This is a genomic window from Flavobacterium sp. 1, from assembly GCF_002797935.1.
GTDB lineage: Bacteria > Bacteroidota > Bacteroidia > Flavobacteriales > Flavobacteriaceae > Flavobacterium.
In genome coordinates, this window is record NZ_PGER01000001.1 from 4036993 (window position 1) to 4094663 (window position 57671).

Annotated in this window: 45 protein-coding genes and 2 pseudogenes (2 of these 47 only partly in view); 15 read left to right on the forward strand and 32 right to left on the reverse strand. The window is 35.6% G+C overall.

Going from position 1 to position 57671, the window contains the following annotated elements:
• The 3 genes from CLU83_RS16305 to hemA form a co-directional block, all read right to left on the reverse strand.
• Nucleotides 1–649, reverse strand: the 5' portion of a protein-coding gene (locus CLU83_RS16305) for a uroporphyrinogen-III synthase (protein ID WP_100433779.1). 14 nt of this gene lie to the left of the window's left edge; only the first 649 of its 663 coding nucleotides appear in the window; it begins with the start codon at nt 647–649; the stop codon falls past the left edge of the window.
• Between the two features lie 44 nt (nt 650–693).
• On the reverse strand, nt 694–1620 hold the full coding sequence (gene hemC / locus CLU83_RS16310) for a hydroxymethylbilane synthase (RefSeq protein WP_100432583.1): 927 nt from the start codon (nt 1618–1620) through the stop codon (nt 694–696).
• A 136-nt stretch (nt 1621–1756) separates the two neighbouring features.
• Entirely contained in the window at nt 1757–3013 is a 1257-nt protein-coding gene (gene hemA / locus CLU83_RS16315) for a glutamyl-tRNA reductase (protein WP_100432584.1), read from the reverse strand.
• A 228-nt stretch (nt 3014–3241) separates the two neighbouring features.
• Between hemA and CLU83_RS16320 the strand changes: the two genes are divergently transcribed.
• From CLU83_RS16320 to CLU83_RS16350, 7 genes are all read left to right on the forward strand, one after another.
• Complete coding sequence (locus CLU83_RS16320; protein WP_100432585.1) at nt 3242–4114, forward strand: helix-turn-helix transcriptional regulator; 873 nt, start codon at nt 3242–3244, stop codon at nt 4112–4114.
• 101 nt (nt 4115–4215) lie between these two features.
• Entirely contained in the window at nt 4216–5229 is a 1014-nt protein-coding gene (hemH, locus tag CLU83_RS16325; protein WP_100432586.1) for a ferrochelatase, read from the forward strand.
• Between the two features lie 34 nt (nt 5230–5263).
• Entirely contained in the window at nt 5264–5818 is a 555-nt protein-coding gene (locus CLU83_RS16330) for a CopD family protein (protein WP_100432587.1), read from the forward strand.
• A 59-nt stretch (nt 5819–5877) separates the two neighbouring features.
• Nucleotides 5878–7293 (forward strand): PAS domain-containing sensor histidine kinase, encoded by a 1416-nt coding sequence (locus CLU83_RS16335; protein WP_100433780.1) that lies wholly within the window; start codon nt 5878–5880, stop codon nt 7291–7293.
• 10 nt (nt 7294–7303) lie between these two features.
• On the forward strand, nt 7304–8086 hold the full coding sequence (locus CLU83_RS16340; RefSeq protein WP_100432588.1) for an enoyl-CoA hydratase/isomerase family protein: 783 nt from the start codon (nt 7304–7306) through the stop codon (nt 8084–8086).
• Between the two features lie 171 nt (nt 8087–8257).
• Nucleotides 8258–9376 carry an ATP-binding protein gene (locus CLU83_RS16345; protein WP_100432589.1) on the forward strand — a complete coding sequence of 373 codons (1119 nt, stop codon included), beginning with the start codon at nt 8258–8260 and terminating at the stop codon, nt 9374–9376.
• A 68-nt stretch (nt 9377–9444) separates the two neighbouring features.
• The gene (locus CLU83_RS16350) at nt 9445–9843 is read left to right on the forward strand and encodes a hypothetical protein (protein WP_100432590.1); all 399 of its coding nucleotides are present in this window, start codon (nt 9445–9447) and stop codon (nt 9841–9843) included.
• A gap of 92 nt (nt 9844–9935) precedes the next feature.
• Here the strand turns inward: CLU83_RS16350 and CLU83_RS16355 are convergent, their stop codons facing one another.
• From CLU83_RS16355 to CLU83_RS16370, 4 genes are all read right to left on the reverse strand, one after another.
• Nucleotides 9936–10418 (reverse strand): SRPBCC family protein, encoded by a 483-nt coding sequence (locus CLU83_RS16355; protein WP_100432591.1) that lies wholly within the window; start codon nt 10416–10418, stop codon nt 9936–9938.
• Nucleotides 10419–10484: 66 nt separating this feature from the next.
• Nucleotides 10485–11138 carry an HD domain-containing protein gene (locus CLU83_RS16360; protein ID WP_100432592.1) on the reverse strand — a complete coding sequence of 218 codons (654 nt, stop codon included), beginning with the start codon at nt 11136–11138 and terminating at the stop codon, nt 10485–10487.
• A gap of 167 nt (nt 11139–11305) precedes the next feature.
• Nucleotides 11306–12292, reverse strand: coding sequence for an acyl-ACP desaturase (locus CLU83_RS16365; protein WP_100432593.1), 987 nt, complete (start codon nt 12290–12292; stop codon nt 11306–11308).
• 11 nt (nt 12293–12303) lie between these two features.
• Nucleotides 12304–13038 carry a 1-acyl-sn-glycerol-3-phosphate acyltransferase gene (locus CLU83_RS16370; protein ID WP_100432594.1) on the reverse strand — a complete coding sequence of 245 codons (735 nt, stop codon included), beginning with the start codon at nt 13036–13038 and terminating at the stop codon, nt 12304–12306.
• 243 nt (nt 13039–13281) lie between these two features.
• Here CLU83_RS16370 and rnpA point away from each other — a divergent pair, with 243 nt between their 5' ends.
• The 3 genes from rnpA to CLU83_RS16385 all read left to right on the forward strand — a co-directional run bounded on the left by rnpA (nt 13282) and on the right by CLU83_RS16385 (nt 16221).
• Nucleotides 13282–13662: a ribonuclease P protein component gene (gene rnpA, locus CLU83_RS16375; protein ID WP_100432595.1), complete on the forward strand. Its 381-nt coding sequence runs from the start codon at nt 13282–13284 to the stop codon at nt 13660–13662.
• Between the two features lie 91 nt (nt 13663–13753).
• Nucleotides 13754–14581 (forward strand): DUF4349 domain-containing protein, encoded by an 828-nt coding sequence (locus CLU83_RS16380; RefSeq protein WP_100432596.1) that lies wholly within the window; start codon nt 13754–13756, stop codon nt 14579–14581.
• A gap of 2 nt (nt 14582–14583) precedes the next feature.
• Nucleotides 14584–16221, forward strand: a complete 1638-nt coding sequence (locus tag CLU83_RS16385; RefSeq protein ID WP_100432597.1) for a S41 family peptidase — start codon at nt 14584–14586, stop codon at nt 16219–16221.
• On the opposite strand, the gene CLU83_RS16390 is transcribed toward CLU83_RS16385, so the two are convergent.
• Entirely contained in the window at nt 16218–16781 is a 564-nt protein-coding gene (locus CLU83_RS16390) for a DUF4256 domain-containing protein (protein ID WP_100432598.1), read from the reverse strand. The genes CLU83_RS16385 and CLU83_RS16390 overlap by 4 nt on opposite strands.
• A gap of 337 nt (nt 16782–17118) precedes the next feature.
• On the opposite strand from CLU83_RS16390, the pseudogene CLU83_RS22555 reads away from it, so the two are divergent.
• A pseudogene (locus CLU83_RS22555) lies at nt 17119–17367 on the forward strand (hypothetical protein); the annotation flags it as partial.
• Between the two features lie 64 nt (nt 17368–17431).
• Here the strand turns inward: CLU83_RS22555 and CLU83_RS16400 are convergent.
• On the reverse strand, nt 17432–20212 hold the full coding sequence (locus tag CLU83_RS16400) for a M4 family metallopeptidase (RefSeq protein ID WP_100432599.1): 2781 nt from the start codon (nt 20210–20212) through the stop codon (nt 17432–17434).
• Nucleotides 20213–20553: 341 nt separating this feature from the next.
• Between CLU83_RS16400 and CLU83_RS16405 the strand changes: the two genes are divergently transcribed.
• Complete coding sequence (locus CLU83_RS16405) at nt 20554–22155, forward strand: fumarate hydratase (protein WP_100433781.1); 1602 nt, start codon at nt 20554–20556, stop codon at nt 22153–22155.
• 74 nt (nt 22156–22229) lie between these two features.
• Here the strand turns inward: CLU83_RS16405 and CLU83_RS16410 are convergent, their stop codons facing one another.
• The 16 genes and pseudogenes from CLU83_RS16410 to CLU83_RS16485 form a co-directional block, all read right to left on the reverse strand.
• Nucleotides 22230–22748 (reverse strand): hypothetical protein, encoded by a 519-nt coding sequence (locus CLU83_RS16410; RefSeq protein WP_100432600.1) that lies wholly within the window; start codon nt 22746–22748, stop codon nt 22230–22232.
• Between the two features lie 6 nt (nt 22749–22754).
• Nucleotides 22755–23453, reverse strand: coding sequence for a pirin (locus CLU83_RS16415; RefSeq protein WP_100432601.1), 699 nt, complete (start codon nt 23451–23453; stop codon nt 22755–22757).
• Nucleotides 23454–23481: 28 nt separating this feature from the next.
• The gene (locus CLU83_RS16420) at nt 23482–24234 is read right to left on the reverse strand and encodes an intradiol ring-cleavage dioxygenase (protein WP_100432602.1); all 753 of its coding nucleotides are present in this window, start codon (nt 24232–24234) and stop codon (nt 23482–23484) included.
• Nucleotides 24235–24366: 132 nt separating this feature from the next.
• A complete protein-coding gene (locus tag CLU83_RS16425; protein ID WP_100432603.1) occupies nt 24367–25056 on the reverse strand; it encodes a LytTR family DNA-binding domain-containing protein in 690 nt (229 codons plus the stop codon).
• Nucleotides 25053–25823 (reverse strand): sensor histidine kinase, encoded by a 771-nt coding sequence (locus CLU83_RS16430; protein WP_232727237.1) that lies wholly within the window; start codon nt 25821–25823, stop codon nt 25053–25055. Before CLU83_RS16430 ends, CLU83_RS16425 begins: the two co-directional genes overlap by 4 nt.
• Before the next feature lie 566 nt (nt 25824–26389).
• Entirely contained in the window at nt 26390–27049 is a 660-nt protein-coding gene (locus CLU83_RS16435) for a CoA transferase subunit B (protein WP_100432605.1), read from the reverse strand.
• 86 nt (nt 27050–27135) lie between these two features.
• On the reverse strand, nt 27136–27837 hold the full coding sequence (locus tag CLU83_RS16440; protein ID WP_100432606.1) for a CoA transferase subunit A: 702 nt from the start codon (nt 27835–27837) through the stop codon (nt 27136–27138).
• Nucleotides 27838–28232: 395 nt separating this feature from the next.
• Nucleotides 28233–30551: a penicillin-binding protein 1A gene (locus tag CLU83_RS16445; RefSeq protein ID WP_100432607.1), complete on the reverse strand. Its 2319-nt coding sequence runs from the start codon at nt 30549–30551 to the stop codon at nt 28233–28235.
• Between the two features lie 9 nt (nt 30552–30560).
• Nucleotides 30561–31039, reverse strand: a pseudogene (locus tag CLU83_RS16450) (gliding motility lipoprotein GldH).
• Nucleotides 31023–32414 (reverse strand): regulatory iron-sulfur-containing complex subunit RicT, encoded by a 1392-nt coding sequence (locus CLU83_RS16455; protein ID WP_100432608.1) that lies wholly within the window; start codon nt 32412–32414, stop codon nt 31023–31025. Before CLU83_RS16455 ends, CLU83_RS16450 begins: the two are co-directional and overlap by 17 nt.
• Before the next feature lie 166 nt (nt 32415–32580).
• Entirely contained in the window at nt 32581–33567 is a 987-nt protein-coding gene (locus CLU83_RS16460) for a virulence RhuM family protein (protein ID WP_100432609.1), read from the reverse strand.
• A 34-nt stretch (nt 33568–33601) separates the two neighbouring features.
• Complete coding sequence (locus CLU83_RS16465) at nt 33602–34297, reverse strand: hypothetical protein (RefSeq protein WP_157802127.1); 696 nt, start codon at nt 34295–34297, stop codon at nt 33602–33604.
• Nucleotides 34298–34670: 373 nt separating this feature from the next.
• Nucleotides 34671–35165: a hypothetical protein gene (locus tag CLU83_RS16470; protein ID WP_100432611.1), complete on the reverse strand. Its 495-nt coding sequence runs from the start codon at nt 35163–35165 to the stop codon at nt 34671–34673.
• Between the two features lie 199 nt (nt 35166–35364).
• Complete coding sequence (locus CLU83_RS16475) at nt 35365–35595, reverse strand: ferredoxin (RefSeq protein WP_100432612.1); 231 nt, start codon at nt 35593–35595, stop codon at nt 35365–35367.
• Nucleotides 35595–36836: a peptidase U32 family protein gene (locus tag CLU83_RS16480; protein ID WP_100432613.1), complete on the reverse strand. Its 1242-nt coding sequence runs from the start codon at nt 36834–36836 to the stop codon at nt 35595–35597. Before CLU83_RS16480 ends, CLU83_RS16475 begins: the two co-directional genes overlap by 1 nt.
• A gap of 6 nt (nt 36837–36842) precedes the next feature.
• A complete protein-coding gene (locus CLU83_RS16485) occupies nt 36843–38198 on the reverse strand; it encodes a rhodanese-related sulfurtransferase (RefSeq protein ID WP_100432614.1) in 1356 nt (451 codons plus the stop codon).
• A 482-nt stretch (nt 38199–38680) separates the two neighbouring features.
• Between CLU83_RS16485 and CLU83_RS22895 the strand changes: the two genes are divergently transcribed.
• Nucleotides 38681–39478 (forward strand): FKBP-type peptidyl-prolyl cis-trans isomerase, encoded by a 798-nt coding sequence (locus CLU83_RS22895; protein ID WP_369828808.1) that lies wholly within the window; start codon nt 38681–38683, stop codon nt 39476–39478.
• Between the two features lie 147 nt (nt 39479–39625).
• Here the strand turns inward: CLU83_RS22895 and CLU83_RS16495 are convergent, their stop codons facing one another.
• From CLU83_RS16495 to CLU83_RS16510, 4 genes are all read right to left on the reverse strand, one after another.
• A complete protein-coding gene (locus CLU83_RS16495; RefSeq protein WP_100432615.1) occupies nt 39626–40072 on the reverse strand; it encodes a GNAT family N-acetyltransferase in 447 nt (148 codons plus the stop codon).
• 71 nt (nt 40073–40143) lie between these two features.
• Nucleotides 40144–41043, reverse strand: coding sequence for a DUF4837 family protein (locus CLU83_RS16500; protein ID WP_232727148.1), 900 nt, complete (start codon nt 41041–41043; stop codon nt 40144–40146).
• A 123-nt stretch (nt 41044–41166) separates the two neighbouring features.
• Complete coding sequence (locus CLU83_RS16505; RefSeq protein ID WP_100432617.1) at nt 41167–41832, reverse strand: DUF1080 domain-containing protein; 666 nt, start codon at nt 41830–41832, stop codon at nt 41167–41169.
• Between the two features lie 24 nt (nt 41833–41856).
• Nucleotides 41857–43890, reverse strand: coding sequence for a LysM peptidoglycan-binding domain-containing protein (locus tag CLU83_RS16510; protein ID WP_100432618.1), 2034 nt, complete (start codon nt 43888–43890; stop codon nt 41857–41859).
• 323 nt (nt 43891–44213) lie between these two features.
• Here CLU83_RS16510 and CLU83_RS16515 point away from each other — a divergent pair, with 323 nt between their 5' ends.
• Complete coding sequence (locus tag CLU83_RS16515; protein ID WP_100429852.1) at nt 44214–44735, forward strand: helix-turn-helix domain-containing protein; 522 nt, start codon at nt 44214–44216, stop codon at nt 44733–44735.
• Nucleotides 44714–45280 carry an IS630 family transposase gene (locus tag CLU83_RS16520; protein WP_100429851.1) on the forward strand — a complete coding sequence of 189 codons (567 nt, stop codon included), beginning with the start codon at nt 44714–44716 and terminating at the stop codon, nt 45278–45280. Before CLU83_RS16515 ends, CLU83_RS16520 begins: the two co-directional genes overlap by 22 nt.
• 176 nt (nt 45281–45456) lie before the next feature.
• Here CLU83_RS16520 and pgk read toward each other — a convergent pair whose 3' ends face one another.
• The 3 genes from pgk to CLU83_RS16535 form a co-directional block, all read right to left on the reverse strand.
• Nucleotides 45457–46644, reverse strand: a complete 1188-nt coding sequence (gene pgk, locus CLU83_RS16525) for a phosphoglycerate kinase (protein ID WP_100432619.1) — start codon at nt 46642–46644, stop codon at nt 45457–45459.
• A gap of 251 nt (nt 46645–46895) precedes the next feature.
• The gene (locus CLU83_RS16530) at nt 46896–47861 is read right to left on the reverse strand and encodes a type IX secretion system membrane protein PorP/SprF (protein ID WP_100433782.1); all 966 of its coding nucleotides are present in this window, start codon (nt 47859–47861) and stop codon (nt 46896–46898) included.
• A 40-nt stretch (nt 47862–47901) separates the two neighbouring features.
• Nucleotides 47902–57671 carry the end of a T9SS type B sorting domain-containing protein gene (locus CLU83_RS16535; RefSeq protein WP_198512307.1) on the reverse strand. Its footprint extends 23659 nt past the window's final position, so the window shows 9770 of its 33429 coding nt (coding positions 23660–33429); the start codon falls outside the window, past its right edge — the gene reads right to left on this strand; it ends in the stop codon at nt 47902–47904.

Below are 57671 nucleotides of genomic sequence, written 5' to 3' on the forward strand. Positions count from 1 at the left end.
CGATAACATCTTCAATCACATTTTCAACTGAAGGCTGATCTGCAACGATGATATTTTTTGTTATTTTGTCTAATGCGCTTGCGGTAGTTTCGCCAATGCAGAAACAGTTTTCGTTTTTAATTGTATTCTCTTTTAGATAACTTTCTACTCCTGACGGGCTGAAAAACAGAATTGCATCAATTTTTTCCTTAATCTTTATCGGAGTCAATAACGTTTCATAAACCTGAATCTCATTGAATTTTATCCCAGCGTCTTTCAAAGCTTTTGGCAGTGTTTCTTTACGAAGATTTCCACTAAAGAAAGTATAGCTTTCTTGGCTATAAATCAAAGCAATAATTTCGGCTAAGTCGGCAGCATAACCAGTGTAGGCAACTACATTGAACCCAGCTTCAGATAATAGAATTTTCGTTTTTAGTCCAACGCAAAAAACATTTTTGGTTTTCAAATTATCAATATCTGAATTTTCTAAAACACTTTGTACCGCATTTTGACTGGTAAAAATCAAATTGTCGTTGATGGCACTAAGTTCGAATTCTTGCTTTTTAGTCGAAATGAAATCCTCTTCGAACACTTCAAAACCAGCACTTAGAAGTTCTCGTCGCTGAATATCCGACAGCGTTTTGGTAGATAATATAACTGTTTTACTCATTTTTTGTTTTTGAATCATTCTGAAAAAGCCAAATCTTTCGCTCCTTATTTTTTCAAAGTTGCTTTTATCGTTGCCATCAATTCAGTTCCGCCGTTTGCAAAAATTTCTTGAGCCGAGTTATACCCCAGTTTTTTCCACTCTTCGATAGGAACTATTTTGTTGACTTCGATTTTTTGCTTTCCGTCAATCGAAAATAGTACTCCGTTGAAATGGATGGTATCTTCGATTTCGTTATATTTTGCCAAAGCACCGATGGGTGCCGTGCAACCGCCTTCGAGGGTTTTCAGGAATTGTCTTTCGATATGGGTGCAGACTTCGGTTTCGATATCATTAAGCTGAGCAACGGCATCACGAGAAAAATCATCATTGGCCATAGCCACAACAAGCATCGCTCCTTGTGCAGGCGCTGAAATCATCCAATCGAGATTAATGTAATTTTCGGGTTTCAGGTTGATGCGCTCTAGACCGGCAGCGGCAAAAACAGCTCCGTTCCAGTCATTATCATTTAATTTTTGCATTCGGGTATTTACGTTTCCACGCAGATCGACTACATTATGATTGGGATATTTGTTGAGCCACATTGCCTGACGACGCAAACTTCCAGTAGCAATGGTTCCATTTCCATCAAGAAAATCAAGATTTCCTTTGTGAACCAAAATGTCCAAAGTATTGGCTCTTTCTAGAACTGCCGCTTGAACAATTCCAATTGGCAAAGCTGTTGGCACATCTTTCATTGAATGCACTGCAATATCAACTTGGCCGTTAATCATCGCAATATCCAATGTTTTGGTAAAAATCCCAGTGATTCCGAGTTCATACAGCGGCTTGTCAAGTATGATATCACCTTCCGATTTTACGGCAATAATTTCCGTTTTATAACCTAAATCGTTTAGCTTTTTTTCTACCGTGTGGGCTTGCCATAACGCGAGTTCGCTGTCACGGGTTCCAATACGTATTGTTTTTTCTGCCATTTTATTTTTTTAAAATCAAGATTTTGGTTTTTCTTTCGAACCATTAAGAAATTTAAGGGTCATTAAGGTTTAGCTTTTAAAATCATTATGAATTGATTTCAGAAAGCTAAATTAACTTAATTTCTTAATGGTAAAATTATTTTGCAGTCGTTTCTATTTGAAAAACTTTTTCGATCCAATCGATGCTCTCATCAACCATTGTGTCTTCATTTTTTAGATGATTGGCAAAATGGGTCGTGATTTTTTGGATAATCCTGGAGCTGATGATTTCGGCTTGTTCTTCGTTGAAGTTGGATATTTTTTTGCTTTGAAAATCCAATTCCGAATTTTTAATCGTGTTTAGCTTCTCTTTCAAGGCATTGATCGTTGGCGCAAACTTCCTAACCTTTGTCCAAGCGATAAATTCATCCTTTATTTCTTCAATAATAGCCTCGGCTGCGGGGATATGAGCCTTTCTGTTTTCCAATGTCTCATCTGTCATCTGCGACAAATGATCCATGTGAATTAAAGTAACGCCTTCAAGGTCTTTGACGTTTTCGTTCACATTTTTCGGGATTGATAAATCCAAAATCAGCAATGGTTTTTTCAAATTTAGGATGGCTTTGTCAATCGTAGGATTTTGAGCTCCGGTTGCCACCACTACTACATCCGCTTTTTGAAGTTCAAGATGCAGTTCCGAGTAATCCTTAACAATCAAATTCAATTTTCCGGCCAATTTCTCGGCTTTGTCTTTGGTTCTGTTGATTAAAGTAATGTGTTCGTTTTTGGTATGTTTCACTAAATTTTCACAGGTATTTCTTCCGATTTTCCCTGTGCCAAAAAGTAGAATATTTTTGTTTCCAATGTCTGGAACGTTCTTGATAATATATTGAACCGATGCAAAAGATACCGAAGTGGCCCCTGAACTGATTTCGGTTTCGTTTTTAATTTTTTTGCTGGATTGTATAACGGCATTCACCAATCGTTCCATAAAAGTGTTGGCTAAACCCATTGCTTTGGCTTCGGCAAAACCATTTCGTATCTGGCTGATGATTTCAAAATCGCCTAGAATTTGACTGTCCAAACCTGTTCCTACTCGGAATAAATGAGAAATAGCCTCTTGATTTTTGAAAACATAGGCTACTTTTTGAAAATCTTCAACAGTTCCGTTGCTGTTCTCGCAAAGCAATTTTATTAATTGAAAAGGGTGCTCGGCATAGCCGTAGATTTCAGTTCTGTTACAGGTTGAAGTAACAAAAAGACTTTGAATCCCTTCATTTTTGGCTTGTTCGAGCAGACGTGTTTTAGCTACAGTGTCTAAACTAAACTTACCTCTTATCTCGGCATCGGCTTTTTTGTAGCTAAGACCAACTGAGTAAAAATAGTGATGCTTCGAAACGTTATGATTTTCCATATATTCACTTTCACATAAAGTGATACAAAACTATTACTATCATTTCTATAAAAGTAACGCTAAAAGTTCTTTTTGTGTCGCTGTATGCTTTTTTGGATTTAATTCGTTATTTTATAATAAAAACTGTTATTTTTGTGGCACTATCAAGGGACATATTTGAACTTGTTTAGAGTGATTCTAAATAAATACTTTCGATAAAAGTCATATTTTAATTAAAAAAATATCGCTATGGGTTCACAAGAAATTATAACTATTGAAGATGATTTCACGCTGATTCGTTTTCAAAACGACAGTGAAGTGCCTTTTCAGGCACAACATGAGGTCACCAGCGGATTGATTCAATTCCATTTTGGGCTAAAAGGAAGTGCTAAATTTATCTTCAACCAAGGCAATTATGCTTTGGAACTGAAAGAAGAAAAATCTTTGCTTTTATACAATCCTCAAAAAGAACTGCCGTTGAATCTGGAATTAGCTCCAAGCTCTTGGGTCATTTCGGTAATTATTTCGATCAAAAAATTCCACGCTTTGTTTTCGAATGAGGCCAATTATATTACTTTTTTGAGCGATGACAATCGGGACAAAAAATACTATAAGGAAGATGACATCAGTCCGTCAATGGCAATTGTACTGACGCAGCTGTTTCATTACAGCCTGCATCCTTCCATCAAAAATTTATATTACAAAGGAAAAGGATATGAATTATTGAGTTTGTATTTTAACCGAACCGAAGATCCAAATGCAGAGCAATGCCCTTTTCTGATTGATGAAGACAATGTGCTGAAAATTAAAAAAGCCAAAGAAATCATCATTGCTAATATGGCCGAACCACCAGGATTGCAAGAACTGGCAGACGAAATAGGTTTGACGCTGAAAAAACTCAAAATGGGTTTCAAACAAATTTATGGCGACACTGTTTATGGCTTCTTATTCGATTACAAAATGGATTATGCCCGAAAATTGCTCGATAGCGGCTCATATAATGTGAATGAAGTTGGCTTGAAAATTGGCTACAGCACTGGAAGCCATTTTATAGCGGCATTCAAAAAGAAATTTGGAACCACTCCAAAAAAATACCTGATGTCAATAAACTCCAACATCTAAAACACTATTGTTTTTAGATATTAAAACATAACAAAAAAATAACATTTATCATATTACCAAAAAGTTGCTTTCTATACTTTTGGCAAAAACTAAACCTATATATGAAAGGCGTATTATTAGTAAACTTAGGCTCACCTGAAAGCCCGCAGACAAAAGATGTAAAACCTTATTTAGACGAATTTTTAATGGATAAATACGTTATTGATGTTCCGTATTTATTGCGCGCCTTGCTGGTTCGCGGTATCATTTTAAGAAAACGTCCGGAAGAATCGGCTCATGCTTATCAGAAAATTTGGTGGGACGAAGGTTCACCTTTAGTTGTGCTTTCTCAAAGAATGCATAAAAAAGTACAGCCTTTAGTAGATGTTCCTGTGGCGCTGGCCATGCGTTATGGTTCGATGAATATTGAAAAAGGACTGCAGGAATTACATGACCAAGGTATAGATGAGGTTTTGCTTTTTCCTTTGTATCCACAATACGCTATGGCTTCGACCTTAACTATTTTAGTCAAAGCCGAAGAAATCCGCAAGAAGAAATTTCCGAATATGAAGTTTACCGATGTTCCTGCATTTTACAATAAACCCGATTATATTAAAAACTTAGCCGATTCAATTAAGAAGCATTTATCTGGATTTGAATATGATCATTTATTGTTTTCGTATCACGGTATTCCGGAGCGTCATATTCGCAAAACCGATGTAACCAAATCGCACTGCAAAATTGACGGTTCCTGCTGTAACACGCCGTCGCCGGCACATGATTTTTGCTATCGCCATCAATGTTACGAAACGACCAGACAAGTGGTTAAATTACTGAATCTTCCAGAAGACAAATACAGCCTGACTTTTCAGTCCAGATTGGCAGGCGACAAATGGCTGGAACCTTATACTGATGTCGAAATTGATAAAATGCCCGAAAAAGGAATTAAAAATCTTGCCGTTGTAACTCCGGCTTTTGTTTCGGATTGTCTAGAAACATTAGAAGAAATTGCAATGCGCGCCAAAGAAGATTTTGAAGCCAAAGGAGGAGAGAATTTCTTAGCAATTCCATGTTTGAATGATGATGACGAATGGTGTGAAACGGTTAGTAATTGGATTAATGATTGGGCTAAATAGAAAATAGAAAAAAGAGAATAGAAAAAAGACTTAAATGGAAATCTATAACTACCTAAAATCCCTGCACCTCATCTTTGTAATCACTTGGTTCGCCGGACTTTTTTATATTGTCCGTTTGTTTGTGTACCAGATAGAAGCAGCTGACAAACCTTCGCCAGAAAAAGAAATCCTGCAAAAGCAGTACAAAATAATGACCTACCGCTTGTGGTACATCATTACTTGGCCAAGTGCTGTTTTTGCTAGTATTTTTGCTTTTTGGATGCTGTTTTTTACTCCAATGGGAAAAGCTTGGTTACAAATGCCATGGATGCATGTAAAACTTGGCTTTGTTTTTGTGCTGTATTTATATCATTTAAAATGCCAGCAGATTTTCAGTCAACTGCAGAGAGATGAGGTCAAATACACCACCAATTTTATGCGTTTGTGGAATGAAATAGCCACGATTATATTATTTGCGGTTGTATTTTTGGTTGTATTAAAGAATGCCGTGAACTGGATTTACGGTGTAATCGGTATTTTTATATTTTCAATTACAATCATGCTAGGTTTTAAATTTTACAAAAAAATCAGGGAGAAAAACAATTCATAATCATGTTTAAAGGATACAAGATTCCGTTAATTTCATTACGTTTTAGAATCTTCATTTCAATGATTATACTAATCATTGCCACCTCCCTTTTACTCATAACCATTTCCATCATTCAGTATAAAAATGTCGCCAAGAAATACAATCAAAGGCGGATAGAAGGCATGGAAATGTATGTGAAAAAGCATATTGATTATATGCTTTCAACAACAGATTATCCACTCACTGATGATAATATCAAGATAATTTTTAAGGACAAAATCCACGAAATATCAGATATTCAAAATACTGAAATACAAATCTATTCTTTAGATGGAAAATTGATAAAATCATCAAAAGAATCTTTTTCGATAGAAAAATATACCCCTACAGTCTCAAAATTCATCCTTCGATTAGTTAATTCGTCAATAGATAAAAGGTTTCTTGAAGTTAAAACCGTTAATGGAATAAAATATCGATCTTCTTATAGTTTAATAAAAAACAAAAAGTTTAAACCAATTGCCATTCTAAAATTACCCAATATTCCTGATGATGGTTATTACGAAAAGGAATTAAACAGTTTTTTAATCCGTTTGGTGCAAGTCTATTCGCTAATGATTGCAATAGCCTTTGGACTGGCTTACATACTGTCTTCATTTATCACTAAGCCTATTTATGATTTTGCTGAAAAATTAAGAGAAACCAGTTTGAACCAAAAGAATGAAAAAATTCCGTTTTCGGCAAAGATTAAAGAAATCAACATGCTATTGATCGCCTATAATAGAATGACCGAAGAACTTGAAAGAAACGCTATTGTACTCGCTCAAAATGAGCGGGATCTGGCTTGGAGAGAAATGGCCAAACAAGTGGCTCACGAAATCAAGAATCCGCTTACGCCAATGCGCCTTACAATTCAAAGCTTTCAGCGAAAATTTAATCCTGAAGAACCAAATATCAGACAAAAATTAAATGATTTTTCTGAATCGCTGATACAGCAGATTGATACAATGAGTTCTGTAGCATCTGCCTTTTCAGATTTTGCCTCTATGCCTGCCCAGCAAAATGAACTGCTGAATGTTGTAGAAGTGATAGAACTGACTTTGGATATTTTTCATGAGGATTATATTGTTTTTGAATGCTCTGAAAAAGAGATTGTTTCAAAAATTGACAGAACACAGCTCATTAGAATCATCACAAATTTGGTCAAAAATGCCACACAGGCTATTCCAGACAATCAGGAAACTAAAATGGTATTGGTAAGCCTAAAAAAAGAAAAAAATCAAGTTGTCATTATTATAAAAGACAATGGAACAGGTATAAATCCAGAACATATTGACAATATTTTTGAACCCAAATTCACTACCAAAAACAGCGGAATGGGTCTAGGTCTCGGAATCATAAAAAACATTATAGAAAACTACAACGGAACAATTACCTTTGAAACTAAATTTGGAAGAGGAACTATTTTTACGGTTACCCTCCCCATTATTAACTCCTAAAATAAACTCCATGAACTACGACAATCTTTTAATTACAATAGAAAACAACATCGCAACTGTTGTAATCAATAGACCAGCCAAGCTAAATGCTTTGAATATTGCAACTATAAATGATTTGCACAAAGCCATTAAAGTGTTGGGTAAAAACAAAGAAATTCAAGTTATTATACTCACAGGAAGCGGAGATAAAGCGTTTGTTGCCGGTGCTGATATTTCAGAATTTGCTCATTTCACTATTGAAGAAGGAACGCAGCTGGCTTTTCAAGGACAAGAATTGCTTTTTAACTATATAGAAAATCTAAAAACACCTGTCATTGCAGCAATCAATGGATTTGCTTTGGGTGGCGGATTAGAACTGGCGATGGCCTGCCATATCAGAATCGCTTCTGATAATGCCAAAATGGGACTTCCAGAGGTTTCTCTTGGCGTTATTCCAGGATATGGAGGAACACAGCGTTTACCGCAATTAGTAGGGAAAGGCCGTGCAATGGAAATGATACTGACTGCAGGAATGATTACCGCCGATGAAGCTAAGCAATACGGCCTAGTAAATCACGTAGTACTTCAAGCTGAACTAATCGGATTTACTGATTCTATTGCTCAAAAAATTATAAAAAACTCTCCTTTTGCAATTGGCAGAGCTATAAAATCTATCAACGCTAATTTTGCTGAAGGCAAAAACGGTTATGAAACTGAGATTAAAAACTTCGGACGTTGTTTTGGAACCGAGGATTTCAACGAAGGAACTAAAGCGTTTTTAGAAAAAAGAAAAGCTGTTTTTAAGGGGAAATAAAAAAGTGTTCAGTATTCAGAAAAGCAGCATTCAGATAGCTGACTAATTGAATTCATATCTTCAAAATATCAAATTATTATATATTTTTGATATTACAATATCAAATTATTATATATTTTTGATATTACAATATCAAATTATTATATATTTGCATTGTAATTTGGATGCAAAATGATAAATAGAAGCCCACAAACAGAAATTGACAGCTACCTTTTCAAAGGGAAAGCAATATTGGTATTTGGCGCAAGGCAAGTAGGTAAAACGTCTTTGATAAAAAACACTGTCAAAGGGGAATCGTTTTTATGGTTAAATGGCGATGAACCCGACACCCAGCTTTTATTGGAAAACGTCACAACCGACAGATTAAAGGCTCTAATCGGAGATAATAAAATTATTGTCATTGACGAAGCCCAAATGATTCATAACATTGGCTTACTCATCAAAAGAATGGTTGATAATTATCCCGAAATTCAAGTCATTGCCTCTGGAAGCAGTGCTTTCGAATTAGCAGACAAAACCAAGGAATCGATGGTGGGAAGAAAAGAGGAATTACAGCTTTTCCCTTTGAGTTATGGCGAAATGGTTAAACATTCCAATTTTATTGAAGAAACCCGTTTAGTAGCTCATCGTTTGGTTTTTGGTTATTATCCAGAAGTGGTTACCAGTGTTGGCAAAGAAGAAAAAATTCTCAATGATTTGGTTGAAGGTTTTCTTTATAAAGACATCCTGAACTTGGAAGGTGTAAAAAAATCAGCAACTTTACAGCGATTGGTACAAATGCTGGCATATCGAATTGGCAGTGAAATTAGTTATAATTCTCTAGCCAATGATTTAGGAATAAATCGATTGACAGTTGAGAAATACATTGATATTCTAGAGAAAAACTTTATTGTTTTTAGTCTAAATGCTTTTAGCAAAAACCAAGACAATGAACTCAAAAAAGGCAGAAAAGTGTATTTTTGGGATAATGGTTTACGCAATCGAATTATCAAAAATTTTAATCCGATAGAACTTCGTGATGATATTGGGGCGTTGTGGGAAAACTTTATTATTAGCGAACGCAAGAAGAAATTGGCGTATGAAAACCAATTCAAAGACACTTATTTTTGGAGAAACGCACAACAGGCCGAAATCGATTATTTAGAAGTTAAAAACACCGAAATTGAAGCTTTTGAAATTAAATACAATCCGAATCAAAAAGTGCGATTTACAAAGTCATTTACAGAAAAGTATCATCCAAAAACCACACAAGTTATTCACAAAGAAAATTTTTGGGATTATTTACTGTAAAAACACGAGAATAAAAAGGCATAGCTTATTTTTGTGCTTTCATTCTAAAAATAAAAAAACCAATCTATATGTCCTTCCAACCCGTATTTGCCGAATTCTGGGAAAAAGTAAAAGAAAGCATCGCTGATAAAACTTATGCCAAATTAACCTTGGCAAAAACCATTGGCGACACCGAATTGAAAAACATTTATGTACGTCCCGTTTTATTGGAAAATGACGTGTTCAGCCTTTCGATTATTGCTCGATACAAAACCGAAGAAATAGAAAGTTTTCATTCGCTGGAAGAAGCTTTTTTTGTTTTGGCTCCTTATATGAATAACCCCTTTTTGACGGCATTATTATTCACAACAGAAAATGATATTACCTTTAAACTCAACAAAAAACGTGTTGGAACTATTATTGAACAAGCGCCTACTTTCAAGAATGCTTCGGATGTGATTTTGGAGATGAAAGAGAAAGGGTTGTAGATTTTAGAATTTAGAGGGCAGATAGCAGTTTTCAGAAACAACTGCCTAGCTTTAAAACCTTACAACAGCTATCTGTCTTCTGCTTTCTTTTTTTACTCTTTCCCGTGCTGCATGATCTCTTTCGGGAATTTATCCAGAATAAGATTCAAATTAATGTTGTGTTCCAAATATGCTTTCAACCCTGCCAAAACAATGGTAAATCCACCTGTCGAATCTTTAATTGTTTCTAATAATTCGTCACCTGTTTTATCAAAACCATAATACTTAATGCTTACGAAAGTTGATCTGTCGCTTAGTGTTTTGAAAGTAAAATCAACAGTGGTAGGCACATCCGAAGTAAACCAGTCAATAGCTATTTTTTGATTGGCAATAATCTCTTTGACGACGACTTTGGTGGAAAAATTGTACATTTCCCATTCCCAAATTACCGTTTTGCCTGTTTCCAGTTTGTCACTTCCTTTTGTAAACCAAAAATGTTTGGTCACATCTGGGTCGATAAATGCCTGAAAAACTTCAGAAACTGGTTTTCTGATCAGCATATCAGCTTCTGAACATTTTAAATTGTTACTTGACATAGGCTTTTGTTTATAATGTTGATATTTAATTGATAACCAATATCTGAGAAGCACTGCAGTGCTTCTCTACTGTTCTCCATCCCATTCTGCATAAAACTGTGACAAAAAACCCTGCATGTAATCATGTCTTTTTTGGGCTATTTGTTTACCGGTTTGGGTATTCATTTTGTCTTTCAGCAATAATAATTTTTCGTAGAAATGATTTATTGTCGGTGCCTGACTGCTTTTGTACTCCTCTTTGGTCATATTCAATTTTGGAGCAATCTGGGGATCATACATCGATCTGTTTTTGAATCCTCCATAGTTGAAGGCTCTGGCAATTCCAATGGCGCCTATAGCGTCCAAACGATCCGCATCCTGGACGATATCCAATTCGAGGGACGAGAAATGCTTTTCGTTATTTCCGCCTTTAAAAGAAATGTTATCTATGATTTGAATAACATATGTAATAATATCTTCGGAAACGCCTTCACTCTCCAAAAACTCTCGAGCTATTTTTGGACCAACTGTTTCATCTCCATCATGAAATTTACTGTCGGCAATATCATGAAGCAAAGCACCTAGTTTAACAACGGTTTCATCACAGTTCTCTTCGCCAGCAATTAATAATGCATTTTTATACACCCGCTGAATGTGAAACCAATCGTGTCCTCCTTCTGCATTAGCTAATTTTCCCCTTACAAAAAGAATTGTTTTATTTATTAAATCCAGATTACTCATTTGCCCTGCTGTTTATATTTTATAAAAAAAGCTGATTTTTAAAGTATAAACCTCAAAAATCAGCTATATATCAATAGCAAAAATCAATTTCAATGGTAATTTCAAAAAATATTTAATTTAAAATATTTTCTTTTACACCATGAAATCTGAAATCTGCATTCTTACATCTACAATCTCGCCGGTTCTATCCATTTGAATTGGAATGATTCAGTAGGAATAACAAGCCTTTCAGAGATTCTTGCCATTCTGCCTGGTAATTTCATCAAGTAATCACGGGCTTTTTCGGCTTCATCAGTCAAACCGCTGATTTTATCTATTTCCCATTTATCAATTAATTTTTGCATGATTTCTACATAATCGTTTGCGGTATAAACACCAATTCGCTGTGCAGAATCAGAAAAATGCTCGAAAGCAGAACTGATTTTATTTCCGGATTCTCTTAAGAAATGAGCAGGCATCACGATTTTTTGTTTCATCATGTATTGAAAAGCAAGCATCATTTCACTTGGATCCACTTTAAAAATTTGAGTTACAAATTCGCTGTAGGCATGATGATGACGCATTTCGTCACCAGCAATCATTTTACACATTTTGGATAATTTCTTATCACCATAACTTTTGGCCAATTGTGACACTCTGTTGTGAGAAACATAGGTAGCTAATTCCTGAAAACTGGTATATACAAAGTTTTTATAGGGATCTCTGCCCGTTCCAATGTCAAAACCATCATTGATTAAGTGTTGCGTAGTCATCTCCACTTCACGCATATTCACACGACCTGATAAATACAAGTATTTATTCAATAAATCACCGTGACGGTTTTCTTCTCCTGTCCACTGACGAACCCATTTTGACCAGCCGTTTCTACCTTCGTTATCGACACCTTCCACTTCCATCAGCCAGTTTTCATAAGTTGGCAAAGCTTCTTCGGTAATCATATCACCAACCATAGCTACCCAAAAATCATAAGGCAGATCTTTGGAAATTTCTCTTAGTTCTTTTACTTCTTCAAGAAAATTATCACTTTCGGAATTGGGTAAAAAGTCAGAAGGCTGCCAAATTTTCTCTACAGGTATCAAGTATTGATCAACAAAACTGTCAACCTTGTTTTCTAGAAATTGCATTACTTCCAGACGAATGTTTTTTATAGACATTATATTAATTATTAAATTTTTATTCCGTTTACAATAACCGATTCGGTTTTTTGCATGATATCTTTAAATTCAAAATCCTTTACTGCAAATGATTCGTGCGCTACAAATGTAATATGATTTCCTAAACCGTAAGGGAAAGAGCCATATTTTAATAATTTCCATGAATTATTAATACTGATTGGAACAATATGAGCCGATGGCGCATTCTTGCATAAAATTTTTAACCCAGTCTGTGCAAACTCCTTTGGTATTCCGTTGCGGCTGCGTGTTCCTTCAGGGAAAATTACCGCCGATCGTTTATGTTTTTCTATATAATCAGCTATTTTTTTGATAGCTGGTATAGCTTGTTTTGGGTCTTTTCTATCTATAACTACCGATCCTCCGTGTCTTAAATTATAAGAAACACTTGGAATTCCTTTTGCTAGTTCTTTTTTGCTGACGAATTTGGGATGAAATCTTCTCAAAAACCAAATGATAGCAATAATATCATACAAACTCTGATGATTGGCTACAAAAACAAGCGGCACGCCTTCTGGAATACTTTCCCTGTTTTCAAAACTAAAAGTCGTTCCTAAAATTATAACGATTTTAAGCAATATAAAGTTCAAATAATCAACACTTTTTTTATGCGCCTGATAACCAAATACGTTTAAACAAATCCATTGAATCGGGTGAAATATTACCAAAGTCAATAATATTAATACTAAAACGATAAAAGATAAGGGATACGAAATTAACTTTTGCATACTTTTAAATTTGCCACAAAAGTAAGAAATATATTTTTAGGTCTATTTATAACTCTGCCAATTAATACAATCCCGTCTAATTAACTGTAAAACATAAATTTACAAAATTTTAAACATAATTTGCAACAATAAAAAAGAAACTTTCTTAAGAATTGAAAATCTAATTAGATTCAAAAACAGCCTATTGTACCACTCCACATTAATTGTACCTTTGCCTTATTATAACACCGCTTATTTTATAAAATGAACTTCACTTATCCCAAAAACGAAAAACTCAAAAGCAAAATAACCATTGGATTATTGTTTACAGAAGGAAAATCAGTTTCAAAATATCCTTTGAGGCTGGTTTATAATGCGGGAGCTTTTGGCGAAAGCGAAAAAATAAAAATAGGCGTTTCGGTTTCCAAAAAATATTTTAAGAAAGCAGTTGACCGTAATTATTTCAAAAGAGTTTTGCGTGAAACTTATAGGCTCAATAAGCATTTACTCTTAGACAATCTGGATCAGCCGTATTCATTTATGTTTTTTTACCAAAGCAAAGACCGTTTGACTTTTGAAGAAATCAATACTAAAACCGTGCAGTTATTTGAGAAATTTGTACAGCAGATAAAAAAAGAAGAATAGCATTCTGCTAAATATTCATTTCGTACAGCAATTTTACTGCTTAGTTATAATCTAAATTAATTTTGTATTTTTAAAAATAAATTACTACCGTATGAAATTAAAATTAATAATTGCTCTTTTAATTTTCGCAGTCTTAAGTTGTAAAAAAGCCGAGGCAGAAGCTTCACAAGATTCAGCTATTACCATGGTAAAATTACCGGCAAAAAAAATGATTTCTAATGACGAAAGCATTTCTGAATCCCCAAATATCGAAGACAAAGTCATTGAACAAAAAATAATCAAAAACGGCAATCTTAGATTTGAAACAGACAACTTAGAGACAACTTATGATCAAATAAAAATTGCTGTAAAAAAAGGAAAGGCTTTCATTCAGAATGATAGTGAAGGAAAGGACTATGGCACTATTTACAGAAGAATAACGGTTCGTATCCCAAATCAAAACTTTGACTCTTTCATAAAAGACATTTCGACTGGAGTTACTTATTTTGACAATAAAGAGATTAGCTCTGAAGATGTCACCGAACAATATATCGACATTGACGCCCGATTGAAAGCCAAAAAAAAACTTGAAAACAGGTATCTTGAACTTTTGGCAAAAGCAACTAAAATGTCTGAAATGCTGGCTATTGAAGCGCAGCTTTCAGCTATCAGGGAAGAAATTGAAGCCAAAGAAGGGCAATTGAGATATATGCAAAATAAAATCTCATTGAGCACAATTACAGTTGAGTTCTATAAAACAATTGCAGAAGAAAAAGGGGTTACCATTTCTTATGGCGCCAAGGTATGGAATTCTTTCAAATCTGGATTTTATACTATTTCAAGCTTCTTTTTGGGATTACTGGAGGTTTGGCCTTTTATTATTTTAGCAGTTGCTCTATTTTATTTTATAAGAAAACGATTCAAGAAAAAAAACATATAATCATGCGTACCTTTTTCCAAAAAAAAGTCATTATTCCAGTTGTTGCTTCTGCATTTTTGTTTGTGGGAGTAAGTTTCAAAGACGACTATTTTGAGATTGCCAAACAATTGGAAATTTTCACGACTCTGTTCAAAGAACTGAATAAAAATTATGTCGATGAGACTACTCCCGCCGAGCTGATGAACAATGCTGTCAAAGGAATGCTGAGTTCTCTTGACCCTTATACCGTTTATTTTAACGAACAGGAAGTACTCAAATTTAAAATCAATAATACTGGTGAATACACAGGAATTGGAGCATTAATCACCCGAAAAGACGATAAATTAATTCTGAAAGAACCGTATAAAAATTTCCCTGCAGATAAAGCAGGACTCAAAGCTGGTGACGAAATCATTCAAATTGGCGATACTCCTTTGTCTGACTTTAAAGATGATGCTTCTCAACTTTTAAAAGGTTCTAAAAACACCAAAATTGATATCAAATACATTCGCCAAGGCAAACCTTATTCGACTGTAATTGTACTGGATGAAGTCGAAATCAAATCGGTTCCTTATTTTGCCAAGATTGATGATAAAACGGGTTATATCGTGCTGGCTCACTTCAACAGAAAAGCTTCTAACGAAACTAAAGAAGCATTAGAACAGCTAAAAAGGCAGGGGGCCGAAAGAATCGTTTTGGATTTAAGAGGAAATCCAGGCGGATTATTGAACGAAGCGGTAAACATCTGCAATCTTTTTGTGCCAAGAAACGAAATTATAGTGACTACCAAATCCAAAATCGAAAAACACAACAACACCTATAAAACTTCACAAGAACCAGTAGATACAACCATTCCTTTAGTGATTTTAGTTAATGGCCGAAGTGCTTCTGCCTCCGAAATTGTTTCGGGAGCGTTACAGGATTTGGATCGCGCTGTCGTTTTAGGAAGCCGCAGTTTTGGAAAAGGATTGGTGCAAAGACCAGTTGAGCTAACGTATGGAACTCAGCTCAAAGTAACTATTTCCCGCTATTATACCCCTTCGGGCAGATGTATTCAAGCGCTGGATTATGCTCATAAAGACAAAAACGGTGTGGCAACCCGAACCGATGCCAAAAACTACAATGCCTTTAAAACCAAAAAAGGAAGAACTGTTTATGATGGTGGCGGGATTTTGCCGGACATCGAAATGGAAGAAACTAAGACAAGTCCTATTGCAAATGCTTTATTGAAAAACGACGGTATTTTTAATTATGCGACTAACTATTATTATAAAAATCCAAATTTAGGAACTAAAATCCCTGTAATTACAGATGCTGATTATGCTGATTTTAAACAATTTCTAAAAGCTCAAAAATTAACTTTTGATACAGAAACCGAAATAGCATTGAAAAACACTCTGGCTACAGCCAAAACTGAAAAACTGGATGAGGCTATTGCTCCTGAATACCAACAGCTTCTTGCTGCTCTTCAAAAATCGGAGAATGCATTACTGGATAAAAACCAAAAGGAAATAAAAGGATTATTGCTGGATGAGATCATCAAACGCTATCAATATCAGGAAGGTCTTTATGATTATTACATCAAAAACAATCCTGAAATCAAAAAAGCGGTTAGTATTTTGAATACAACTGCTGAGTATAATTCAATTTTAAAAATTTAAACTCTTAGTGAACCTCTAAATCCTCTTGCCGCGTAGTAGGAGTCTGCGCCATTGTGATATACGAAAACAGTTCCGTATCGAAAATCGGCGAAGATGGCACCGCCAAGTTTTCTAATAGCCGTTGGTGTTACAATCCAGCTGGAGGTTTTATTGTCAAACTTTCCTAATTTCTGTAAATCCCGATATTGATCTTCGGATAAAAGTTCAATGCCCATTGCTGAAGCAACGTCTAAAACGCTATTTTTGGGTTTGTTTTCTTTTCTTTTATCAAGAGCTTCACGGTCATAACAATAACTTCTTCTGCCAGCAGGACTTTCTACAGAACAGTCATAGAAAATATATTCCTCAGTATTGTTGTCATATCCAACAACGTCTGGTTCGCCGCCAGTTGCTTCCATCTCACTAAGCGTCCATAGTTTTTCGGAATTGGCTTCTAGTTTTGGCTGTATGTTTTCCCATTTAAGATCTTTATGGCGGTCAATGTTTTTTTCAAAACGGGTTTTTAATATCTGAAGCAATGCCGTGCTTTTTTCCTGTGACAGTTCTTTTTTAGTTTCCATTTCTGTTAGATTTTATTCAGACTTATGCTTTTATTATCACCATTAGGCTATTATGCCTGTATTTTATAGAATATAAAAAATGGCGCTTTTGTAAAATTACAAAAAACTCTTTTGTTAGTCTAAATTCGATTATAATTGTCACTATATTCTAATATTAACAGCATTTTTACCAAAGAGTAAATATTAGGTTGTACGCATTATCGGCTAACAAAGCACCTACCAACCATTGTTTAATTGTGTTTTTTAGACTCTCTTAGTTTGTCAGCATAAGCAAATAAATTCAAATAGTTTTGTAGATATTTAGAACTTACTCCGTTGAATTGTCTCAAGAAATCTTTCAATTGGTGCCGATTCCTTAACGGGAAGATTAAGCAGTATTTTTCAATGCAGTGCCGAGAGTACTTTTTATGTCATTGCGGTTTACTTTGATTCAGTTAATATAAAAAATACCCGATACGCTTTAAGCACTATGCTTTTGGCTGATTTAATTTGTATAATAACAGCTATTTTGGTAGCGAGTTGTTTTAAAAAAAAACACAGTGTTATTATAAATTCAATAACGATAGGAGTTTTCAATTTGTTTTAATAGAGCAACGCCATAAAAAAGCCTCACATTTCTGCGAGGCTTTTCATTTTTTTTAAAAATATAATTATTTCTTAATCAATTTTTTAGTCATTGTTTTTTGACCATCATTTATTTCAATAATATAAGTACCAGTACTTAATTTATTAACGTTGATTGCGTTTTCAGAAAGTTTTCCTGCATCTACTTGTTGTCCTAAATAGTTGATAATTCGGTATGAAACTTTTCTATTGTCAGCCATGCTAATGTTTACGAAACTGTTAGTTGGGTTTGGATAAATTGTATAATCAAATAAATTATTCTCATTACCCAATTCACTTGCAATTGTATTATTAAATCCTGTTATTGCAGCTGCACCAATGTTTACGGTATAATCTTCAACTTCTCCATAAGAGAAAGATTCACAAGCGGTTTGGGCGGCATTATATTTCATAGAAACTCTCATTCTGGTAGTTCCAGCCAAGGCAGTTGTTGGTACTGTAAAAGTATAGGACAGATTTGTGCTAAGAGAAGATGATCCTGCTACCATTTGCTCTGAAGTTTCGAAAGTTCCATTTTGATTAAAATCGATCCAAACTCTCCAATATTCAGTGTATGCTGTACTCGCAAAAGCAGCACTCAAAATTATTGTATTTGAACCGTAAGGCAAGTTTCCGGTTAAGTTGGTGAAGTTTCCATAACCTGCATTTGCACCAGTAGTATTTGCAATGCCGCCAATTGCTACATAATCAATATATTCATAAGCAACACTGTTTCCTTTAGAAGTACAATACGTAATTGTTGATGCAGTTGTAGTTACATTAACCGCATTGCTTGCTGTTGAAAGGTTTCCTGCAGCATCTTTGGCTTTCACTGTAAAAGTATAGGCAGTACTTGCTGTTAAACCGGTTACAGTGTAAGCTAATCCTGTAACAGTTGTTACTAATGTAGTTCCGTTGTAAACATTATATCCAGTTACCGCTACATTATCAGTCGAAGCTACCCAAGTCAAATTTGTAGTTGTCGATGTTGTTCCAGCAGCAGCTAAACTTGCAGGTGCTGTTGGTGCTGTTGTATCAGAAGAACCAGAATAAGCTGCTCCAATACCCACTGCATAAAAAGCATTTGTGGTTGCAATTACTTCTGCTGAACCTGCTCCATAAAGATCAGTTGCAGATTGAATTCCATAAGTTCTGGCATTGGCATACGTTGAATTTGCTGACAAATACACACTTTCTAAACGATAGGCTATTTTGGCAGCTTTGTCAATTGTAATTCCCGTTACATTATAGGCGCTTCCAATGTCATTTGTACCTGATTTACCAACTGATAAAATGTAAAACCAATGGTTTAAAACTCCTGAATTTCTATGAACACCACATTGATCATTTGAATTGGATGGGGTGCAACTTACATTGTACCAATTTGTTCCGCCATAAGTATCAGGCTGTCCTTCTGTTTTCGGATTACTCATGGATCGCAAAGACAAATGTCCTGTTCTTCTTTCAATATCTTCACCTATAAGCCATGTTGATTTTGCAGGTGCAGCTCTGTATTCAATACAAGCTCCCCAAATATCGGAGAAAGCTTCGTTCATGGCTCCAGATTCTTTTTGATAGGCAAGATTTGCTGTATAGGTGCAAACTGCATGTCCAATTTCGTGTCCAGCAACATCCATTGCGGTCAAAATATCAAATCCACCAGTTCCACTTCCATCTCCGTAAGTCATAACACTTCCATTCCAAAAAGCATTGTTGTTGTCAGAGTAACCAGCAGCTATTAAATTATAATGTACATAGCTTTTTATTTTTGCACCTGCATTGTCATAACTGTTTCTTCCATGAACTGCTGACCAATAATCGTATGTCATTTCTGCTCCCCAATGAGCATCTAAGGCTCCATTGTCTTTGTTGGTATTATTGAACTCTGCTGCTGTCCAGTTATTATCGGCATCAGTAAAATTTGTTGTTGGATAGGTTGCAGTTCTTGCAGAATTATACGTTTGAATTCCATTTCCTCTAGTTCCATCCGATAAAATATAAGACGAACCACTTAAAGTTGTTTGTAATGTCTGTGTTCCGCTATATCGAGTTGCAGCATTTGCAGCTACAATGGCTAAATTTACTTCATCTAAGTTAGTTGCTTTTTTTTCTGAAGAAGCAGTTTTCCCACCATGACTAAATTCTCCTAAATGCTTAATAGTAGCATTATAAAATAAAGTTTGTCCAGTTTCGGCATCAATATAAATATCGCCGCGACTTATTGGATTTGTGGCATATATATCAAATTTATAAGCCAAACGAACATTGTCTTTTTTTCGTTTAAGACCTTGTTCTTCCATTGATGGCAACAAAACAAGCTCGCCCTTTGGTTTGGAATAATTCATTACAACTGCATCCGCTTCATTCTCCCATAAATAGTTTTTAGCTCCAATTTGATTTAAGGCCTTTTCAAATGCAGCTTCGGCAGAAAGAGTTGGTTTGATATTCACTTTGTTGATAGCATAATATTCACCACTCATAGACGCTAATTTTCCATTTTTGGAATGAAGACTGTATGTAGCAAATTCTACTTTAATTCCTTGGTGATACAATTGAAATTTTTCATGTGTAAAACCATCTTTATCCGATTCTGTTTTGATGTTAGAGAATGTTTGATTTTCATCTAAACTTAGTTGTTCTTTAAGTGCTTTTTGAAAATCAGATCTTTTATAATCAGACTTTTCATTAAAAGTAATTAAACTTGGAGAGCCATTCTCGGACAAGTTTTTCTGACTGATGCCTTTTTCGGTTTTTTGTGCAAATGATGAAAAAGAAATCATTGATGTAACAACAGTTAATGCAATGAGTTTTGGTAATTTTTTTTTCATTTTAGTTAGTTTGGTTAATAATTAATTGATTGATTACTTTTTAACAAAAACAAATGTATTTGTTGTGAATTTATTGCAAAAGCGTATAAATACCTGATTAATAAATAATTAAATTTTAATTATATTTGAAATTTAGTCCGCAAATTGGCCTTTCGTTTTCCATGAAATAACTATTGAATCTAGGTTTAAAATGATTTCAAAAAAATATATATTTTTATAATCGGTATGTTTTTTCCAGTTTTTTTTAAGTTTTCAAATTATTTGATTAGGAAGCTGATATAAATCAGTTACGATTCTTTGAACAATTCTTATATTTGGCATTCTTTAAAAAAAAACAAACTATGGACTTTATATACCAGGATCCTTATCCTATTTTAAAAGACGATACACAATACCGTAAAATCACTTCTGATTTTGTAAAAACAGAACAATTAGGAGAACGAGAAATTCTTACTGTTGATCCAAAAGGATTAGAATTATTGGCTCAGGAAGCATTGAAAGATGTTTCGTTTATGCTGCGTACTTCACATTTGGAAAAATTAAGAGCGATTCTTGATGATCCTGAAGCGACAGACAACGACCGATTTGTGGCTTATAATTTATTACAGAATGCAGTTGTAGCTATCGATGGGGAACTGCCTTCTTGCCAAGACACAGGAACTGCGATTGTAATGGCCAAAAAAGGCGAAAATGTATATACAGGAGCTGATGATGCCGAATGGCTTTCAAAAGGGATTTTCAATACGTACCAAGAGCGCAATCTTCGTTATTCGCAAATTGTGCCAATCAGTATGTTTGAAGAAAAAAATTCAGGTTCTAATCTTCCGGCGCAGATTGATATTTATGCTAAAAAAGGAGCTTCTTACGAGTTTTTGTTTTTAGCAAAAGGTGGCGGTTCTGCGAATAAAACCTATTTATACCAACAGACAAAATCACTGCTGAATGAAAAATCATTGGATGCTTTCATTCGTGCCAAAATAATGGATTTGGGAACTTCAGCCTGTCCGCCGTATCACTTGGCTTTAGTGATTGGAGGAACCTCAGCGGAAGCGAATTTAGCAACTGTAAAAAAAGCATCCGCAGGTTATTTAGACCATTTGCCAACAACTGGAAACATGGCAGGTCAGGCATTTCGTGACTTAGAATGGGAAAAAAGAGTACAGTTAATCTGCCAGCAAAGTGCAATTGGAGCACAATTTGGCGGAAAATATTTTACGCATGATGTTCGTGTAATCCGTTTGCCTCGCCACGCAGCTTCTTGTCCGGTTGGATTGGGAGTTTCCTGTTCGGCTGATAGAAATATCAAAGGCAAAATTACCAAAGATGGTATTTTTGTAGAACAATTGGAAGTAAATCCAAAACGTTTACTGCCTGAAACTGCTCCACATTTGGAACCAGCTGTCGAAATTGATTTGAATCAGCCAATGGCAGATATACTTAAAAAATTATCTCAATATCCTATCAAAACACGTTTGAAATTAAACGGAACTTTGATTGTAGCCCGTGATATCGCTCACGCTAAAATCAAAGAATTACTGGATGCCGGCAAACCAATGCCGGAATACTTTAAAAACCATCCAATCTATTACGCAGGTCCGGCTAAAACACCAGAAGGAATGGCTTCGGGAAGTTTTGGACCAACAACTGCAGGAAGAATGGACGTTTACGTAGAGGAATTCCAAAAGAATGGCGGAAGCATGGTAATGCTTGCCAAAGGAAACAGAACCAAAGACGTGATGAATGCTTGTAAAACTTACGGCGGATTCTATTTGGGTTCTATCGGTGGTCCCGCAGCAATCTTAGCTAAAGAGAATATTCTTTCGGTTGAGGTAGTTGATTTTGAAGAATTAGGCATGGAAGCCGTTCGTAAAATCACCATTAAAGATTTCCCCGCTTTTATTATCACTGATGATAAAGGGAATGATTTCTTTTCGAATTTGTAGATTTTAACTCCAAAGTTTATAAAGATTTATACAATGAGACCGTTTATTCTTAATGAGTAAACGGTCTTTATTTTTTATAAGTTGTCCGTGATATTTTTTTGACAATAACAAATTGATAAATGAGGCTGCATAGGAAACATTAGAGTTTCCAATCCATTCAATTCTTCAATGTTTTTAGAAATCAAATAGTTACCTTCCATAATATCAATTAATGTTAGTAGCGGAGAGTAAAAAGTTATACCTATTTTATGCTTTGATATATCAGTGATGTCTGTATTAATAATGTCTAATTGGAAATTGGAAAAAGGAAAATAATTATTCCCTAATACATCCGTAACCCTATGAAGATTTCCTTTTAATTGCTCAACATAACTATTTGCAGCAATGCCTACTAAGTAATGCAGCTGAACTGCTTTTTCATTTTCGGTTAATAATTCTCTAAAGGTGTTTTTGGGATTTTCCTTCGAATTGAATTGCTGATTTTGCATCAGATATTCTTTGAATGTATCTTCCCAAACATATTTATCCCATAGGAATGCTGAACTGCTGTCAATCACAATTCGGTAGGCCAATCGTATTTTAGCTTTGTGCATAATGCTTTATAAATTTTCTGTTGGAACTTCAAACAGTAACAAAATGGCATTTTCTGAGAGCGCTTCCCATTCTACAGTTTCTATTTTTCTTAGGCTCAAGCCGTCTTTTTCCTGCAATAATCTGTTTTCTACTTCAAATGCGCCGTTGATTACAAATATAAATACTCCGTTCAAATTATTTTTCAAAACATAAAACCCTTCTTTTCTTCCATCATAAATACCGATGAAACCCACAGTGCTAGAAAATTCAAAAAGCAAATCCATTTTATTCCTTTCAGAAAAACCAAAATCAAATCGATTGTAAGTTGGATTAAAATTGGCCGTTTTTGCCGAAAATCGAATCTCTAAATAACTTACATTTTCTAAATCATAAGGATTGGAAATTTCAAATGATGTCCCTTTTTGAGCTGAAATATGCTTGATTTGTTCGATTCTAATGAAATCAATATTGCCTAAAATGTCTTTGTATTCGATTCCGCCAAAAAGCGGTAAGAGCATTATTTCGGTATTAGCATCAATGTATGTAAATGTTTTACACAAAGGAGCTATTTTGACTTCATTTAAAACCTTCAAAGTGCCAAATGGTTTTCTGGATGCATCTTGATAGCTTTCAAAATTGAAAGTTGCTAAATTTAGAAAACCATCCAATTCAGAAATTCCACGCAAATCGGATTTATAAATTTGGGCAGGTATCTGTTTGATCATTTTTAGAAACTAAAAAATTAACTTCCGGCTATCCGGCTACGTTTATCGTGTGTGTCAAAGCAAAACCGTCTGCAACACTTCCTGTAACTGTTGACATTTCATTAGCTGTAGAATCCGAAAACACATTATCTGATGCATTATAGGTATATCCGGAAAGTCCTTTAGTATACCCATTGGCACTTGAAGCATTTACCAGAGCCACAGCACTTCCAGAACCTTCAGGGAATGCAATTTGGGTCACCAACAACGATGTTCCCGATGAATTGTATATGTGAACATGTATGTGTGTCGCCCTACCGCTGTACCATCCTGGAAAAATAGATGTAAAATGCACCAATCCATTAGCATCGGTGGTCTGTCTTCCTCTCAAAAAATGTACTGAAGTAAAATCTGCGCTTTGCATTGAAGTCCCGCCGTACTCAGAATAATAGCCATCTTTGTCACAATGCCAAATATCCACAATTGCTCCAGCCAATGCTGCACAGCTCGCATTGGTGTTTTTTATGGTGATATTAATAGTAAATGGTATGCCTGTTCGGTCACTCGCAATGTTGGATGTAACCAATGAACCAGGCGTTTTTGTCGGGAATGGACCTGCGGTTTCTGATGCAGTAACCGAACACGTGCCACTAGAAGAGGTTCCTCCTGTATCAGTTGCTTGAGCTGTATCAGACGAAGAAGGAGTACTGCTGTCATCATTGCTGCAGCCTTTAATTACAGGAATAGTGAACGCTCCTAATCCTACCAATCCTAATCCTCTTAAAAAATCTTTTCTTTCCATACTAATTACATTTTTAGGGTTACAGCTGTAAAAGTATTTAAACTCATAAATGGATTATAATTTATGAGGTAATGCGATGATTTTAAGAGGTAAATAGGGTAAAAATGTCTTTTTTTAACGAAAGGAAATGCATTATTGTTTATTGAGCAAAGCAAAAAATGTGGTTTCATAACTCGCACTTACCGGAATTTCTTCATCGCCGATGTAGATTATTTTGTTCCGCACTTTTTCTATTTTGGAAATAGAAACAATAAAAGAGCGATGCACTCTTATGAATTCAGTCTCTGGAAGTTTTTGTAATAAGGCTTTCATAGTCATTCTGGCCACAATTGCTTTTTGATGCTGAATGTGGATTTTAAGATAATCATCAAGTCCTTCAATGAATAATATGTCCGAGAGCAGAATTTTTATCAGGCTGTAATCGGCACGGATAAAAAGGTATTGCTGTTCTGGTTTTTGATTTTGCGCTTTCCATTGCGAATAGGCTTTTTCGACTGCCTGTTCAAACCGTGCAAACGAAATAGGTTTCAAAAGATAATCGGTGGCACTCAATGTAAATCCTTCTACAGCATATTCAGAATAGGCCGTTGTGAATATCACCATGGTTTTGTGAGGTAATTTTTTGTAAAAATCAATACCCGAAATAGCTGGCATATTAATGTCTAAAAACAATAAATCGACAGGATATTTTTTTAAATATTTGAGTGCATCTTCCGATTTTGTAAATGTTTTTTCTAAATTGATGACGTCAATTTTATTACAAAAACTTTGCAAAACGTCAAGCGCTGGCGGTTCATCATCAAGGGCAATTGCTTTTATCATCCTACTTTTAGAGTTAAGGTTACCTGATATGTTTTTGGATTATCATCAATTGCCAAGACATGATTGTTAGGATACAAGAGAGAGAGTCTTTCAATCGAATTCTGCAAACCAATTCCACTATCAGTTTGTATGGACTGCACTTTATTGTTAGAAACAAATAAAGTCAGATACTCTCCAACAATGGTAATCCGAATACAAATTTCGGAATTCTCATTTGGATTTACTCCGTGTTTGAAAGCGTTTTCAATAAATGAGATTAAAATAAGCGGCGTAATGGCTTTACCAAACGAATTTCCTTCCATTGTATAATCAATAGTTACCGTCTTTCCCAGTCGGGTTTTTTGCAGTTGTATATAATTGCTGATATAATTGATTTCTTTATCTAAGGCAATAACATCATCATTAGCATTGGTAATAATATACCGCATTAATTCGGATAACTGCACCACAGCATCGGCAGTTTTGTCGTCTTTTTTTATCGCCAATGAATAGATGCTGTTCAGCGTATTGAATAAGAAATGAGGATTTATCTGCGCTTTCAAAAAAGACAATTCGGATTTCATTCTATCTTCTTCAACTTTTTGAAGCCTAATTTTTATGGCAATAAACAAACTCGAAATAACCCCAATAAGATAAACCAAAATAGTATGTCCGTATTGTGTAGGCGGTCCGCCAAAATGAGTTAAATTTTTAAATTCTGATGGGTGTATTTTATGAGATAATGGAGCATTTGAGGGATTAAAACCTGTGGGTTTTGGAGGATGCATATCAATCAAAGGAGGTTGTTTATGATTTCTGAAATCCAAAAAATTTAGATCTGGAGTATCAAAAATGTTAGATATCCAAAGGAAAAACAATAAAAAACAAACCAGAATGATAACATAATGAATTTGTTTTTCTTTAAAATAAATCTTTGGAATTAGAACATAATAATTGAAATAGAAGAATATCAACAACAAAAAATAGATAAAAAAGTAAATTCTGTCGTGCGGATTGCTTGCTAATTTGGGTAAACTAAAAATACTCCCGGCAGCAGTGAAGGCATATGGCAGAAACAGGAATATAAAGCACAGACAAAAGTGCATTATACAAAAGGAAATATTTTTTTTCATAATCAAATTAATTCTTCAAAAGTATGATTATTAAGCCTTCTAATAAAATTATTGCGGTAGAATTGAGTATTATTAAGGCTGTTTAACTGTGAATTGCAAAATTTAATTGAATCAATTATTGTTTATTTTATAGATTAGCTCTGTAATTTGGGTAAATAAATGGTCTTATTTGAAACAAAAAGAACAACTCCGTTGAGTTGCTCTTTATAAAATTAATGCTTCTATTCAATTAGCATTTCTGGAATGTCCCCTTCTATAATCAAGTTGGCTTCGGTAGAAGCGATAATATGTTCTACCGTGACTCCCGGAGCTCTTTCCAGCAGTTTAAATCCTTGAGGCGTGATTTCTAAAACGGCCAATTCCGTTACTATTTTTTTTACACAGCCAACTCCTGTTAATGGCAAAGTGCATTTTTTTAATATTTTGGATTCTCCTGCTTTATTGACATGCATCATCGCCACAATGATATTTTCTGCCGAAGCTACCAAGTCCATGGCTCCTCCCATCCCTTTAACCATTTTTCCTGGGATTTTCCAGTTGGCAATATCCCCTTTTTCAGAAACTTCCATAGCACCAAGAATGGTTAAATCGACATGCTGTCCCCGAATCATACCAAAACTTGTGGCAGAGTCAAAAAAAGAAGCTCCTGGCAAAGTGGTGATGGTTTGTTTTCCTGCGTTGATAATATCAGCATCTTCATCTCCTTCAAAAGGGAAAGGTCCCATACCCAGAACGCCATTTTCGCTTTGAAATTCAACATCAATTCCTTTCGGAATATAGTTTGCCACCAAAGTTGGTATTCCGATGCCTAGATTCACGAAATAACGGTCTTTCAATTCTTTCGCAATACGTTTTGCAATTCCTATTTTATCTAAAGCCATGTGTTTTTTGTTTAAAAGTAAAAATCTAAAAGAGAAAAAAAACGAAATAATCTAAAAATTATTTTCTAAAATCTGCAGTCTAAAACCTATTCTCTTTTTCTTGTTGTGCGTTGCTCAATTCTTTTCTCGAACTTTTCCCCTTGGAAAATGCGCTGTACTAAAATACCTGAAACATGAATTTGGTTAGGATCTAATGTTCCGGCTTCGACCAATTCCTCTACTTCAGCCACGGTAATTTTGGCAGCTCCAGCCATTGCTGGGTTAAAGTTTCTGGCCGTTCCTTTGAAGATGAGGTTTCCTGCAGTGTCGCCTTTCCAAGCTTTTACAATCGCAAAATCAGCTTTGAAGGCGTGTTCCATAATGTGCATTTTACCATTGAATTCGCGAACTTCTTTACCTTCAGCAATTTCGGTTCCATAGCCAGCTGGAGTGAAAAAGGCTGGAATACCGGCTTGTGCCGCACGACATCTTTCGGCCAAAGTTCCTTGTGGGATAAGGTCTACTTCAAGCTCTCCAGAAAGCATTTGGCGTTCAAATTCGGCATTTTCGCCTACATAGGAAGAGATCATTTTTTTGATTTGTTTTTTTTGCAAAAGCAGACCAAGTCCAAAATCATCTACTCCGGCGTTATTGGAAATGCAGGTTAGGTTTTTGGTTTCTTTTTGAACTAATTCGGCTATGGAATTTTCAGGAATACCGCACAATCCGAAACCGCCAAGCATAAGGGTCATTCCGTTTTCAATCCCCTGAAGTGCTTCCTGTACAGTATTAACTTTTTTGTTGATCATGATAATTCCTATATGGGTTTATTTTTTGATTATATAAACTATTATTATTTTAGGTCATAAAAAATCAATATCAACTGATAATATCGAATTTTTAAGTCAAATTTAGTAAAATAATCGCATTAATCTGTTCTCTGCAGTTTTTTTAAATCCTGATTTTTTTAAACTGGTATGACAAAATAAATATGATGGTCTGCAGAATTTGCGTGAGGGGTTACTTCACCATACATCTATTTTTCATAGGAGTTCAGTGAACTACGTTTGAAGCAATCCGCCGCTGCGGAGCGGATAGCCCGACAGCAATAGAAAAAGGAGCCGAATAAGCGAATGCTATATTTGGCTCCTTTTTCTATTGCTGTCACGCCCTAATAATTTTTATAGGTGTGATATATGATGTTTTACAGAGAGAATTCTTCGGTATCGGGCTGCGGGGCTACAGTGGTGTCTTGGACAGTGGCCGCACGCGGGGTGTAACAATCAACTTTGATAGAAAGATTAGCGGGTCTTTCAAAAGATTCTTTAGAGACTGTTAAGCTTTTGTCTTCATAACATTTATTCATGAAATAACCCCAAATAGGCAAGGCCATTGCTGCTCCCTGTCCATAAGTAAGACTTTTAAAATGAGCCGAACGGTCCTCGCATCCTACCCAAATACCTGTTACAAGGTTAGGCACCATTCCCATAAACCAGCCATCGGACTGATTTTGTGAAGTTCCTGTTTTTCCTGCAATTGGATTCTTGAACATATATGGATATCCTGTCCAGCGTTTATCTCCGTTACCGCCTCCTTGAGTTCTTAACCTTGCTCCTGAACCGCTTTCAGTTACACCCTCCAACAATTTAATGATGGCAAATGCGATGTCTTTGTTTAAAACATCATGTGACTCAGGGATCGGTTCGTAGATTACTTCGCCACTTTTATTCTCGATTTTGGATAAGAACTGCGGTTTTGTATAAACCCCTTGGTTGGCAAATGTGCTGAAGGCAGCAACCATATCTTCAACAGTTATTTCTACGGCTCCCAAGGCAATGGAAGGCTGAGTAACAATTTCTGATTTTACGCCTAATTTATGAGTCAGTTCAATAACAGCTTCGGGACTTACTTTATCGATTAATTTTGCCGATACTGTATTGATAGAATTAGCCAATGCCTGCTTTAACGTAACCATTCCTCGGTATTTGTTATCAGAGTTTCTTGGCTCCCAATCCTCGGTTACATGGTGGCGTCCTTTACGGATCATAAAAGGCCCGTCAAGGATAGAATCACATGGTGACATGTTTAACTGTTCGATTGCGGTTGCATACACAAAAGGTTTGAATGTAGAACCCACTTGTCTGGCTCCTTGCCCTACGTGATCATATTGGAAATATTTGTAATTAATACCTCCAACCCAAACTTTAATATTACCCGTTTGCGGTTCCATCGACATAACTCCAGCCTGCAAAAAGTGTTTGTAGTAACGAATGGAATCCATCGGTGTCATAATCGTATCTCTTTCTCCTTTCCAGGTGAAAATCGTCATTTTGGTTTTTTCGCCAAAGGTTTTGATGATTTCTTCATCACTTTTGTCCTGTTCTTTCAAAACATCCCATCTGTGAGATGATTTCATCGCCTGATTTATGATGCGTTCGGTTTCTGCTTCAGAAATATTTACAAAAGGGGCGTTTTTGTTACCTTTGGATTGTATAAAAAACTCTTCCTGCATATTGGCCATGTGTGCCGAAACAGCTTCCTCGGCATAAGCCTGCATTCTTGAGTCGATTGTGGTGTAGATTTTCAGACCGTCTTTGTAAATATCGTAGTCAGAACCGTCGGGTTTTTTGTTTTCTTCTACCCATTTTTTCATGTATTCACGAAGGTATTCTCTAAAATAAGTGGCTGTGCCTTCTCTATGGCTTTCCAATTTGAAATGCAGTGTGATAGGCAGGCTTTGCAGTTGGTGTTTTTGATCTTCGGTAATGATGTTTGCTTTTTCCATTTGCAAAAGCACCACATTTCTTCGGTTTTTTACTCCTTCTGGATTTTTTACAGGATTGTAAAGCCCTGAGTTTTTGAACATCCCTACTAAAATAGCTGATTCGTCAATGGTTAAATCTTTAGGCTCTTTTGAAAAATAGGTTTTTGCAGCTGAGCTAACCCCCACAGAGTAATTACCAAAATCATATACGTTACAGTACATGGCAATGATTTCGTTTTTAGTATATTGTCTTTCTAATCGAATGGCAATAATCCATTCTTTCATTTTTTGAACAATACGGAAAGGTAAAAATTTCGACCCTTCTCCGTGAAATAACTGTTTCGCCAGCTGCTGCGTCAAAGTGCTCGCTCCACCGCTTCTCCCTAAACTTGCGATAGCTCTTAATGTACCTCTTCCGTCAATACCGGAATGCTCATAAAAACGGGCATCTTCGGTTGCAACTAAGGCTTGAACCAGATTTTTCGGCAAATCGGAATATTTTAATGCAGAACGGTTTTGTTTGAAGTATTTACCTAAAACTACTCCGTCAGAAGAGATGATTTCGGTTGCTAAATTAGAATCCGGATTTTCTAAATCTTCAAATGAAGGCATGGATCCGAATAAACCCCATGAAGCAAACAGGAAGAATAAAGCAATAATTCCCAGTCCCGAGAAGTAAATTTTCCAGAATTTTCTGGAATAATATTTCACATCTTTGTCGATGTTTTTTTTCTGAGGGTTATTTTTTTTGATAGCCATAATCGAGTTTTAATCTTTATTTTCTATTCTAAAGCCTACTTCGGTAATTCCGTCTAAAAAAGCTACTCCAGGCACTTTTCCGTTTTCTCTGACCGCCTGCTTAATATGTACTTTGTATTTTCCTCTAAACCGGACATTCTCTTTATAATAGAGTTTGCTTTCCTTGATATCAGTAAAACCGTCGCCTAGCAATGTTCCGTCAGGTGCTGCCATTTGATATTCCAAAGTATCTACTTTAGTATAGCCGTTTGGACTTTCCAACGAAACAATTAGAAACAGATTGCTGTATTTATAATTGTTATTATCTCTTAAATTTACAAACAAGTCGTATCTTTTTGTTGAATCCAAAACAGGTAGATCAAAAGTAACAATACTGTCTTTGTTCCAAGCGCTTCCCACAGATTTATACTCGTCAAAAACTCTTTTTTATCACATGAAAAAAGGAGTACTGCTGCAAAAAACAGTAAAAGACTATTCTTTATTCTCATTTTTTTTAATAATTATTGGTTTTCTAGGTTCGTCTGTTTTGTTCTCTGCAGAAGGAGGACGATTGTTATTGTTTCTTTTACGGTTGTTGTTTTTATTACGGTTTTTATTGCCACTGTTGGGATTCGGGTTTTCTTTAACCGGAATTTCTTTGGTGGCATTATTTGCATTTGGTGTAGTTGGAGCTGTGCTTTTTTGTATGGCAGGCTGCTTATTTGCATTATTGGGTACAATGGCTTTTTCTCCGGCAAGTTTTGGTTTTTTGTTTGGTTTTTTCTTCCTTTTTGGCTGGTCAAAACGCGTTAAGCTTTCCTGCCCCATTGCATTATTGAAATTTTGTTCTGGCTCAGTAATAATTTCTATTGCATAATCTTCTAACGATGAAACTTTGTTTTTTAGTTTGTTCTCAGCCATAATTTCTTTGACCTGATCAATTTTCAAAACATGCCAGTTAGCAAAATTATTAGTGTAAGCAAACCACATTAACCCTTTGAAAATATCCTGTTTTTGACAAATGGCATCTCCTTTTTCGGTAACTAATTTGGTTTCAAATTCTGGAAAATCCTTTAAGGCATCCATGTAAGTGTCCAGTTCATAATTTAAGCAGCATTTCAGTTTACCGCATTGACCCGCCAATTTTTGTGGATTTAATGACAATTGCTGGTAACGTGCTGCCGATGTGTTTACGCTTCTAAAATCTGTTAACCATGTTGAACAGCATAATTCTCTGCCACAAGAACCGATTCCGCCTAAACGAGCCGCTTCCTGACGGAAACCTACTTGTTTCATCTCAACTCTGGTACTGAATTCTTTAGCAAAATCTTTGATTAAAAGCCTAAAATCGACTCTATCATTGGCAGTATAATAAAAAGTAGCTTTGGAACCATCTCCTTGAAATTCAATATCCGAAATTTTCATTTCCAGTTTTTGCGCGATAGCCAATTCACGGGCACGAACTTTCATCGGCTCTTCCTTGTTTCTGGCTACAGTCCAAATATCTATGTCTTTTTGAGAAGCTTTACGGTAAATTTTAGGAACCTCATTACTAGTTGGATTGACTCCTTTTTTCTTCATTTGAATTTTTACCAATTCTCCTGTAAGCGTAACAATTCCTATATCATGTCCAGGAGAAGCAACAGTTGCTACAATGTCCCCCATACTTAATGTTAAATTCTCAGTATTGCGGTAAAATTCTTTTCTTCCGTTTTTAAAACGGACTTCGACACAGTCAAAAGGAGCTTCTCCATTGGGCAAACTCATGTTCGAAAGCCAGTCAAAAACCGTTAATTTGTTGCAGCTGTCGGTGCCGCAAGTCCCATTATTTTTACAACCCTTTGGTGCACCACCATCAGAAGTTGAACAACTTGTACATGCCATAACGATATATGTAGTATTGCAATTAATGCAATTTAAGTTCTTAAAAGATTTAATGGGTAAAGATAGTATTTTTTTGGTTTATGTTACAAGGGGTGCAAATGGCAAAAAAATCATAAAGTTATACTAAAATAATAGAAGGGTTGTAATTCTTGTAATTATGCCGTTTTTACTTTAATTTTTTTATTTCTTTATCAAAATCAGAAATTATTTTCTGTGTTTTATTAAAAACTTCATAAGTGGCAATTGCTTTCTTATCCGCTTGCAGTTTAGAAATTTTCCCTTTACCATCCAAAACTTTATAATCGTTAAAGTTTAGAAATTTATTTACACTTTCTGCCAATTGTTCCATCGTAAAAGTATTTTCGCGCTCTATCAATCCTTCTATATAATCAAAATAACCCGTTACGGTACGCTCCAGTTGTTTAATTTCTTTTTCCTGCAGATAATTTTTGGCAACAATCACATCCGATTTCAAAACCCTGCCGTTTGGACTATTTTTCCAAGTCGTCAATCCCATATTTTCCTTTTTGGCATCGGCCGTTTTAAATATTATTTCTGCAGCCGTTTTGCCTGTTATAGCAAAATGGAATTTATTTTGAACCGTGGCATAGAAATTTTTAGTGATGTCGGCATTGCTGTCATAATCAATACTGCACTCGGCAAAAATATCGGTTACTTGTTGGTAAATTCTCCTTTCGCTTGCTCGAATCGAGCGAACTCTTTGCAGTAATTCTTTAAAATAATCTTTACCAAAAATAGTCTGACCTTGCTTTAAACGATTGTCATCTAAAACAAAACCTTTGATAATATATTCTTTTAAAGTTTGGGTTGCCCAAATACGAAATTGCGTGGCTTTGGTAGAGTTTACTCGATAACCAACAGAAATTATGGCATCAAGGTTATAAAATTTGGTTGGATAAATTTTACCATCATCGGCAGTATGTTCCAAAATGGAACTAACTGAATTTTCTTCGAGTTCACCAGAATCAAAAATATTACCCAAGTGCTTAGTTATTGCCGGTCTTTGCACGCCAAACAACTCAGCTATTGCTTTTTGAGTTAACCACACCGACTCATCTTGCAACAAAACATCAACGCGTATTTGGCCGTTTGGTGCAGTGTATAAAATAAATTCTTTAAAACTCTCTTCCATCCAAATTCATCTTTATTAAAACATAACTATTTAATTAATTTAAATTCATTGCTTTTTTACCTATCGCAATAATTACTTCTTTTGCCAACTCAACGAAAATTTCTTTCAAAATCGGAATTCCTTTCTGTCTAGCCATAGCCCATAAAACAGACAACTTTCTTACTACTTGATTCTTTGTTGATTGTGTTAGTGTATTCTTTAATTCAACAGCAACAACTTTCAGTTCTTCTAAATTTTCACCATTGCTCTCTTCGTAAGAAATAAAATACATAATTACTTTTTCTAAATAGTTGTCGATTAGTATTTGTCTGCGAAGATCAAATGAAACGATATCTGCGTCATCATCCAAAATTTCATACTCAGTATAATTTTCCTCTATATAATTTTCTAAAATTGGATTATTGCCAAAATGTGGTGTAACGTCATAACTTTGAATTACATTAAGCCAACTTTCTAATCTATGATATAAATCCGAAAAATTTAAACTAACACTCGTTTCTTCCAATTTATTTTGATTAATTGGCTTATATGTAACTGTATACTGAAAAACTCCTTTCGAAGAAACATCTTTAAAACTGTTAATTTCAAAATAAAAACTAGAGGATTCATCTAAATCTTCGAATCTTAACAATGGACTTGACGTGTTTGCTTCCTTAAAATTTTTAAAAAACTTCGTCTTTAGACTATTTAAATCAGTATGTATTTGAAGTGGAAAATCTTTTTTATTCATATTTTTTCGTTTATTCTTAGTCGAATCAAATGTATCTACTTTTACACTTACTAATCTCCCAATATACTGAATATTGGTCAATGGCCGTAGTGGTGTGTGAGAATAGAGTTGTAACAAATATAAGTTTTAATTGTGAATGCAGAAATGTTAATGGTCGCTGCATTCACCAGCGTCACAACGGGGCCAATGTGGTCCAGAACGGGACTGACCACGTTCTATAACGGGGTAAATGACGTTCCAGACGGGGTCATTGGCGTACAACACGTGGTAAACCCCGTTGTACAACGTGGTAAACGGAGTTCAGGACGTGGCAGACCACAAAAAAACGGGAAAGAAACTAGTTTCCTTCCCGTTTTAATAATTTATAATAGGATTAAATCTCCTCTTCGACTTTCTTGGCGGTTTTTGCGGCCGAGCTTCCGCCTGTAAAAAACTGAGAAATGGCGGTCACTTTGCCTTCATATCCCGCTGCTTTGGTACTGGCTTTGTACTTGCTGAAATCATAGTCAGTTAGTGCAGCTTGGTAATTATCATAATCATGCAGGATTTTATTATTGGTCAATCCGTCAATTAAGGTCTGTAATCTGGCGATAGTAGACTGCAGAAAGTCCCTTGAATCAAAATCATTTTGAAACTCTACCCAATCTACGTCGGGACTGCTTAAACCTGGCTGACTGGCTCTGTAATCTTTAACTTTGTTTACTATCAGTTTGTTTTGTTCATTAACGCTACCATATTTTTGACGTTCTTCAGCACTGAGATTTTTAATTTTGGCATTCAAAGCGGTTTCAAGAGCAGTTAAGCTAGTTCCAACAGCTGTTTTCTCGGCAACAGCATAATGATTGTTGTTTAAATTTTCAAATGGCATAATGGTTTGGTTTATAAGTTAATAATAACCAAAATGTAATAAAAATACGTAACAAACAAATAGTAAAAGAATATTCTTAGTTTTAAAATTAAAAAATGAATTTTATTCTTACTGTTTACCTAAAACCTGCATTATCCAACAGTTGAAACCATTGGCGATGGTTTTGGGTTTATTTACGTTTTTTGCTCAGCATGATTTTCTAGGTTTCCTTAACCGAAATGATTTTCACAGGACAAGCCTTGGCAGCCAATTCACAGCTTTCAGCGATGGTGTGGTCGGGCGATTTCAAAGTGTAAAAACCTTTAGCATTCACACTTTTAATCAACACCGATTTTCCGTCTTTTTTGGACATTTGAAATTGAACGGGCGCCATTTCCACACAATAATTGCACCCAATGCATTTGTCTCTTTGCAGCGTTACAATAACCATTAGGCTTCCACTATTTTGTATAATTTGTCAGACATTCGGATTCGGAAAGGCAATTTGAAAGTACAGTCGTCTCCCTTTGTTGCTTTTTCAGCCACCGCATCATTTACGTACATTTCTTCAATAACCATTTCCTGTGCGCCGGTGCTTGGACCAGTAACCAATATTTTGTCTCCGATTTTAATGTCGTAAGCTTCGATTTTGAATTGTCCAATTTCAGCTTTTGGAAAAAAATGAGTTCCTTTTCCAACGTATACTTTCTTCTGGGTTGCCATTGATCCCGAAACATCACTCCATTCTCCCAATTCCTGTCCAAGATAATAACCCGACCAGAAACCGCGATTGTAAACAGTGTTTAATGCTTCCATCCAAACGGCAATTTTTTCTTTAGAAAATGAATCTTCGTAATAACTGTCAATCGCTTCGCGATAGGTTTTGATTACGGTAGCCACATATTCCGGAGCGCGGCCACGGCCTTCAATTTTTAAGACTTGAATACCCGAATCAATCACTTGATCCAGAAAATCAATCGTGCATAAATCTTTTGGAGACATCATGTATTCATTGTCCAATTCGATTTCAAAACCAGTTTCCTGATCGATAACCGTATATTTTTTACGACAATTTTGTTTGCACGCACCACGGTTTGCCGATGAGTTATTCGAATGAAGACTCAAATAGCATTTCCCCGAAACCGCCATGCACAAAGCACCATGACCGAAGATTTCGATTTCTACTAATTTCCCGTTTGGTCCTTTGATTTGTTCTTTTTCGATTTGTTCTGTTATTTTTTTTACTTGGCGTAAACTCAATTCACGGCTCAAAACCATTGTATCGGCAAATAGGCTGTAGAATTTAATGGTTTCGATATTGGTAATATTCAATTGAGTCGAAATATGAACTTCCATCCCGATTCCTTTCGCCATCGAAATTACGGCTTGATCTGAGGCAATTACTGCGGTGATATTGGCTTCTTTGGCTTTGTTCAACAGTGTTTTTACTACCGATAAATCGTGATCGTAAATGATGGTGTTCAGCGTCAAATAACTTCTAACGTTTTTGGCTTCGCAACGGCGGGCGATTTCCGGCAGATCATCCATCGTGAAATTGACCGTTGCACGGGCGCGCATGTTTAATTGCTCTACGCCAAAATATACAGAATCAGCACCATTATCTAGTCCGGCTTGTAATGACTCAAAGTTCCCTGCGGGAGCCATGAGTTCAATCTTATTTGTTGTTGTCATGATAAATTATTCTAAAATTTTATATATTTTATCTGACAATCTAATTCTAAAAGGAACTTCAAAAGTAACTTTGTCACCAATCTTAGCAGTTGCGGTTGCGGCTCCGTCAACTATCATTTTTTCTAAAACCAATTCCTGATTACCCGTTGTTGGTCCAGAAATTAAGATTTTATCTCCGCTGTTTACTTCGTGATTTTCAACCGTAAACTGTCCTACCTGTGGTTTTACATAATAATGTTCCGCTTTTCCAAGAAGTGCTTTTTTAACTTTTCCTTTTTGACGAATATCCGCAGGTTTTTGCTTCGCCTTTTCGTTTACACTCAGGTCGCCGGAATGTTTGAATCTAAGGTTTTCAGATTTCCCTTTTCTGAAAACTTTATTCCCAACTTGTTGTCCAGTCCTCAATCGCACCTGATCAACTAAAGGCAGGTGAATAATGTCCAAGCATTCCGTAGAACAGCAGTTTTCCATAGCCGTTTTGCAATCATCACATTGGATGAATAACAAATGGCATCCGTCATTCTCACAATTGGTATGATTGTCGCATGGTTTTCCGCATTGGTGGCATTGCGAAACAATATCATCTGTAATTCTTTCGCCAAGACGATTATCGAAAACGAAATTCTTTCCGATAAACTTGCTTTCCAAGCCTTCTTCTTTGATTTGCTTTGCATAATTGATAATCCCGCCTTCCAATTGAAAAACATTCTTAAAACCCTGATGCTTAAAATAAGCACTTGCTTTCTCACAGCGGATTCCTCCGGTGCAATACATTACCAGATTTTTATCTTCTTTGTGGTTTTGAAGCTGTTCATTGATTATCGGTAAACTCTCTCTAAAAGTTTCTACATCTGGAGTGATGGCGTCTTTAAAATAGCCTACTTCACTTTCGTAGTGATTTCTAAAATCAACTACAATAGTGTTTGGATCATCCAAAATTTCATTGAATTCTTTGGCTTTCAAGTGAACGCCTATATCGGTTACATCAAAAGTTTCGTCGTTCAGACCGTCAGCAACAATTTTGTGGCGCACTTTGATGGTAAGTTTCAAAAACGAATGGTCATCATGTTCTACCGCTTCATTCAAACGAATGCCTTTCATGAAATCATACACTTCCAGAGTTGCTCTAAAAGCCTCCAAATTTTCCTCAGGAATACTCATTTGGGCATTTATTCCTTCGGTAGCGACATAAATTCGGCCTAAAGCATCGAGCTTATTCCAGGCAATAAATAAATCGTCGCGAAATTGTTTGGGATCTTGAATTTTGGCATACGCATAGAAAGACAACGTAAGACGTTGTTTACCGGCATCATCAATCATGATGGCTCTTTCTTCTGCGCTTAAGGTGTTGTACAGTTGCATGCTATAAACAGTTTAAGTTAAGAAAAATATATGTTGATTTTAATTTACGTGCAATAAAACGTATTTGAAATCGGGCGCAAAATTAGTGAACTTTTGCGGTTTTCAAATGCAAATTAGCGGAATATTATGATTTTCCCTTTAATCTCAGTTCGGGCATTTATTTTAGGGAGCAGAAAGATTGGGCATTTTTGGTTATATGATTCCTGCTCTCCGTTATAATCTTGTTGCCCGAACCCCGGGCAACAAGGATTTTCACTTCGATCAGGGCTCAAAGTGATTATAGTGCTGATTTGTTATTATTTACAATTGAATTCCATTTAATAACCAACTTAAAAACAAATACAGAACTATATGCTGATTTTGAAGTTTTTTAAGAAAATCTTATTAATTAATCTATTCTCAAAAAAAGTATATTTGCTATCAATAACTATTAAAATTTATTTATGAAATACTCATTTTTGGCGATTATAGCCATACTTTTTATGTCTTGCAGCAACGACGATTCTAAACCACCAATAGATTATTCGGCTCAAAATGAGGCTGAAATTAAAGCCTATATTGCCAATAACAACTTAGATGCAAAAAGAACAAATTCGGGTTTGTACTATGTGATCAATGAAGCTGGAACAGGCAAACAGCCTACAGCAACTTCAAACGTGACGGTGGCTTACAAAGGTTATTATACTGACAAAAAGGCTTTTGGTCAAAGTACAGATGCTGGTATTACTGCTAATTTACAAGGAATGATAACAGGTTGGATTGAAGGAATTCCTTTTTTTAAAGAAGGAGGAAGCGGTATTCTTTTGATACCAGCGCACTTGGCTTATGGAAGTGATGAATCTCGGGGTATTCCAGCTGGTTCTGTTTTGATTTTTGAAATCAAATTAATTTCGGTTGAATATAGCGCTGCCAATGATGCAGAAATTGTAAAATATATTGCAGACAATAAACTAAATGCTGTAAAAACAGCTTCTGGTTTGTATTATGTAATTGATGAAGCTGGAACAGGTAAACAGCCTACAGCAACCTCGAATGTCACTGTTGCCTACAAAGGTTATTTTACGAACAAAACTGTTTTTGATCAAAGTACTGCCAACGGTGTTTCTTTTAATTTACAACAAGTAATTAAAGGCTGGACAGAAGGAATCCCTTATTTTAAAGAAGGAGGCAGCGGAAAGCTTCTGATACCTGCTACTTTGGGCTATGGAAGTAACAATTACAGTACTATTCCAGGCGGTTCGGTTTTAATTTTTGATATTAAACTAATTTCAGTTAACTAGATTTTAGTTTAAAAGTAATATAGAAGCCTCGCATTATGTGAGGCTTTTAATTTTTTATAAATGTATAGTCCTAAAATAAGTTGACACAAAAGTTGACTTAGTATGAAAAACGAAGATGTTAAGAGTGCTTTAAAACTGCAGACCAAATCAGCTTTTAGTCATTTCTATATGTGGGATATCATCTTCAAAAGACATTTCGCTTGTCTGCACAAAACCATGCTTCTCATAGAAATTTTTAAGGTATAATTGAGCTCCAATAGTAATTTGGCTTTCGCCAAAGTACTCTAAGATTCCAGCAATAGCATTTTCCATCAGATCATGACCCCATTTTCTATCTCTATAATCCGAATCTACAGTAACTCTTCCAATCGATGCATTATCAAAAGAAACACCGGCTTTGAAAAGTCTGGCATGTGCCACAATTTTATCTTCATAAACGCCAAAAAGATGTAATGCGGTTTTATCCTTGCCGTCCATATCAAGATAAACGCAGTTTTGCTCCACTACAAAGATTCTGCTTCGCAATTGGAGTATATCATATAACTCGGTTACAGTTAATGCCTCAAAGGGCTTTATTTTCCATTCTATAGACATTGATGAAATTCGTTATTGTTTTAAATAGCAAATATAAACCTCAAAAATAAAAAATGATAAAGAAATAAAAATCAATTTATCTTTATGCCTTTAATAATCGATTCCAATTCATGCATATAATCACGTTGCTCCCTAGATGGAATGTAGCAAAATCCTTCCAGATAAATGATTCTGTTATTTTTTGAATCTACAATCAGATAATTTACAAAAGCACCAAACATGAAGCTGTCTCTCAATCGCCATGTTCCTTTAGTTTCATAAGCTTGTTTACCGTCAAGAGTAATCTGTGACTGGTAAAGAGGATATGACTTGTCAATATACAGACTGGAAGTAGGCTCTTTGCCTTTTATGTACAAAGTTCCTATGGAATCGTGCACTTTTATAACTTTATCCAGCACATTGCCCTCCAAACTAATAGTGCTCGTTGGCAATTGCGTAATCAGTAAACTGGTGCTTCCGCTTGGAAATTCACTTTTGAGCCAAACAAAACTCCTATTCTTTAAAGCATACGAATAATTTTTGGGAATTTTTAATGTGAGCTTAAATTGCTTTTGGATTGTTTTTGTGTCTGCTAAAGAATCATTCAGCAAAAGCTGATGTGCCTTGATTTCTCCCTCTTGAATGATTTTAATAATCTGTGGCGATCTTTTTTCAATAAGATTCGATAAATCCGAAAGGGTCCTTCCTGTAATATGGATTACATTTTGAGGAATGGCGTATTGATTTTTATTAATTGTAAAACTATTCTTTTCCCCTTGTTTAACAACAATGATTGTTCTGCTTTTGGTAACAAAACCTTCCATTACGTTAATAGGATACTGATTGATGTCAAATTCAGGCTCTTCTTTGGACAAACCTTCAACTGGACTGGCAAATTTATTCCGAATACTGTCGCCAATAATGCCATTCCACAATTGATCATCAATAACTACCGAAATAGTGTTGATTTTACCAGTCGATTTTCTTGGCATATCGTCTTCTTGCTTTTTACAGGAAAAAAACAAAAGCGATAAAAAATAAAAAAATAAAAAAAGGTTTTTATTCATTGATTGGGCAATTAATCATCAAAAATAAAAAAAGCCTTTTGAAAAATTTTAGTTTTCTTCTTTAGAAATACTTTTTAATCGAATATTTCTAAAATCAACTGGGGACCCTTCATAATTCAAAGAAATTTTCCCCTCTTTGGAAGAAGCTCCCACACATTCATTTACTAATTTTCCATTCAAATATTGGGTGATTTTTCCATTGAATGAGTGAATCAAAACTTGATTCCATTCACCGTAAGAATTTTCGTTGGCGCTAAATTTAGGCGAAGTCACGCTTGCGCCGGCTTCCACTAATTTTCCGTTTACTATTGCAGTTACATTATCTAAAAAAATGAAGTCTCCAGTAGTATTCTCTTTCATTTGGAACTGAATTCCTTTTGGCCAGATGTTATCAGGTGAATCTGCTGGTATGTTGTACATCACACCGCTGTTTTTTTTTGCTTTGCCTTTATTGAATTTCTCTTCAATGTTCCATCTGAATTCTAAAGTAAGCTCAAAGTTTTTATAGCTTTTATTGGTCATCAAATAGCCAATGTTATCACCATGCATACGAATCATTTCATCGGTAAACTCATAGACTTCCGAGGGCTTAATTCTTTGCGTGTTTGTTTTAGTAAAAGCATACCAATCATTCTCCGAGAAATTTTTATCTTGAACAGCACACGAATTTAATAGCAGAAGAAGTGCAAAAGCTAAGGCGGTTTTTTTAAACATTAAGGTGAAATTTTAAAACGAAGACTATCCTTTTATTTTTAAACCCATACCAGGTTTTAAATCATCTCCAGAGATATTGTTCCATTTTTGTAAATCAGATACTGTAACTCCAGGATATTTTTTTGAAATACTAAATAAAGAATCTCCTTTTTGAACTAAATAATTGGCTTCATCATTTTTTGAAGAAGCAGTCGTTTCTCTTTTCTTGAATGAATCCGCAGTAGCATTATTAGTGTTTATAGCTACCTCATTTTTGGCAACAACCAAAACATTACCAAGAGCAATATTATTGGAGTGCAAATTGTTCCAGTTTTTTAAATCAACAACTGATGAACCAAATTTTTTGGCAATACTTCCAAGATTATCTCCTTTTTGAACTTCATATTTGATATCTCTCAACTCAGCAGCAACTACAGCAACTGCCACATTTGTTTCAACAACAGCATTGCTTACTTGTATGGAAACGCCTAATTTCAAGTTTGCAGAACTTAAATGGTTCCACTCTTTTATTTCGGCAACTGTAGTATTGTATTTTTTGGCAATACTGTTCAGATTATCTCCTTTTTGAACAACATAGAAATTAGCAGCATTGGCAACCAATGTATCCTTTTTATCAACAGCCGCTTTAGATTCTGCTGTTGCAACACTCGTGTTGTCTTTTACAATAATGGCTTTGTTTTTATCCAGATTGGATGCCAAAGATGCATTAGAATCCATATCTTTTTCAATAATAATTTTTAAAGATTTTCCAGAAGCGACAGCATTACTTTTAATGTGATTCCATTTTTTCAAATCAGAAACAGCCACATTGTTATTCTTGGCAATTTCACTTAGATTATCACCTTTTTTAACTTTATAATATTTAACCTTATTATTAGAAGCTAAAGCGGTCGAATCTTTTATAAAAGTTGCTTTTTTGCATTGATTGGTTTTCTCTCTTTTGTCAATTTCGTATTGAACATAAGCATATATTTTATCCTCATTAGAAGTAAAAACACCCACTTTGCAAGAAGGAAGCGTCAAATAATGGCTTTTGCCAGCATAATTAGGAATCACATTTCGTTTGTATGATGGATTTAATGCCTGTAATTGTTCAATTGGAATATCTAATAAATTAGAAATCTGAGCAAAAGACATTTCTTTTTTAACCATTACAGTATCGGTTGCAAAATGTCTGACCAAAGCTTTTTTAGGATTAATGCCATGTTCTTTATGGTACTCGTAAATGTACATTGTAGCAAGAAAAGCGGGAACATAACCTTGGGTTTCCTGTGGTAAATATTTTTTGATGTTCCAAAAATTTTGCAGTCCGCCAGAACGGCGAATCGCCTTAGTTACATTTCCTGGTCCTGAATTATAAGAAGCTAAAACCAGATCCCAATCATTGAAAACAGTAAACATGTTGGTCATATATTGAGCCGCTGCGGCAGATGCTTTTAAAGGATCTGAACGTTCATCTATGTAAGAATCAATATTTAAATTATACTGTTTACCAGTATTATACATGAATTGCCATAATCCTGTAGCACCAACTCTGGATACGGCCATTGGATTTAATGCAGATTCGACTACAGCTAAGTATTTAATCTCTAAAGGAACATTTTGTTTAGCCAGTGCCTCTTCAAAAATTGGGAAATAATATTGAGCAACTGCCATTTGATTAGCAAAAGCCTTTTTTCTGTTTTTAAGGAATGACTTAATTAAATTCTCTAAACCTTGATTGTATTCTATATTAAAAGGAGATTTGGCATCCATTGCAGCTAGCCTTGCTTTCAACAATTCAGTAGGCAGCTCTTTATCAATATCCTTATCAACATTTACAGTATTAATTTCAGTAGCTAAATCATTATAGATATCTAAAGAAGTACCAATTTGATTCATCCATAAACTATCGGTTTTTACAGTACGATCATATTTTACAAAAGAATTTTTTATTGAATCTAAATAAGAAATTGGTTTTTGGACACTTCCAATTTCCGAATTTTCTACAGTATTCTGAGAAAATGCACAAACAGTAAGCATTAGAAAAAAAGAAAGTGTGGTATTTTTTATTTTCATAACAGTAGTTTAATTTGCTATTATTCAAGTTGTTACAAGTGCAATTTATGCAAACTTAGAATCAATTTTCTAAAAAAAAACATAAATAATGTTAAAAATACAAAAAAAATCGACATTTAACGTAATTTTTAGTCATTTGTGAGTAAATAATTTCAAAAAATGCAATAAAAACAATTTTAAAAATATTCCTGTTTCTAAAATTAATAAATTTAAAATGTTAAAAAATGATTTCAAATATGTAATACCAAACAAAAATATAATAAATACCAATTTTGATAATTGTTTTTTTTAGATTACATTTGGACTATATTATAACAGTGATCATGGCACATCCAAAAATTTTGGTAATTAAGGAAACTGAAAAAGAGATTAAAAATCTACTTAAGCAATCTATTCCATTTATTGGACAACGCTTGAGAGTACTTTTAATTTTGAAGCAAAATGAAGAAACAGGGATTTCTAGACGTGAAGTTGCTAAATTAGCAGGGGTTGACCCAAACAGTGTTCAGAAATGGCGGACATTATACCTCAATTCTGGAATTGATGGTTTGATTAAACATGGAAAAACAGGCTTCAAGCCATCTGTTTTTAATGCTGCTGAACACACGATGTTGGAAACAAAACTCAATAACCCTCAAAATGGGCTTCAAGGTTATGTAGAATTAAAAGATTGGATTGAAAAAGAAACTGGAAAAAGCTTTAATTACAACACCTTGCTTTATTACTGCATCAGAAATTTTAAATCAAGTGTAAAAGTTGCCCGCAAAAGTCATGTCAAAAAAGATGAAGACCTAGGAAGCTCTTTTAAAAAGACTTCGGAAGAATCTGTCAAGAAACAGCACTAAATGCTGTAGGCGATTTTAGCTCTGTAAATTTATATTTTCAAGATGAGTCACGTTTTGGCTTATTTACTCGAAATGGAAAATCAGTTACTGCAATTAGGGTTAAACCAATTTGCACTTTCCAACAAGTTTTTAAATCAACATGGCTTTCTGGGGCTTTTTCGCCCATAACAGGGGATCATTTTCAATTAATACTTCCACATTGCAACACTGATAATTTTCAAATTTTTCTAAATAATTTTTCAAAAGAAAACCCCAAAGAACTCAAAATAATGGTATTGGATAATGGGCGATTCCATAAGGCTAAAAGATTGATCGTTCCAGAAAATATTGTTTTGGTTTTCCTGCCACCATATAGCCCGGAACTTAATCCAGCCGAAAAAATGTGGGCAAAATACAAAAGAGAATTTTCTAATAAATTTTATAATTCAATCGAAGATGTAGAAGATTTCATTATTACTGCAGTTAAAAACACAAGTAAAAAAGAGGTAATGAGTATCTGTGGTTATGCCTACGTCTTTTTAGATCAAATTTGGTCTAAAAATTAAATGCGTTTGGTATAAATTAAAAAAACAGACTGAAGTGTAATAACGCAAAATACTGATATATAGTATACTATACAAAAAAAACCTTCAGTTACTTATTTGCAACTAAAGGTTTTTTAAAAAATATAATTAGATTATTTAAAATTCAAAAATATCAAATCGATGAAAATACGAACAGTTTAGTCTAATATTGCAGCAATTCCAGGCAAAGTTCTGCCTTCTAACATTTCTAGCATAGCACCACCGCCAGTAGAAACATAACTCATTTTGTCTTCAAATCCGAATTGTTTTACAGCAGCTACAGAATCTCCACCTCCTACAAGAGAGAAGGCTCCGTTTTCAGTAGAAGCGGCGATATAATTCCCAAGCGCAATAGTTCCTTTTGCAAATGTCTCCATTTCAAAAACCCCTAAAGGTCCATTCCAAAGAATTGTTTTAGATTCTAAGATTACTTTTTCAAAATTTTCCAATGATTTTGGACCTGCATCAAGACCTTGCCATCCGTCAGGAATTTCACTCACATCAACAATTTGAGTATCTGCTGTATTCGAAAAATCATTAGCGGCAACAACATCAACAGGAATATGAATTTGAACTCCTTTTTCTTTAGCTAATCTTAAAATTTCAAGAGCCAAATCTAATTTATCAAGTTCGCAGATAGAATCACCTACATTTCCTCCTAATGCTTTTACAAACGTAAAAGTCATTCCTCCACCAATAATCATGTGATCAACTTTGTCAAGAATATTTTCAATAACGGTAATTTTAGAAGAAACTTTAGAACCTCCAAGTACAGCTGTTACTGGTTTCTCACTGTTTTTTAATACTTTATTTAAGCTTTCAATTTCTTTCGCCAATAATAATCCGAAACATTTACTTGTTGGAAAAAACTGTGCGATAATAGTAGTCGAAGCGTGTGCTCTGTGTGCTGTACCAAAAGCATCGTTTACATAGATATCTCCAAGTGAGGCTAATTCTTTAGCAAAAGTAACATCTCCTGCTTCTTCTTCGTCATGAAAACGTAAATTTTCTAATAATAATACTTGACCTGGTTTCAAATTTTTAGCAGTTTCTTGAGCTTCTGCTCCAACACAGTCTGCGGCAAATTGAACTGAAACTCCTAAAATTTCAGAAGTTGTTTTTAGAATATGTTTTAATGAATATTTGTCTTGAGCTCCTTTTGGTCTTCCTAGGTGTGACATCAAGATAACACTGCCTCCATTAGATAAAATATAGTCGATAGTTGGTTTTGCAGCTTCAATACGAGTAGCATCTGTTACATTAAAGCTTTCATCTAAAGGAACATTAAAATCAACTCTTATTATTGCCTTTTTATTATTAAAATCAAAATTATTTAAAGTCTTCATGGTTCTTTTTTTAATTGTTTTTTGAAAGAAAAACAAAGATATAACTTTTAAATAAGTATTAAATTTTAAAATTCTAAAAAAAATATGAAATTACTAACGAAATCGATGTAAATACAAAATAAACACAAACTATTATGTAAATAGATAAAAATGGTCTGCATTGATAAAATCTGCATTATTTTACAAAAAGTCCCTGTTAATTCTATAATAAGAATCAATAGGGACTTTCAATAAAATATTAAAAATGCTAATTATTCGTGTACTGGACCTTGTGTACATGGACAGTAATTACTTATTCCCTGCAGGAATCTAAATCCGATAGTTAAAGAATGTGTTCCCGAATTGTAAGCTACTAAATTTTTATCCAATGTAATTTGATATGAATAACCCATTGAAAAATACCCTTTTGAAAATCCAATCAAAGGTCCTACACCAAGTGGCTTCCCAATTTGATCATTCAAAAAACGATAGGAAGCACCTACCCAGTAATAATCTTCATATCTATTGAATTTTCGGTACTTTATATTCAAATCGGTATTAGAACGCCTATCATTTTGAAAGTACTGAAAAAAAGCTGATGGTTCAATTTCTTCTCTATTTCCTATGTCAAATACATATCCAGAATAGAACTGATAATTGGTAAGCAAATTAGGCTCTAACTTAGTTGTTGTAAAATCAATATCTTTTTTTAAAATGTTAGTTGCCGTAGCGTTTGCATAAAATCCTTTGTTACGATATAGAAAACCAACCTCAAAGTTATTATTATTTGTAGAACGATCATCTGTAATAACTGGATCATTCTTTGTTGGTTTATACTTAGTCCAATCTAATCGAAATGAGTTGTATATATACGAAATACCAAATGAAAGATATTGTTTTGAATAATATCCTAAAATAATGTGATGGGCAAAACTAAGCTTTCCACCCGCCTGTTTGGTATAACCGTTGGAATCATTATACAAACTTAAACCTACACCAGATTGATCCAAAACTCTGAAATCAGCATATAGAGCCTGACTTTGAGGAGCGTCTTGAACACCGACCCACTGCATATAGCCATTTAAATTAATTCTAAAATTGTCTCCAATCCCAGCATAAGTAGGTGAAATTACAAATGGATTATCGGCTAAGTACTGAGTTGCTACTGGAACATTTAACTCTTGGCTGTAACTGCTTGCTGCAGCCAAAAGTAAAATGCTAATTAAGATCTTTTTCATTTTCATTTTTTTCATTTTTAGATAACTTCTCACATCCCCGCTATCTGTATAGGGTAAAGTGTCCAATAAATTCGCGATCATCTTGAGAATTTCTTAGTTTCAATACATACCAGTAATCACCCATAGGCAATTCAGCACCTTTGTATTTACCATCCCAAGATTGTCCAGCTCCAAAACTGCCTACTTCACGGCCATAACGATCATACACCACAAATTGAATATCTGGATAGTTAATTGTATTCGTAGGCTCCCAAGTATCATTTGTCCCATCTCCAGTTGGAGTAAAGACATTTGGTATCTCGATATCAACAAAATCAAAATGTTTAGTAGCTGTAAATGAACAGCCATTGCTGTCAGTCACCGTCACTGCATAATCACCAGAATGGTAATAAATATATTTGTTGTTAGATCCTATAGATTCACCATTTACTGAGTATTGATATACTCCAGAACCGCCAGTAGCTGTAGCCACAATCTCATTTAATCTTCCAAGATCTAAAGTCATTGCCAAAGGATCTATCTGATCAATATGGAAAACTGCAGTAGCGTCTACACAGTAATTTTTATGATGTGCAATTATGAAATGATCGCCAGGAACAAGATTAGTGAAAACATTGCTGGTTTGCGTTACAGAACTGCTGTCTAAAGAATATACAACATCTGCAGGCTTATTGCTTGAATCAATGTTGACAGTAACTTTATTAGCTGGTAAATCGTTCACACAATCATAAGACAGAACTGCAACCGGATTCAAAGTAACTGAAGCGTCTAATTCTACAACTAGTGGATATGTACAAGTATTAGCATCTTTTATATAAACAGTATGAGTACCACCTGATAACTTACTAAAAGTAAATTGACCTGGAACATACGGTCCTGCTTCATTATCTATACTAGTACTGTATGGACCAACTCCTCCAGTGACTGTAATATTAAATGCACCTTCATTAAAATCAGAACAAACGGATTGTTGAATTGATCCTGGAACTACAGTTGCAATAATAGGAGCTGGCTCTTTAACTTCAATGTCATTAAACAGAATAAAACAGCCATTTTGATCTTGAACAATTACTTTATAGAAACCAGGTTCTAAATTCTCGAAAGTATTAGTCTCAAAGTATTGATTCAAATTAGGTGAAATTGCATATGTAATCTTTCCAGTTCCATCAGAAGCATTAATTACAATTTTACCGTCATTATTACCATTACAAGTAATAGGAGTAACAGTGTAGGTAGCTGCTATTGCTGTATTTGGCTCAGTAATAGTTACTGCTTTCTCCAACTGACAATCACCACTATCTACACGTACTACATAATTACCTTTAGGAAGATATTCGAAATAACCAGTTGCCTGAAGAGGTCTAATTATATTATTTGAGTTATCTAACAATGTGAATCCGTAATTACCTAAACCACCCAAAGCTGTTGCATCGATAATTCCTGTTGAAGAACCTTTACACATAACTACTGCATTACTTAAATCTAAATTAAGAGATAAAGGTGTAATTGGGTTTATCTTAACATTGTTTGAAATAAAACCAACACAGCCATTAGCATCTCTAACATAGTACTGATGATCTCCTAATCCAACACTAAACGTTTTCGTTGATGCGAATGAACCTAATATTGTTGCGAAATTGATGTCAGAACTATACTCATATGGCCCTTTGCCGCCGGTTGCACTCAAAGTAAGCCTAGCATCATTTTGACAAGTTTTTTCACTAGCCAATGCTAATGTTGCTTCAACTTTAGCTGGATCAGTTAGTATTATATTAGCGGTTGGCTGTGAAATACAACCAAGTCCGTCAACAACTGTTACTGAATACGTTCCAGCTCTAAGACCTGAGAAAACAGGGCTTGATTGAGGAGCAGAAGAGAAAACTGGACTAGCAGAAATATAATTTAAAATATAAGAATAATTACTTCCTTGACCACCCGTTGGAGGATTAACAACAATTTCTCCGGTTGAATCTCCATTACACAATAATACACTAGCCACAGCACTTGCTGTAACAATTATAGGTTTTGGGTTACTCAATTGTACAGTAGTTGTTGCAATACAGCCATTAATATCTTTAACATTAATAGTATAAAGTCCATCAGTCAAACCTGTGAAATCGCTTTGAGCTGAATACGCCACACTTACAGGACCAACCAACTCATATAGATAATTACTTGACCATCCTCCATCTGCACTTACTGAAATTGTTCCATCATTACCTGGATCACAAGTGATTGGAGTATGATTTTCTGAAATTTTCAATATAGCAGCTGGCTGTTCTATCGTGAAAGTTGTTTCAACTTCACAAGTTGGAGTAGCTACTAATGTTGCCTTAACAGTGTAAACTCCCGCTGGTAAATTTGGAATATTGATTGCAGCCCCCGAAGTTGTTATCGGAAGACTAGTGCCTGTTGGGCCTGTGATAATATATCTAAATGCACCTGCATCATTAGAAGGAACTAACTGATTATCAACATAAGTCAAATCCACACTTCCTGTAGAAGTTCCATGACAAGTTACATTTTTAACATTACTAGCAACAAGATCAAATGTGTTAGGCTCATTTACATAATGAACTGTTTTCAAACTACATCCTGTTATAGGATTGCTAACCGTAATGGTATAACTGCCAACTGTTAAATTAGTAAATTGACCAGAAGTATTCGTTTGGGATGGATAAGCTATTGCATTTGTCGCTGTTCCTTCAATAGTATAATTTAACGAAGCTGGTGTTCCACCTGTAGTCGTTGCATTAACCTGAATATCTTCGTTACTGTTACAAGTAATAGGTTTGATCACAGTCACTGCAGAAGGAGCAGCAAAATCGATACCAATAAATGGTTTAATGATTGCCATAGTAGTACCAACACATCCTTTGCTGTCATATACATTGATCACATAATTATAATTGCTTCCCAATAAATCGGATTCAATATAAACTGGGTTATCTCCTCTTTGAACAGAATTACCATTTTTTATAAATTCATAAATTGTGAAAACATTAGAACCTCCTGTTGGCAATCCTACCGAAATAGTAGCATAATTGGTTCCATTACCTGTTGTACAGCCAAACTCAGTTACAACTGGAGCAGGAACAGTAATAATTCCAGGCTCAGTAACATCAATTGAAGCTGTTGCTTTACAACCTCTTCCTGAAGTAACGATTACAGTATATCCATTGGCTGTTTTTAAGTCTGTGAATACATTAGAAGCCTGTGGCGTTCCTCCATTAAGACTATACATATACACTGGATTATCATTTATTCCAGATGCTGGAGTATCCATCTTTGCTGTAATAGTACCATCAGCACCACCGTTACAAGTAACTGAAGTCATGCTCAAAGCAAACCCTGTAACTGATGTTGCTTTTGTTAAACTAACTGGCACATAAAACTCGCATAAAGTATCCGTATCACGCACTCCAAATGTGTGATTTGCTCCTGTTACTCCATTAAATGAAGTCGTTGCAACAAATGCACCACCATCAATATTATACACATAATTTGAAGAACCACCTGTTGCCGATACATTAACTTTACCGTCATTGTCATCACAAGAAGGAACAGTAGCAACAACAGCTGTTAAGCTTAGCGGTTGTAAAATAGTAACTGGTGCTGCAGTTGAAAGACAGCCATTAGCATCTTTTACTATTACATTATAATTTCCTGCTTTATTTACCGTAATGATATTACTAGTTTGGAAACTAATTCCGTCTAAACTATATTCTAAAGCCGTACTAAACCCTGACGCTGTAACCGTAATATCATAAGTACCCGTTGCGCTTGGACATTTAGTAGCAATAGCACTGCTTATAGTTGGGCTAGCATCCAAAATTATTGATTGCGGTTTATTTATTTGACAGCCATTAGCATCTGCTACATAAACGACCCAATTCATGTAGATACCATTATTAGTATCTACAGCTAATTGATCACTCGTAATAAAACTTGATAATGCTGGAACAGGATCAGTTGCTCTAGCCACTGCATATTTATACGGTGCTGTACCACCTGTCGCTGTTACTGAAATTGTAGCATTATCATTAGTACAATTAATGTTTGTAGCTGTAGTTGTGAAATTGACTGCATCAATAGGCTCATCAATCTTAAAGTTAGCTACTGTAGCCACACAACCTGATATATTATCAGTAACAGTAAACGTATAAGAACCTGCAACCAAACCAGTATAAGTAATTACATCACCGCTTTGAGTAAATGAACCTGTTGCTGGTGTCAAACCAAAAGTATAATTACCCGAATTTATATAATTAGAAACTGTAAACCTTACTGATCCAGTATTTCCAGTCATACAATAAACATTATTAACTAATTGAGCTGAAGCAGTAATTTTAGAAGCCTCTTTTACTTCAAACGGTTTTGTTACAATACATCCATTTGCATCCTTAACTCCTAAAACATATATTTTTGGAAGCAAATTGTAAAATTCATTTAAAACTTGGTAAGCACCTCCGTCAATGTTATAGGTATATGAAGGTACACCACCTGTCACAGAATTTACTGTTACAGTAGCTGATGGTGCATTACAATACACTGCTGATGCAGTTATGTCCATATCCGTTGGCGGTGTGTATGGTAATACATCAGCAGAACCAATAGTTTTACAACCATTACCATCAAGAACTACATAATTTATAGTCTGCGAACTATTAACAGTGAATGACGCGCTTGTTTGGAAAGTGAAACCATTATCAAAACTGTAACTGTACGGAGTTGTACCGCCTAATGCATTAATGGTAATCACTGCATCTTGAGGTGCATTAGTAATTGAACAACCAAATGGCGTTACAACAGCCGATGCTTTCAATAAAGCAGGCTCTGTAATAACTATTGCCGCTGCTGCTAATGAAGTACATCCCTTAGCATCTGTAACTGTAACTGTATAAGAACCTATTGGCAATCCTGTATAGATTCCTGAAGCATCTCCTGTATGGTTCGTTCCTGATAATGCATAAGTATAAGGCGCAATTCCGTTAGAAGCTGTGATAGTCAAACTTGCATCTGTGCTTCCTATACAGCTTACATTAACTTGTGCCGTTGTGAAAGCTGGAACTGTTTTTGGCGTTACAATAACATCATTGGATTCCGCCTGACAGCCCTGACTGTCTGTTACCCTGAATTTATAAGTACCTGCCAAAGCATAAGTGTTTGGAGAACTTGCAGCAACATAAGGATTTCCATTGTAGGAAACCTCATAAGCCGTATAAGAACTGCTGCCGTCTTTAGCCGTAAAACTAATAACTGCATCTGCAATACATGTCAGATCGCTTACCAGAACAGCATCAATCTGAAGCTGTGGATTTACTGTATAAGGAGTCGTAACTGTACAGCCGTTGGCATCTCTTACTCCAAAAACATAAGTGCCAGAGGCATTTAATACTGCATTTGAACCTGCTATATCTGATCCGTTTACGGTATAAACGGCTCCGCCTGCCGGGATATCAAAATAAGGGGAAAGGTCAACTGTCAATGGAGAACCAACAAAACATTGTGTCGCTATTGGTAAAGCTTTAACCGCTGGTGCCAAATCAAATGGAACTGCAATCGTTTTTATCTCAATACATCCATTAGCATCTTTTACATAAACATCCCAAGATAAATCAGCAAGATTCGTATCTGCTGAAAGTACTGGATTGTTACTATAGGCGATTGGTGCTGGTGCTGCTGATTTTACAACTGCATAAGTATAAACTCCTGTGCCGCCGCTTACACCGCTTACAGTAATTTGTGAAATATCCTGTGTACAGTATACTTTGGATGCTCCAGCCGTATAAGCAATTGCTGCCGGTTCTGATAACGTCACCGAGGCAAAGCTGGTACAAAGCGTAGTTTCATCGGTAACAGTCACTACATAAGTGCCTGCTCCAAGTGATGATAAATTAATTGTAGAGGCTGTCTGTCCTGTCGTTACCGCTCCTCCATTAATATCATACTTATAGGTAGACGATGCAGATACTCCTGTAACTGTAAATGCTGCCGAACCATTAGTGTTGGTCCCATTAGATGCATTACATGAAATTGCATTGGTTACTCCGCCCACTATAGCAATAGGCGTCACCGCTTTCACTGTGTATAATTCTTGATATGAACAGCCATTAGCGTCCGTTACCTGGAAGGTGTAATCACCTACTGATAAGCCTGCAAACTGATTTCCTGTCTGTACAACTCCTGTTGGAACAGATGGCAGTATAGTATAAGTCAAAGTCCCTACTCCTGTACCTGCTGCTGCATTTACTGTTACTGTACTTGTGGTACTGGCCAATGGTGCACAATAAATCGGTGTAGCTGTCATACTGCCTGATGCTGGCGGATTTAATTTGAACACCGTTGTATTTCCTGTAACAATACAGCCGTTGCCGTCTTTAACAGAATAAGCAACTAACTGGTCGGATCCATTATCATTAACCGTAATACTATCAGCGGTGCTGTAACCAGTGCCGAAATCATAATAATACGGTAAAGTACCGCCAGTGGCAAGAACTTTTACATCCGTAGCAACATCACAGTTGGTTTTTACTGCAAATCCAGCTACTGAGGCTGATAAAACTGCCGGATTAGAAATAACTATTGCCGCTGCTGCTAATGAAGTACATCCCTTAGCATCTGTAACTGTAACTGTATAAGAACCTATTGGCAATCCTGTATAGATTCCTGAAGCATCTCCTGTATGGTTCGTTCCTGATAATGCATAAGTATAAGGCGCAATTCCGTTAGAAGCTGTGATAGTCAAACTTGCATCTGTGCTTCCTATACAGCTTACATTAACTTGTGCCGTTGTGAAAGCTGGAACTGTTTTTGGCGTTACAATAACATCATTGGATTCCGCCTGACAGCCCTGACTGTCTGTTACCCTGAATTTATAAGTACCTGCCAAAGCATAAGTGTTTGGAGAACTTGCAGCAACATAAGGATTTCCATTGTAGGAAACCTCATAAGCCGTATAAGAACTGCTGCCGTCTTTAGCCGTAAAACTAATAACTGCATCTGCAATACATGTCAGATCGCTTACCAGAACAGCATCAATCTGAAGCTGTGGATTTACTGTATAAGGAGTCGTAACTGTACAGCCGTTGGCATCTCTTACTCCAAAAACATAAGTGCCAGAGGCATTTAATACTGCATTTGAACCTGCTATATCTGATCCGTTTACGGTATAAACGGCTCCGCCTGCCGGGATATCAAAATAAGGGGAAAGGTCAACTGTCAATGGAGAACCAACAAAACATTGTGTCGCTATTGGTAAAGCTTTAACCGCTGGTGCCAAATCAAATGGAACTGCAATCGTTTTTATCTCAATACATCCATTAGCATCTTTTACATAAACATCCCAAGATAAATCAGCAAGATTCGTATCTGCTGAAAGTACTGGATTGTTACTATAGGCGATTGGTGCTGGTGCTGCTGATTTTACAACTGCATAAGTATAAACTCCTGTGCCGCCGCTTACACCGCTTACAGTAATTTGTGAAATATCCTGTGTACAGTATACTTTGGATGCTCCAGCCGTATAAGCAATTGCTGCCGGTTCTGATAACGTCACCGAGGCAAAGCTGGTACAAAGCGTAGTTTCATCGGTAACAGTCACTACATAAGTGCCTGCTCCAAGTGATGATAAATTAATTGTAGAGGCTGTCTGTCCTGTCGTTACCGCTCCTCCATTAATATCATACTTATAGGTAGACGATGCAGATACTCCTGTAACTGTAAATGCTGCCGAACCATTAGTGTTGGTCCCATTAGATGCATTACATGAAATTGCATTGGTTACTCCGCCCACTATAGCAATAGGCGTCACCGCTTTCACTGTGTATAATTCTTGATATGAACAGCCATTAGCGTCCGTTACCTGGAAGGTGTAATCACCTACTGATAAGCCTGCAAACTGATTTCCTGTCTGTACAACTCCTGTTGGAACAGATGGCAGTATAGTATAAGTCAAAGTCCCTACTCCTGTACCTGCTGCTGCATTTACTGTTACTGTACTTGTGGTACTGGCCAATGGTGCACAATAAATCGGTGTAGCCGTTATACTGCCTGATGCTGGAGGATTTAATTTGAACACCGTTGTACTTCCTGTAACAATACAGCCGTTGCCGTCTTTAACAGAATAAGCAACTAACTGGTCGGATCCATTATCATTAACCGTAATGTTATCCGTTGTGCTGTAACCAGTGCCGAAATCATAATAATACGGTAAAGTACCGCCAGTGGCAAGAACTTTTACATCCGTAGCAACATCACAGTTGGTTTTTACTGCAAATCCAGCTACTGAGGCTGATAAAACTGCCGGATTAGAAATAACTATTGCCGCTGCTGCTAATGAAGTACATCCCTTAGCATCTGTAACTGTAACTGTATAAGAACCTATTGGCAATCCTGTATAGATTCCTGAAGCATCTCCTGTATGGTTCGTTCCTGATAATGCATAAGTATAAGGCGCAATTCCGTTAGAAGCTGTGATAGTCAAACTTGCATCTGTGCTTCCTATACAGCTTACATTAACTTGTGCCGTTGTGAAAGCTGGAACTGTTTTTGGCGTTACAATAACATCATTGGATTCCGCCTGACAGCCCTGACTGTCTGTTACCCTGAATTTATAAGTACCTGCCAAAGCATAAGTGTTTGGAGAACTTGCAGCAACATAAGGATTTCCATTGTAGGAAACCTCATAAGCCGTATAAGAACTGCTGCCGTCTTTAGCCGTAAAACTAATAACTGCATCTGCAATACATGTCAGATCGCTTACCAGAACAGCATCAATCTGAAGCTGTGGATTTACTGTATAAGGAGTCGTAACTGTACAGCCGTTGGCATCTCTTACTCCAAAAACATAAGTGCCAGAGGCATTTAATACTGCATTTGAACCTGCTATATCTGATCCGTTTACGGTATAAACGGCTCCGCCTGCCGGGATATCAAAATAAGGGGAAAGGTCAACTGTCAATGGAGAACCAACAAAACATTGTGTCGCTATTGGTAAAGCTTTAACCGCTGGTGCCAAATCAAATGGAACTGCAATCGTTTTTATCTCAATACATCCATTAGCATCTTTTACATAAACATCCCAAGATAAATCAGCAAGATTCGTATCTGCTGAAAGTACTGGATTGTTACTATAGGCGATTGGTGCTGGTGCTGCTGATTTTACAACTGCATAAGTATAAACTCCTGTGCCGCCGCTTACACCGCTTACAGTAATTTGTGAAATATCCTGTGTACAGTATACTTTGGATGCTCCAGCCGTATAAGCAATTGCTGCCGGTTCTGATAACGTCACCGAGGCAAAGCTGGTACAAAGCGTAGTTTCATCGGTAACAGTCACTACATAAGTGCCTGCTCCAAGTGATGATAAATTAATTGTAGAGGCTGTCTGTCCTGTCGTTACCGCTCCTCCATTAATATCATACTTATAGGTAGACGATGCAGATACTCCTGTAACTGTAAATGCTGCCGAACCATTAGTGTTGGTCCCATTAGATGCATTACATGAAATTGCATTGGTTACTCCGCCCACTATAGCAATAGGCGTCACCGCTTTCACTGTGTATAATTCTTGATATGAACAGCCATTAGCGTCCGTTACCTGGAAGGTGTAATCACCTACTGATAAGCCTGCAAACTGATTTCCTGTCTGTACAACTCCTGTTGGAACAGATGGCAGTATAGTATAAGTCAAAGTCCCTACTCCTGTACCTGCTGCTGCATTTACTGTTACTGTACTTGTGGTACTGGCCAATGGTGCACAATAAATCGGTGTAGCTGTCATACTGCCTGATGCTGGAGGATTTAATT

Coding starts and splice junctions, on each gene's coding strand:
- CLU83_RS16350 (WP_100432590.1), top strand. CDS start 9,445: ATGTCCTTCCAACCCGTATTTGCCGAATTCTGGGAAAAAGTAAAAGAA.
- CLU83_RS16415 (WP_100432601.1), bottom strand. CDS start 23,453: ATGATCAAACAGATACCTGCCCAAATTTATAAATCCGATTTGCGTGGA.
- CLU83_RS16335 (WP_100433780.1), top strand. CDS start 5,878: ATGATTATACTAATCATTGCCACCTCCCTTTTACTCATAACCATTTCC.
- CLU83_RS16330 (WP_100432587.1), top strand. CDS start 5,264: ATGGAAATCTATAACTACCTAAAATCCCTGCACCTCATCTTTGTAATC.
- hemC (WP_100432583.1), bottom strand. CDS start 1,620: ATGGCAGAAAAAACAATACGTATTGGAACCCGTGACAGCGAACTCGCG.
- CLU83_RS16425 (WP_100432603.1), bottom strand. CDS start 25,056: ATGATAAAAGCAATTGCCCTTGATGATGAACCGCCAGCGCTTGACGTT.
- CLU83_RS16445 (WP_100432607.1), bottom strand. CDS start 30,551: ATGGCTATCAAAAAAAATAACCCTCAGAAAAAAAACATCGACAAAGAT.
- CLU83_RS16385 (WP_100432597.1), top strand. CDS start 14,584: ATGCGTACCTTTTTCCAAAAAAAAGTCATTATTCCAGTTGTTGCTTCT.
- CLU83_RS16360 (WP_100432592.1), bottom strand. CDS start 11,138: ATGAGTAATCTGGATTTAATAAATAAAACAATTCTTTTTGTAAGGGGA.
- CLU83_RS16420 (WP_100432602.1), bottom strand. CDS start 24,234: ATGGAAAGAAAAGATTTTTTAAGAGGATTAGGATTGGTAGGATTAGGA.
- CLU83_RS16390 (WP_100432598.1), bottom strand. CDS start 16,781: ATGGAAACTAAAAAAGAACTGTCACAGGAAAAAAGCACGGCATTGCTT.
- CLU83_RS16430 (WP_232727237.1), bottom strand. CDS start 25,823: ATGCATCCTCCAAAACCCACAGGTTTTAATCCCTCAAATGCTCCATTA.
- CLU83_RS22895 (WP_369828808.1), top strand. CDS start 38,681: ATGTCTTGCAGCAACGACGATTCTAAACCACCAATAGATTATTCGGCT.
- CLU83_RS16400 (WP_100432599.1), bottom strand. CDS start 20,212: ATGAAAAAAAAATTACCAAAACTCATTGCATTAACTGTTGTTACATCA.
- CLU83_RS16530 (WP_100433782.1), bottom strand. CDS start 47,861: ATGAAAAAGATCTTAATTAGCATTTTACTTTTGGCTGCAGCAAGCAGT.
- CLU83_RS16455 (WP_100432608.1), bottom strand. CDS start 32,414: ATGGCATGTACAAGTTGTTCAACTTCTGATGGTGGTGCACCAAAGGGT.
- hemA (WP_100432584.1), bottom strand. CDS start 3,013: ATGGAAAATCATAACGTTTCGAAGCATCACTATTTTTACTCAGTTGGT.
- rnpA (WP_100432595.1), top strand. CDS start 13,282: ATGAACTTCACTTATCCCAAAAACGAAAAACTCAAAAGCAAAATAACC.
- CLU83_RS16500 (WP_232727148.1), bottom strand. CDS start 41,043: ATGCCAAGAAAATCGACTGGTAAAATCAACACTATTTCGGTAGTTATT.
- CLU83_RS16380 (WP_100432596.1), top strand. CDS start 13,754: ATGAAATTAAAATTAATAATTGCTCTTTTAATTTTCGCAGTCTTAAGT.
- CLU83_RS16485 (WP_100432614.1), bottom strand. CDS start 38,198: ATGCAACTGTACAACACCTTAAGCGCAGAAGAAAGAGCCATCATGATT.
- CLU83_RS16340 (WP_100432588.1), top strand. CDS start 7,304: ATGAACTACGACAATCTTTTAATTACAATAGAAAACAACATCGCAACT.
- CLU83_RS16435 (WP_100432605.1), bottom strand. CDS start 27,049: ATGGCTTTAGATAAAATAGGAATTGCAAAACGTATTGCGAAAGAATTG.
- CLU83_RS16480 (WP_100432613.1), bottom strand. CDS start 36,836: ATGACAACAACAAATAAGATTGAACTCATGGCTCCCGCAGGGAACTTT.
- CLU83_RS16470 (WP_100432611.1), bottom strand. CDS start 35,165: ATGCCATTTGAAAATTTAAACAACAATCATTATGCTGTTGCCGAGAAA.
- CLU83_RS16465 (WP_157802127.1), bottom strand. CDS start 34,297: ATGAATAAAAAAGATTTTCCACTTCAAATACATACTGATTTAAATAGT.
- CLU83_RS16505 (WP_100432617.1), bottom strand. CDS start 41,832: ATGTTTAAAAAAACCGCCTTAGCTTTTGCACTTCTTCTGCTATTAAAT.
- CLU83_RS16365 (WP_100432593.1), bottom strand. CDS start 12,292: ATGTCTATAAAAAACATTCGTCTGGAAGTAATGCAATTTCTAGAAAAC.
- CLU83_RS16320 (WP_100432585.1), top strand. CDS start 3,242: ATGGGTTCACAAGAAATTATAACTATTGAAGATGATTTCACGCTGATT.
- CLU83_RS16345 (WP_100432589.1), top strand. CDS start 8,258: ATGATAAATAGAAGCCCACAAACAGAAATTGACAGCTACCTTTTCAAA.
- CLU83_RS16370 (WP_100432594.1), bottom strand. CDS start 13,038: ATGCAAAAGTTAATTTCGTATCCCTTATCTTTTATCGTTTTAGTATTA.
- CLU83_RS16405 (WP_100433781.1), top strand. CDS start 20,554: ATGGACTTTATATACCAGGATCCTTATCCTATTTTAAAAGACGATACA.
- pgk (WP_100432619.1), bottom strand. CDS start 46,644: ATGAAGACTTTAAATAATTTTGATTTTAATAATAAAAAGGCAATAATA.
- CLU83_RS16475 (WP_100432612.1), bottom strand. CDS start 35,595: ATGGTTATTGTAACGCTGCAAAGAGACAAATGCATTGGGTGCAATTAT.
- CLU83_RS16440 (WP_100432606.1), bottom strand. CDS start 27,837: ATGATCAACAAAAAAGTTAATACTGTACAGGAAGCACTTCAGGGGATT.
- CLU83_RS16460 (WP_100432609.1), bottom strand. CDS start 33,567: ATGGAAGAGAGTTTTAAAGAATTTATTTTATACACTGCACCAAACGGC.
- CLU83_RS16515 (WP_100429852.1), top strand. CDS start 44,214: ATGGCACATCCAAAAATTTTGGTAATTAAGGAAACTGAAAAAGAGATT.
- CLU83_RS16355 (WP_100432591.1), bottom strand. CDS start 10,418: ATGTCAAGTAACAATTTAAAATGTTCAGAAGCTGATATGCTGATCAGA.
- hemH (WP_100432586.1), top strand. CDS start 4,216: ATGAAAGGCGTATTATTAGTAAACTTAGGCTCACCTGAAAGCCCGCAG.
- CLU83_RS16410 (WP_100432600.1), bottom strand. CDS start 22,748: ATGCACAAAGCTAAAATACGATTGGCCTACCGAATTGTGATTGACAGC.
- CLU83_RS16495 (WP_100432615.1), bottom strand. CDS start 40,072: ATGTCTATAGAATGGAAAATAAAGCCCTTTGAGGCATTAACTGTAACC.
- CLU83_RS16510 (WP_100432618.1), bottom strand. CDS start 43,890: ATGAAAATAAAAAATACCACACTTTCTTTTTTTCTAATGCTTACTGTT.